At 40.3% G+C, this 57,671-nt stretch carries 39 protein-coding genes (2 of these 39 running past the window's edge); 21 read left to right on the top strand and 18 right to left on the bottom strand.

The window, feature by feature from the left end:
• The 9 genes from H8744_RS11095 to H8744_RS11055 all read right to left on the bottom strand — a co-directional run.
• Positions 1-1,267, bottom strand: partial view of a hypothetical protein gene (locus tag H8744_RS11095; protein ID WP_262434884.1) — the start only. Its footprint begins 1,901 nt before the window's first position; 1,267 of the gene's 3,168 nt are visible here — the first part of the coding sequence; it begins with the start codon at positions 1,265-1,267; its stop codon lies off the left edge, out of view.
• 109 nt (positions 1,268-1,376) lie between these two features.
• Positions 1,377-2,858 (bottom strand): hypothetical protein, encoded by a 1,482-nt coding sequence (locus tag H8744_RS11090; RefSeq protein ID WP_262434883.1) that lies wholly within the window; start codon positions 2,856-2,858, stop codon positions 1,377-1,379.
• A gap of 23 nt (positions 2,859-2,881) precedes the next feature.
• On the bottom strand, positions 2,882-3,829 hold the full coding sequence (locus H8744_RS11085) for a hypothetical protein (protein ID WP_262434882.1): 948 nt from the start codon (positions 3,827-3,829) through the stop codon (positions 2,882-2,884).
• A 389-nt stretch (positions 3,830-4,218) separates the two neighbouring features.
• The gene (locus H8744_RS11080; protein ID WP_262434881.1) at positions 4,219-6,345 is read right to left on the bottom strand and encodes a S8 family peptidase; all 2,127 of its coding nucleotides are present in this window, start codon (positions 6,343-6,345) and stop codon (positions 4,219-4,221) included.
• 6 nt (positions 6,346-6,351) lie between these two features.
• The gene (locus H8744_RS11075; protein ID WP_262434880.1) at positions 6,352-9,363 is read right to left on the bottom strand and encodes a virulence factor SrfC family protein; all 3,012 of its coding nucleotides are present in this window, start codon (positions 9,361-9,363) and stop codon (positions 6,352-6,354) included.
• A 14-nt stretch (positions 9,364-9,377) separates the two neighbouring features.
• The gene (locus H8744_RS11070; RefSeq protein WP_262434879.1) at positions 9,378-12,515 is read right to left on the bottom strand and encodes a virulence factor SrfB; all 3,138 of its coding nucleotides are present in this window, start codon (positions 12,513-12,515) and stop codon (positions 9,378-9,380) included.
• A gap of 223 nt (positions 12,516-12,738) precedes the next feature.
• On the bottom strand, positions 12,739-13,473 hold the full coding sequence (locus H8744_RS11065) for a UpxY family transcription antiterminator (protein WP_262434878.1): 735 nt from the start codon (positions 13,471-13,473) through the stop codon (positions 12,739-12,741).
• Between the two features lie 620 nt (positions 13,474-14,093).
• A complete protein-coding gene (locus H8744_RS11060) occupies positions 14,094-15,182 on the bottom strand; it encodes an acyltransferase (RefSeq protein WP_262434877.1) in 1,089 nt (362 codons plus the stop codon).
• Positions 15,183-15,421: 239 nt separating this feature from the next.
• A complete protein-coding gene (locus H8744_RS11055) occupies positions 15,422-15,964 on the bottom strand; it encodes a beta-class carbonic anhydrase (protein WP_262434876.1) in 543 nt (180 codons plus the stop codon).
• A gap of 84 nt (positions 15,965-16,048) precedes the next feature.
• Here H8744_RS11055 and H8744_RS11050 point away from each other — a divergent pair, with 84 nt between their 5' ends.
• The 9 genes from H8744_RS11050 (at position 16,049) to H8744_RS11010 (ending at position 27,536) form a co-directional block, all read left to right on the top strand.
• Positions 16,049-17,218: a clostripain-related cysteine peptidase gene (locus H8744_RS11050; RefSeq protein WP_262434875.1), complete on the top strand. Its 1,170-nt coding sequence runs from the start codon at positions 16,049-16,051 to the stop codon at positions 17,216-17,218.
• A gap of 19 nt (positions 17,219-17,237) precedes the next feature.
• The gene (locus H8744_RS11045; protein ID WP_262434874.1) at positions 17,238-18,221 is read left to right on the top strand and encodes a GNAT family N-acetyltransferase; all 984 of its coding nucleotides are present in this window, start codon (positions 17,238-17,240) and stop codon (positions 18,219-18,221) included.
• 73 nt (positions 18,222-18,294) lie between these two features.
• Positions 18,295-20,703, top strand: a complete 2,409-nt coding sequence (locus tag H8744_RS11040; protein WP_262434873.1) for a TonB-dependent receptor — start codon at positions 18,295-18,297, stop codon at positions 20,701-20,703.
• A gap of 101 nt (positions 20,704-20,804) precedes the next feature.
• Positions 20,805-21,209: a methylmalonyl-CoA epimerase gene (mce, locus tag H8744_RS11035; protein ID WP_262434872.1), complete on the top strand. Its 405-nt coding sequence runs from the start codon at positions 20,805-20,807 to the stop codon at positions 21,207-21,209.
• Positions 21,210-21,351: 142 nt separating this feature from the next.
• Entirely contained in the window at positions 21,352-22,905 is a 1,554-nt protein-coding gene (locus H8744_RS11030) for an acyl-CoA carboxylase subunit beta (RefSeq protein WP_262434871.1), read from the top strand.
• A 31-nt stretch (positions 22,906-22,936) separates the two neighbouring features.
• Positions 22,937-23,869, top strand: coding sequence for an OadG family transporter subunit (locus tag H8744_RS11025; protein WP_262434870.1), 933 nt, complete (start codon positions 22,937-22,939; stop codon positions 23,867-23,869).
• Positions 23,870-23,894: 25 nt separating this feature from the next.
• Positions 23,895-24,338: a biotin/lipoyl-containing protein gene (locus H8744_RS11020; RefSeq protein WP_262434869.1), complete on the top strand. Its 444-nt coding sequence runs from the start codon at positions 23,895-23,897 to the stop codon at positions 24,336-24,338.
• A gap of 1 nt (position 24,339) precedes the next feature.
• A complete protein-coding gene (locus H8744_RS11015) occupies positions 24,340-25,500 on the top strand; it encodes a sodium ion-translocating decarboxylase subunit beta (RefSeq protein ID WP_262434868.1) in 1,161 nt (386 codons plus the stop codon).
• A gap of 185 nt (positions 25,501-25,685) precedes the next feature.
• Entirely contained in the window at positions 25,686-27,536 is a 1,851-nt protein-coding gene (locus H8744_RS11010; protein WP_262434867.1) for a glycoside hydrolase family 13 protein, read from the top strand.
• Positions 27,537-27,977: 441 nt separating this feature from the next.
• On the opposite strand, the gene H8744_RS11005 is transcribed toward H8744_RS11010, so the two are convergent.
• Positions 27,978-32,054 carry a two-component regulator propeller domain-containing protein gene (locus H8744_RS11005; RefSeq protein WP_262434866.1) on the bottom strand — a complete coding sequence of 1,359 codons (4,077 nt, stop codon included), beginning with the start codon at positions 32,052-32,054 and terminating at the stop codon, positions 27,978-27,980.
• A 231-nt stretch (positions 32,055-32,285) separates the two neighbouring features.
• Here H8744_RS11005 and H8744_RS11000 point away from each other — a divergent pair, with 231 nt between their 5' ends.
• The 10 genes from H8744_RS11000 (at position 32,286) to H8744_RS10955 (ending at position 44,832) form a co-directional block, all read left to right on the top strand.
• Complete coding sequence (locus tag H8744_RS11000; protein WP_262434865.1) at positions 32,286-33,479, top strand: glycoside hydrolase family 76 protein; 1,194 nt, start codon at positions 32,286-32,288, stop codon at positions 33,477-33,479.
• A 48-nt stretch (positions 33,480-33,527) separates the two neighbouring features.
• Entirely contained in the window at positions 33,528-34,997 is a 1,470-nt protein-coding gene (locus H8744_RS10995; protein WP_262434864.1) for a glycoside hydrolase family 125 protein, read from the top strand.
• A gap of 277 nt (positions 34,998-35,274) precedes the next feature.
• Complete coding sequence (locus H8744_RS10990) at positions 35,275-37,902, top strand: family 78 glycoside hydrolase catalytic domain (RefSeq protein WP_262434863.1); 2,628 nt, start codon at positions 35,275-35,277, stop codon at positions 37,900-37,902.
• A 445-nt stretch (positions 37,903-38,347) separates the two neighbouring features.
• Positions 38,348-38,470, top strand: a complete 123-nt coding sequence (locus tag H8744_RS10985) for a hypothetical protein (protein ID WP_262434862.1) — start codon at positions 38,348-38,350, stop codon at positions 38,468-38,470.
• Between the two features lie 577 nt (positions 38,471-39,047).
• Entirely contained in the window at positions 39,048-40,565 is a 1,518-nt protein-coding gene (locus H8744_RS10980) for an HNH endonuclease (RefSeq protein WP_262434861.1), read from the top strand.
• A 129-nt stretch (positions 40,566-40,694) separates the two neighbouring features.
• Entirely contained in the window at positions 40,695-41,450 is a 756-nt protein-coding gene (locus H8744_RS10975) for a class I SAM-dependent methyltransferase (protein WP_305067486.1), read from the top strand.
• Between the two features lie 47 nt (positions 41,451-41,497).
• The gene (locus H8744_RS10970) at positions 41,498-42,340 is read left to right on the top strand and encodes a KilA-N domain-containing protein (protein WP_262434859.1); all 843 of its coding nucleotides are present in this window, start codon (positions 41,498-41,500) and stop codon (positions 42,338-42,340) included.
• A gap of 662 nt (positions 42,341-43,002) precedes the next feature.
• Positions 43,003-44,067, top strand: a complete 1,065-nt coding sequence (locus tag H8744_RS10965; protein WP_262434858.1) for a leucine-rich repeat domain-containing protein — start codon at positions 43,003-43,005, stop codon at positions 44,065-44,067.
• Positions 44,068-44,098: 31 nt separating this feature from the next.
• Complete coding sequence (locus H8744_RS10960) at positions 44,099-44,467, top strand: hypothetical protein (protein WP_262434857.1); 369 nt, start codon at positions 44,099-44,101, stop codon at positions 44,465-44,467.
• Between the two features lie 98 nt (positions 44,468-44,565).
• Positions 44,566-44,832 carry a hypothetical protein gene (locus H8744_RS10955; protein WP_262434856.1) on the top strand — a complete coding sequence of 89 codons (267 nt, stop codon included), beginning with the start codon at positions 44,566-44,568 and terminating at the stop codon, positions 44,830-44,832.
• A 77-nt stretch (positions 44,833-44,909) separates the two neighbouring features.
• Here H8744_RS10955 and H8744_RS10950 read toward each other — a convergent pair whose 3' ends face one another.
• Positions 44,910-45,914: a class II fructose-bisphosphate aldolase gene (locus H8744_RS10950; protein WP_262434855.1), complete on the bottom strand. Its 1,005-nt coding sequence runs from the start codon at positions 45,912-45,914 to the stop codon at positions 44,910-44,912.
• 177 nt (positions 45,915-46,091) lie between these two features.
• Positions 46,092-47,108: an endonuclease/exonuclease/phosphatase family protein gene (locus tag H8744_RS10945; RefSeq protein WP_262434854.1), complete on the bottom strand. Its 1,017-nt coding sequence runs from the start codon at positions 47,106-47,108 to the stop codon at positions 46,092-46,094.
• 176 nt (positions 47,109-47,284) lie between these two features.
• Between H8744_RS10945 and H8744_RS10940 the strand changes: the two genes are divergently transcribed.
• Both H8744_RS10940 and H8744_RS10935 read left to right on the top strand, forming a co-directional pair.
• Positions 47,285-47,539 carry a type B 50S ribosomal protein L31 gene (locus H8744_RS10940; RefSeq protein ID WP_005929768.1) on the top strand — a complete coding sequence of 85 codons (255 nt, stop codon included), beginning with the start codon at positions 47,285-47,287 and terminating at the stop codon, positions 47,537-47,539.
• A gap of 158 nt (positions 47,540-47,697) precedes the next feature.
• The gene (locus tag H8744_RS10935; RefSeq protein ID WP_262434853.1) at positions 47,698-49,677 is read left to right on the top strand and encodes a sensor histidine kinase; all 1,980 of its coding nucleotides are present in this window, start codon (positions 47,698-47,700) and stop codon (positions 49,675-49,677) included.
• A gap of 137 nt (positions 49,678-49,814) precedes the next feature.
• On the opposite strand, the gene H8744_RS10930 is transcribed toward H8744_RS10935, so the two are convergent.
• The 6 genes from H8744_RS10930 to H8744_RS10905 all read right to left on the bottom strand — a co-directional run.
• Complete coding sequence (locus tag H8744_RS10930; protein WP_262434852.1) at positions 49,815-52,502, bottom strand: alpha-amylase family glycosyl hydrolase; 2,688 nt, start codon at positions 52,500-52,502, stop codon at positions 49,815-49,817.
• Positions 52,503-52,505: 3 nt separating this feature from the next.
• The gene (locus H8744_RS10925) at positions 52,506-52,913 is read right to left on the bottom strand and encodes a hypothetical protein (RefSeq protein WP_262434851.1); all 408 of its coding nucleotides are present in this window, start codon (positions 52,911-52,913) and stop codon (positions 52,506-52,508) included.
• A gap of 80 nt (positions 52,914-52,993) precedes the next feature.
• Positions 52,994-54,367, bottom strand: a complete 1,374-nt coding sequence (locus tag H8744_RS10920; protein WP_262434850.1) for an Outer membrane protein SusF domain-containing protein — start codon at positions 54,365-54,367, stop codon at positions 52,994-52,996.
• Between the two features lie 28 nt (positions 54,368-54,395).
• A complete protein-coding gene (locus H8744_RS10915) occupies positions 54,396-55,505 on the bottom strand; it encodes a SusF/SusE family carbohydrate-binding protein (RefSeq protein WP_262434849.1) in 1,110 nt (369 codons plus the stop codon).
• Between the two features lie 20 nt (positions 55,506-55,525).
• The gene (locus tag H8744_RS10910; protein WP_262434848.1) at positions 55,526-57,079 is read right to left on the bottom strand and encodes a RagB/SusD family nutrient uptake outer membrane protein; all 1,554 of its coding nucleotides are present in this window, start codon (positions 57,077-57,079) and stop codon (positions 55,526-55,528) included.
• 19 nt (positions 57,080-57,098) lie between these two features.
• On the bottom strand, positions 57,099-57,671 hold the end of the coding sequence (locus H8744_RS10905) for a SusC/RagA family TonB-linked outer membrane protein (RefSeq protein ID WP_262434847.1). It continues 2,397 nt past the right edge of the window; 573 of the gene's 2,970 nt are visible here — the last part of the coding sequence; the start codon falls outside the window, past its right edge; it ends in the stop codon at positions 57,099-57,101.

Here is a 57,671-nt window from a genome sequence, read left to right as displayed (position 1 = left end):
ACAAATTGACACATTGACTAGAAACGTTGGCAATAGGTATTTTCAACTTAATATTTCCTTCCAAGCAGATATAAAAAAATTTATCGGAAACGCCATAAGCTACCTCCACCTTAAATGAAATCATGTTTACAACTACATTCACAGGTGTATTACTTTCAATAATTTTTTCCGGTAAAAAAGAACTAACAATCAACACACGATCTGTGCCATTTTTGCATGGTTTTACAAAGATATCATATTCTCGATTTAAAAGATTGCCTGGAACAATTACCCTGTCCTCCCTTATTGGGTACAAAGGCTGTGTTCCTTTTTCTTGTATATAGATTATATCATCTGGTACATTCTGACTATTAAGAGTGAATCTTACTTCGTAATTTCTATACTCAAAACTAACGTTACCTATCGAAATGGTTTTGTTCTTTTCTATGAGTTTACCTTGATCAATAAGTTGGAGTATCTTACCTGTCAATGATAAATCCTCGCAGTACTGCCTATGCATAATAATACAAACATTATCTGCGACAATATTGACAGGATGATGACCTGTTGCTGGACACTCCTTACCATTAATTATCAATTTGGCTACTTCTTTGTTGTCTCCGACATAAAGTTGAGGAAGTTTTTCTGGTTCAGAAACCTTCTCTATAACAGTTTCTTTAAAATTGAGCCTAAGTGATTCTGGACTTTGATTATATAAATCACGGCTCATGAACATCACTTCTTGACACTTGAAAAACTCCTTTCTATATGGACTTTCAAAAAATTCGTCAACTTCAGATATGTCCTCATATATTTTTAGATGAGGGCCGTCATCTTGCTCAGAAGGCTTATGTTCAAACAACTCACCTTCAGGAACGACCTGTAACTTATCCATAAATGAGTTATATTGGTCAATACTATCATATTTCCCATCATAGTAAGTACCAAATACAGGGTGAACGAATTCCTTGAAATAGAAATCCATTATAGAATCAAGAGATTTGCGCAAATCAAGAACTCTCAATGTGTGGGGAATATATAGAGTAATTGCCACATATGCACCTGTACCACTGTCATTGCAGGAGCGATATATCGTGAAGACTTTGTAATCATCTGTGAACTCAACAGCATATGTTGTAAGATTTATCAGATTGAACCTTACAAATGAGCGGATGTCTTTTATCGTGTCGTTAATAGACTTGATTCTATAATCAACACCTCGACTACAAAAAACACGATGGCCACCTTTACAGCCCCAAACGATTAATCCTATATCATATCTTTGCATATATTAAAAATTATGTGAGAATTACCTTCTATCGATAACAACCGAAACTTATTTTGCATAATTACCTAATTAGACGCATATAGACGTCAATTAACAATCCAAATATTGATTAATTTGATCCAAAAACACGTCCCAAAAAACTTGTATTTTCGCCTGCGGTCACATCTGAAATAAAGTTAACAATACTTTCTGAATCTGTTGGGTCGTAAGCATAAGTATTACCCACCAATAGCTTCCCTAGACTAAATGCCATAACATAGGGTTTATAACCGATTGCTTTATTTATTCCAAACTTACTACAAGCATTTTCCAATGCAGTCATAAATGCAGCAAAGTTGTTTGAGATATACTTTAAAGCAATATCTGTTCTTTGGTCACGGTCTGTACATTCCATCAAATCACTCTTTGTGACAATAACTGCTACCGTATCAACTTTGCTTAAAGTGCAGCCATCTGAATAGTTCCGCCCTGTACCATCAGTTGACAAAATCTGTAATGCCGTATTAAGAACCCTTCTTTGTTTATCTTCATTTGATTGATTGTTTATACCTTTTACTAAGCTATAATCAAGAATGAAAATTAACAATTTGCGATTTTGGCTTCTAAGGCAAGAGCCTGCCCCCAACTCGCCCCAAGCACTGTATCCTCTCTTGTGACTTTCATAAACTTGCTCGAAGGCTTCACCGCCAATCTCCACAAAAGTGAGCAAATTCTGACGTTTTTTCAATTTGAGGTCTAATTTCATGAAACTTATAGAATCCGCCTGAGTGGAAACAGGGAATTTCCCTCGCCTTGTTGATTCGATGAGACCATAGTAATACTCGCTTACCAAATCCTGGTCATTCTGATTCCAATGTGGCTGATAGATAGCAACACCCCGTTTGTCCATATTAGACAAGATGCCTGCTAAAACAGAGGATTTCCCTCCACGCGGAACTCCAAAGAAATACACATCCGTTCTTTTTTCTATTGGGAATGTTCCTAAATCAGAAATGTTTGTCTGCACAAGGAATTGATCTTCTGCGATAAGATTTTCAATTTTTATGTTCGAAGGAATGATTCCTTTGTTTCTGAGATCTTCATATGAAATCTTTTGACCACTTGCCAAAAATTTAGATGTGATATCTGGTAAATTTCTTAATGCCTCTAATTCCTCTGGACGGCTAACTCCTTCCAATAGCTTCTTTACACCTTCTGCCTTAAAAAGCCATGGTTCTTCACGCATAGACTCAAACAGTTCTGTTTTCAGCTTTTCTAATTTTATCGCTATGTCATCAATTGCAGCTTTAGCATATGCAACGTACTTTCCTCGATACTCTGGCGGCCATTTATCATATTTGCGCAGATAATATTCATAACCTTCATAACCTTCGGTTGTGGTTGTATGCTTGCGTGTTGCCAATGCCCAATCTTCTTCGTCCTCAATGATTACGTGTCTTCTATTATTAAGCTCTGTTTCTAATTGAGGACGTCTAGGGGCGGCAAGCCCACAAGCATATATTTCATCCTTGGTAACGACATGCCCCTCTATCATGTCTGCAAGTTCTATTATAGAGTAGGAGTTAACTCGAAGGGGATCAAATTCATTCATAATTTACTTGATTATTTTATATGTTATACCTCCTCAGGTGTATTATTTTGATTAGCTGTAGCTGATGATTTTCGGCTTCTACCATATACAACAGGGCCACCATCTTTGCCACTATATTTTTGAGGTCCCGATTGTGACCAATCTTTTCCTCTTAAATAAGGGAATAGTACTATAATTTGAAGTATAATTATAATGATGATAGCCAAAAAGCTATAATCAGACACGCTAGGATTTGTTACTTGATTTGCAAGGTTCACGGTGGAGTCAATATGAGGGTCGTATGATTCGCCTGTTGCTTTTACCCATTCATTCTTCTCCGACAAACGTATCAATTCTACTTTCCAGTCTTCGGTATTCTTATCTAATTGAGTTAAGTATTCAGTTACTGTCCATGGAATCCAGAATTGAATAGATTGCTCACAATCTGACAAGAATTTCTGGGATTGATTCTTGAGTCTTTCGTAAGCTCCTTCTCCCATCATTTCATCTTCAAACTCTGAAACCGCTAAATTTACAGTACCTTCATCGGCATAATCCTTCTTCATGGCATTTCTGTACGTAGCAGCCAGTTCTACTACATATGATTGGTAGCTCCCCCCTTTGTTGTCGTCACCAAACACTCGTCTTAACTCTTGAATCCGATTTAGAGCTTTAGGGCGAACTTCAGACTTTACTTCAGTCTGCACTGCCACAAAGTGTGCGAAGCCATTAATGGTAAGCAACACCATTATCGCGTATGTCACAAGACATGCAATCTCTTTTGTTTTTGCATTTTTCCTGTTATAACCAGATCCTGGGTTTGTCCACTTGTTCAGAAAGAACACGTCTATCCCCATAATAGCCAATATAGCAAAAAGTAAAATAACACTCACTAAAAGAGAATCACCATGACCATAGTTAAATCCCATGGCAAAACAGCAAGACCAAACCAACAATCCTACTACCCACAAAATATTCAAGAAAATCTTCATTGTAATTATATTTTTTAAAGTTTAATCAAATTGAAATTGAAAATGTTTGCTGTCTCCATCTTATTTTTCGCATTACCATCAGCCTTTCTGTTACGGTCCGGTTTCAAAACAAACTTGTATGGATTATAACTTTTGCCTGTGTTTGAATTTCTTGCAGGTTCTAATTGGTCAATAAAGACTTGGTCGTCGGATATTGAAACAGTTAAATTTGCGGAATAGTCGTACCCGGCAGGCTCGATGATGTCTAATCGTGCATTTGAAGTACCATTGAACGTAAAGTATATGACAACTTCGTCTTCTTGCTCATTATACAACGATGTAGTACTCTTCCAACGCCCTAACAACTGGTCAACACTGACATCTTTAGGAATTGAGAGAGTATCAGGTTGCTAAATACATCCAGGATGATTCTTCCTTAATTTCTCCAATTCTGCAAGCAATTCATTATACCTTTCATTAATCTTTGAGCATTCATCGGCATCACAGTATTCGACATTTAATGCTTTTGCGAAGTCTACTATCGGACCAACATCAGACGTGCTGGGATTGCCCGTCTGACGAAGAATTTGTGCAAGTTCCGCAACAGAAAGACCGGGATCATTACTTTTCAAAAGTGCGCACCCACCGGCTACAATCGGTGCAGCCATGCTGGTTCCATCCATAAAAGTGTATCTATTTCCCGGAATCGCATTAAATATTCGTACCCCCGGAGCAGAAACAGTGGACATATCACCATAATTGCTAAAAGATGCTTTCTGCTTATCGGGTTGTACAGCAGAAACCTTTATCACATTCTCGCTTCTCTGCATAGGGTCTAATCCGATTAAGCAGTTTTCATTACCTCCTGCCAATACAAAAGTTACGTTGTTTTGCCGTGCTATGTTAAACAAATGATTCCATACGTGTTCTTCCTGTAAGAACATATTGGCACGAAAATTTTTTTGAATATACACGGGAGCGAATTGTACAAAAGGGCCAAAAGACATTCCCAAGGACATATTTACAACATCTGCACCATTATTTATTGCATATATTACAGCATCTAATATTGCAGAAGTTGTCATGTTGCCTTGTGCATCTCCAACTTGTATCGGCATCAACTTGCATTTGGGCGCAATGCCCGAAATACCAGTACTATTATCTGCATTTCCAATGGCTGTAGCAGCAACATGCGTTCCATGTCCGCTTGGCGATGGCATAACATTCATTGAATGATATACCGCGTTATATAACTTTACGATTTTGCCCTTTAACTCCGAATGATTTAAGTCAAATCCATCATCAATGACTGCAACTACAACATCTTCAGAACCCATAGTCACATTCCACGCATCAAATACAGAGCATTCATCAAAATACCAACGCTTGTTAGCATCCCTTAATTCGGGATCATTGGGCTGATATGAACTCTTGTACATTGTCTCAGGGATAACAACAAGTCCAAATTCCGCAAACTCATTTGGAAGTTTCTCTTCAAATTCATCTCTTTCTTCCGATGGCAAAGTTAATGTCACTCTTCGAATTAACGTGTCGGGATTTGACAAGATATACTTCTTGCCATCATTGTATCGCTGACGAAAACTCTTGGCAAAATCATCAATTGTAACACCATCTTTAGTAATCAAAAGTAATAATCGATTGTTTACCACGTATCTAAGCGAATCTTTGCTAAGAACCACCTGTGTTGAATCAATATCCGGTGAAACAAGCATTACGGAACTTGATGAACATCCTTTACCTAAAAGGCAGGCTGAAATTATAGCTGCGGCTAATAGCGATGCCAAAAGCCAATGCCACCATTTATTCTTTTTCATCTTACCGCTATCTTCCGTTCTGTTTGTCGTATTGCCAGCTGAGCCCGAGTTTGAGGATGCGGTTTCTGTAATTTGGCCTTCCGATAGTGTTGTATCCGTAACAGTAGCAACAGCATTGATTACAGCAGAATTACCGAAATTATCGTGAGCAACAATGCCGCTATTATCCCGAGTATCCTCATCTGAAATTTGGGTTTCATTCGATGTCGAATTATGATCCAGTATCATATCATCAATGGAAATAGGCATACCTATCGGTGCAAAATCGCCTCTTTTAGACATCCCCCACTCCGTGATAACAACCTTGTTGTTTGCGCAATAAACAGAATCTTTAGAAGAATATGTAATTGCTGCATATAGAAGTTGCTTTACACGGTCTTCTGCATTTTGAAAGGCATTGGCATATGATTGAAGAGCTTCTTGGAGAATCCCAAAGTATCTGGTAAAATCTTCACCACTTAAATCGCTTAAACGCGAAGGAATATCTTCGAAAACATCCGTAGTCCACACAATAGATTCGTTGACCATATTCCCTATAAATGTGGCCTTTGCCAAAAGATTGTGATATTCCTCCGGTATTAAAGAATTCCTTACTCCTATCAGGCCGTTGATTCGATTTTGATTCCTTATAACAGCCTTTCCCTCGCATAGAGTGAGGTTGTAGGATTTAAGAACGGTAGTAGACAGTTCAATTGCCCCCATCAGCATTTATTTATTGATTGATTGAAGGGATTGCAATATTTCACTAGACTCCACAAGATCCCTCATGTCCGCTTGTTCAACTATACCAGTTACAATCAAAGTACGAAGAGCATTATTCATGTTTACGTCATATTTAGGTATTCCCTGTGTTGCCAAGAATGAAACCTTCATAAGTTCTGTCCATTTATAGTACTCCTGATAATTAGAAAAATGTTTGAGCTTATTTCTATCAACAGGAATCTCATTCAGTATCTTATCCACGTTGTCAAATATGTTAAAGACCTCAGGCAGATTCTCTCTAACTCCTTTTTCGTCAAATTCTACTGTTCCAAACACCTCTGACTGCAATTCCAAGTCAAAGCGATTATGTGATATGGTTGATTTGACATTCTCCCACATTTCTTTCTCATAGTAAGCAGCCCCCACTGTGTTAACGAAGCGGTTTATCATTTCTGCGCATATATCAGCTAACATATCAGCCATGTCATCAACAGAGCTTGAAGACGACACAAATGGATGTATTTTTTTGGCTATTCTATCTGATAATTTGAGTTTATCTCGATATAAGACAGAAGTATTGTCAAGAAGTTTCTTCAATTCCCTTTCGCTTAACCCACGCTCTATAAAATCTTGATAATGTTCAAGTGAAAGATGTGTACTGACCCACATTTGTTCAACCGAATCGGCTATAATACGGCTGAAATTCATAACCTTAGGTGGATTTATTATATCCTCCAACGTCAGCTTCCTTTCATCAAGCCATTCTTGAAGTTTTTCGTCTGTCTCGATGCTATATGCTGTCTCGATGCGATTTTTATTTTCGTCAAATGACAGTGAATTATCCACATTGGCTCTAGCGCGAATAGCAAACAATGCACTTAAATCTGTTTCATTGACAACTACAGTGTTGTTCACAATATCCATTACCACATCGTGCAAATTCTCTTCATCTATAACCATATTACTTATAAAATCAGAGAAGAAATATTTGTCACGTCCAAACAGGACATCAAAAGTCAAAGATATTTCACCTGCCGCCTGAATTTGCCTTTTCAATTCCAAATCGCTATTGTCATCATGGTATAGCACATATAGTGAATTTACTAACAGGCCAAATGTTTCTTGACTTACTCTCAAGAACTGCGCATCGCGGGACGTCGACATACTAGCAGCAGAACGACCTAAGTTCTCTATTATCCATGCAGATCCGTCTTTGCCAACAGTCGCGGCTTCATTCCAAGATTTATTTGCATCTTCAAAATGTTTTTCAACAAATTCGTTCTCCAAGAAAGATTGTTTAAGTTGAGGTATAAAAGTGCTATACTCATCACTTACCTTTGTTTCGCCTTGGAGTCTACCGTCTGGTTTATAAATTAACTTCCACAAATTCTCGTTGTCTCTTTCTTGATAACCCTCAAATAATCCTCCTTGGCATGAATATTCAAAAGACCTTAAGAGATATATATTTTTGAATGGATTTCCCGGTGTCCATTGATTTAACCAATTATTTTCTCTTGTAGGCGCAATAAGATTCTCCAACATCTCGAATCGTTTAGTCCATCTGTAGTGCATGGCATTTTGTCTGTCTTCTGCATCGCCCTTACTATCGTCCGGGTTCTTGGTTAAATCAATATTAAATTTGGTACCAATCAAAAACAAAGGCGATATTTCTGCATTCTGCATGAAACTCTCTCGTTCTTCAGGAGTTTTACCTATAGTACTTTCAACCCATCCCTTCAGCAAAGAAGACAAGGTAACAACCTCACTTTTGACATCGTGATGACAGAAAAGCAAGTTAGTAATAAGATATTGCTGCGAATATTTATTAAACAAATATGCAACTTTACCGCGAAGAATCATCTCACAAGCATCGGTTTCAGAAATGATGTTCGCTTCAATCATTTTACGGCTTCTCGCTCCAGGAAAATCAAGGATATCACTATTTTTAAGGAAGGGCTTTTCTTCCAAGAGCTTACCATTATCTTTTTGAGGATTAGCTATCGTGAAAGCCAGTTCCATGGCTAATGCACAGAATTCACTTTTATTTATGCCTTCCAATCTAGTTCCTTTCTCGGTCAAAACAGCCATTGACGGCTCATCTGCTTTTTTAATTGCGCGTCTATCTCCGTTGTTATCAATCACTTCGGAGATTCCAAACAACTCATATAGCCGATCTACGTGCAAAATTGTGCCATATTTTCTTAAAACAGCCTCCATTTTAATGTACACTGTGCGCGAAAAGTCCAACCTCTTGAGGGTTGATATTAATGTATTGAAGACATTAGTAAGTATCTCATTTTTATTCCAAAGGAATTCGAATACATCTCCCCATTGTTCTTCTGGGATATGGCTAATAAGCAAAGCCAAATTCTCTAAATATTTAGTATCAACAAGTGCCTCCCTAAATGCTTCGCCTCGCGAAACCAACCCAGAATTCAAATATTCCTTTAGTTCAAAGATCTCATCTTCAGTTATAATATCTTGGACGGGATTTCTATCGTGGTAAGCATTCTCGAGTCTTGCAATTTCTTCTTTTACAAAATCCGATTTGGGAAAATCATGGTTTATGACATCGTTATAATAAGCATCCAACAAGACAACTACAACATCTATAGGTGTCAACATAGTTGCCTTTATTGAATATTCAGGATCATGATCATCCCAAACTTTACGTGTTGTAAAACGTGATATAAGGCTTGTAGCTTCCTTACCTCCACCTAATGGATTGATAGACTCTAAAAAGCCTGTAGGTTCACCTTTATCATTGTATATATTAAGAACCTCGGTCTCGCTCGTCAATAAGCAATCTACCATATATGATTTTCCAACTTGACTCTCACCGAATATAGCTGCAGCGGGATTTACCTCGTTTGCATATAACAGTCTTTTAAGTTTTATGCGGTTGGATATTAAATTGCTCCTAAAATCCGCAAGTTCCTGACCACGCAGATATACATGTCCCCATTCTAACGCTTTTGCATTAGCAGACAATTGAGATTTTATACTATTACTGTTCATAAAAATCTATATTTTTAAATGCCTATATGAAGTTTGAAAATACCGGTGTCTAACCAATTTGTCGTATCTTCGAACCAAGTTTGTAGTGCTAATTCAAAATACTTTGTAGATAAATCATTCCTTTCACTATCCTCAATAGAGCCAATTTTGACATACTCTTTATCTTCATTGTACTCTCTCTCAAACCAGAAATTCAAAGGGGAGTGACGACACATCCTGATTTTCATGGTTTCCATTTCCCTTGCTATTCTTTCAGGTGCAATGTCCTTTTCTGGAGTATCTGCAGGAAGCCCGGACTGCCTCTTGACAGATTCTATGGCCTTACTACGTATGTTTTTGTCATTGAACTTAAGGACATATAATAGGTTTGCAGGATACCCTTCAACGTCAATTTGTTTGGTTCCTAAGCAAATAGGAAATGCCGCTAACGTTTTGTAAGCCCCATTGATTTCTGGAGTTAATATATTGTCGAGTGTCCCTATTTGAGTGTTAATTATACCTACGTATTCTGCTGTCGGCAGTACTTTCGTTTTTAAGCATTCGGTATTAAGACGGAATTGACTCAAACGTCCATTTTCGGCCAAATATGCGATCAAAGCTCCAACGGCAACCATAGATTTGTTATCTCTGAAGTGACCTATGTCGGTAGAACCCGGATACCAACTTCCTACTCGATAATTATTCATAGAAACCAGCCTGTTAGGAGCAGTCGGATATAGACGCCTTATCATGTTCTGTATTTGTTTTAATGAACACGGGCGTCCGCTAATGAGGACTATATCGCATTTGTAAGTATGGAACAAGGCTGCCCACTTGCGCATATTTTTCTCGAATACCCTGCGAATAATCTCGTTGATAAATTTAGGAGAATAACGTATTACTAAATCTTCAAACCTAAAGCCTATTTGCTGTGTAAAGAAATCCATCAGGGCTTGGGACGGCTTGTTGCTCACAAAAATATCAGAGAATGTATATGGTTTCTCTTCCATGTCTCGTTGCAATTTATCAAGCAAGAAATTCGCGATAGGCTGGAGTACTTGTATCATAAACTCCTTTCTCATCTTTTTCTCCCTGTTGCCCATATTTTGTGTATCAGAAAAGAAATGATGCATCTTATCCGATACATTGTTACATCCCATTGATATTAGTTTGGCTGTAATAATGCCGGACGCTTCAGGATATTCTTGTTGTGGAGAATCGAGTAGAACATCAACTATCACCCTTTTTATTAAATCATCACCTGCAATTTTGAAACTTTCCCAAAAGAGAGGCACAGGCCTAATACTCTCTGCTGTATGAGTGTAGTTGCATATCATAACATCTGTTGTGCCCGCTCCAATATCTAAAGTTCCAATGGTCAATGACGGCGTTTCCTCCCTATTGCGACGTTGTCCATAAATACTAAAAAGCTCTGACGCATTACCCAAATACCTACGCAGTTCACTGTAAAGATAAACCATTTGGCAACAGGTGGCTTCGTCATAATTCCAGCTACGACGCACGTCTAAATTATCTGCTTTCAAAGATAAGTCTCTTACCGAGGGGATGATTTCTATTTTATCCGTATCTCCCTCTGGATTGTATGGCTGATTGTATGTATTTGTGTAATATCTTTTAAGAACAATGCTAGCCTCTTCCATTGCCCTACGTAATGTTTTCTGTTCTTCTTTTGCCATTGCGGTAGGGCAAGTTAATATTACGCGCTTGATGACACGTTTTTTGTCCTCTTCTCCATTGTTCAGTCTGAACTCATAGCTATTAATCTGCTGTCGAACTTGCAATAATATTTCGATGAAGCAAAATGTCATCAGACTACTTCTTGAGTATGAACTTTTGTCGCCCATTTCTTGTGGATTTGGAGCAAAGCGACCGTCATTATAGAACTGTTGCATTATTCCATCATAATCAACAGTTCGTGCAGGACCAATAAAACGATCTTTCTCCGATATGTATTTCCATTGAGAAGAATAGGGCTCAGTATCCCAAAGGAATCGTTTGGGACTACTGTAACTGGTGTCAAATTGTGATGGTGTATCTAAATCTTGGTCACCGCTATAAATGCTTCTAATAGCTTCTTTTCCGAGTCGCACAACACTTGGCCACTTAAACATTCCGTCAGGAGAAGGAATATCAAAGGCCTCTTCCTTGAAACATAGACGCATGTCAAATGGTTCCGCATATAATTCTCCGGTTTCTAAATCCCTTAACTTTATAATTGACGATTTTGAGAAAGATGTATCTATTGGATCTTCTGCAATCAAACCAAACGTGCGAGAATTTCCAATATCAAGAACCAAGTTCGTAGCAATAGGAACGGTTTCAGCATCATTGTATAATCTTATGTCTGGAAGTATTTGCAGACGATGTAAATAAGTTATAAGATAAGCATAATACACTAAATACTTCATCTTCTGTCCAACCTCAAAAGCATCGAGATCAGAACTATTTAGAATTTCTTGCAAATACCGATTAAGCCATGGTCGTTCCTGAATATTACAGTACTCATACGCTTTCAATGGCACAATAATAGATTGAATTAGCTCTTTTTGCCTTCCAACCATCTGTTCTATATCTTCGGCAGACAAGCCACAAAGAGAGTAATCTAGAAATGGCTCTCCTTGAAAATTGGTTGATTCCTTTTCTAACTCTGGATGTGACGTCGTATCAAATGCTAAGAACAATTTGTATTCCTTTAGAGAGCGAGTAGCTGTTTTAGGAATCAGCTTGATACGGCACCAATTAGTTGGAGTTGTGCTATTTCCAGAGGAGTCCCTTACGAAATATGGCATAGGAAGCCATTTATTTTCAATTTGTTCCAAAGCACTTAACCTTCTATCACCAATGGTAACGTCAAGTCTATTGACAGTTAGCAGATTTTCAACGTCTAACCAATTCATAGCTTCATTTATTTCGCTTTCATCCATTAATTCGTTCGTAACAGGGTTAAGATAACCGCCTCCTATTAAATCCATTCTACGAAGATATTTATCGTGCATAGGAAAATAATAGGTAGGATCCAGATAAACTCTATCCCCATATCTAAATTCATAAAAGCGAAGAGCTCTTATCACACTTGCGTTAAGATCTATAACCAAATTTTCTGGAAGTTCATAATATTGAATGCCAGTGTTATGTATCAATGGTATAGGCATATTTTTTATTATTAATATTATTATTACGATATTTCTATGTTATTTGTAATCGGTAACTTTGCTTCGTCACACTCTCAAAAACAGCCATTGGAATTGCAATGCAGTAAACCGCTTTGTCACAATCACTCCAAAGATAACCATCCTTTCTATTTTCTGTGGTACGCATGGTTTCTGTTTGCCTTTAATGGTTTACTTTTATGGTTTATATATCACCTTTTGACTTTTATTTTAGAGAAGTATCCTTTGCAGAATTTAAAGGCTTCAAGAATGCCGTTGGAATATAGGCCGTAGCCACCATGCATAAGCCTTCAATCTCTACTATCACCCGTTGTTGTCCGGCCACTCTCGCCACTCTTCCTTCCACTCCCTTGAAATCGCCATCGATGATTTTCACCATATCACCGTTCTTATAGTGGCAATGCTCCGGTTCGACCACTCTGATATGCTCATTATCGATGTTCGTTGCATGAATAAAATTCATCATCTCTTTATATCGAACTGTAAGTGGTGGATTCTTACCATATTCATTGATGGCAAAATGATTGTAATAGTAATTCAGGATTTTGCTGTTGGAGTTGTTTTCAACAGCCGATTTTATATACTCTTCCGTAGTATATACAAAAAGGATATTGGGTAGAAGAGGCTCTGTCACTCGCTTCTTCTTTCCTTTAATCAGTTTCATTTCAAACCGCATTGGTAAATATACTTCAGCTTTATCATTTTCTATGATATCCTGAATTTTACTTATCCGATTGTAGGTAACTCGCAAGACGAACCATTTCCTGTCTGGAACTTGAGCATATCTTACCGACACCCCTGTTTGTGAGCTTTGTGCTTCGGAGGAAACATTGGAAGTAAATCCAACGTGAGGAGGTTCTATCCCGCCTTGTCGGGTGTCCACATTAGACAATGTGTTCATATCGGTCATCAAAGTGTTGCCCTCTGTAATAGAAAGCATCTATCGTTTACGAGTCACAAAGTAAATAAATATTAAGTAATCATGCTTTAAAAACATCTATTATTTGTAGATAATTCAAAATATTTAGACTGAATACAAATAACATATTTTCCACATAGTAGCGGTTTAATGCTATTTAATCAGACGTACCAACAGTTTAAACACGAAAATGACAAATTATTAAAAACGTATTATTGACGATAAATATTATTTCAAGCGGATTGTGTATTCATAAATGATTTTTTCACCAAAATCCTTATCAACCTTCTATATACATTTGTGTTTGTGTATCTATAGGAGGTACCCCCTCCTCCTATAGATACACAAACACAAATGTATATAGAAGGTTGATATCAAGATATGAAAGAAAACGGTTGCTAATTTGACAGTAATTCAACTAAGTCAAATAAAGGATTGATTATTAATAGCTATGAATAAAAATAAGATTTGAATTAATAATTATAGATGGAACACCCGTTATCAGTATATGTTATGCCCCGTAAGATATATACATACGAGGCATAACATATATTGGCACTTTCCTTACAAATAATTCATTTTGAATCAAACTATTTGTTACCAAAAACACCGATTTCAGCAACCGGCTTCCTGTCCAGTATTTAACCTATAATCCATTTACTGCCCGGTATGAATGAAATAATTTTTGCAGTTACGAAACAACTGATAAATGTGCTTACTGCAATACAGGGAATAGCGGAAACGGTAGGCAATGCCAAAGTCTGCTTGAATACTGTTACCCACAGACCGAGCCAGAATATGTGCATAAGATACATGCCATAGCTGAGTTTTGATAATTCTGTTATGATTCGTGGTCCCTTCGGTGTAGTTATACATGTGAACATCAGGAACGTACCCGCTGTGAGAAGCACACAGTTGATTGTGCAGAATGACCATCCTATTTCCAGCACGGGAGTGGTATGGAGTTCTCCGGGTATAGCTTGCACATAGAATGAGTAAATGGTCAATACAGCACCGACAACCATTGAAATGAGTCCAATAATAAAACGTTTGGAACGATTCCATGTGAGGTGGACATGTATATAATGTGCTAATACGAGGTATCCCAAATAGCCGGAGAAGTACCATAATATATGGTATTCGTTCCAAAAGCATTGTCCCCACACTTCCCCACACCAACGGTTAAGATACGGCATACAAGTTGACAAAGCGAACAGCCCTATGAAGAAAAGCTCTTCTTTCGCTGAAACTTTTCTCAGCCATGGTGATATGACGGGGATAAACAAGTAAAGGCTGAGCAGAGGATACATGAACCACAGATGTCCGGCCAGTGTCGGGAAGTTCAAGAGAATTCGTGATAAATCTTTCAAGGATGTTTCCCCATCTATCTGTCCCCACAACATCGGCAGAGTACTGTATAATATCATAAATACGACAAAAGGAGGCACAACGCGGATAAAACGTTGGCGATAGAATTGCCATGTGGTCTGTCCTTCCTTCATCGGTGCAAGAAGAAATGCGGATACAATCATAAACAATGGTACTGCCATGCGTGAGAAGCCATCGTATACAGACACCCACAGACGGTCTGCCTCATTGGCCAGAAAAGACTGCGGCCCTGCCATATCCGTAGATCCCGGGGCACCGTAAAAATTTTCACTGGAATGAACAATCATGACGAGAAAGCACGCGAACACGCGCACATAATCCAAAAAAACAATACGTTTCATTTTTTGTTTGGGTTTTCTTTGTTAGTAATTTTGTCTATTTTAATGCGAAACATGCATTCATGACGGGAATCCTTCATTAAACTTTCCCGATGCTGTTTTATTTGGAGGCAAAGATAAAGAGAATATTTGAAAGATAGATAATAACTGGATATAATAATGCTCCCACTAAAAAATGGGAGCATCGCCATGTATAAGAAGATGTTTCTCTCACACAATTTCTATATTCATAAATGTATAAATCAAACCACCCTGGTCAATTTACCGGTTAAAGAATCGATAATCAGACCATGTACTTTTATATCTCCGGGGATCAATGGGTGATGAATAATAGAGTCTACGGTACCTTTTACCGATTCGGCAGTGTCATCAAATCCACCCAGCCACGACCGGAAATCAATTCCGCAATAGCGGATCATATCGATGGTTTCTTCACGAATGCCTCTCGCCAGCATCCGGCCGATAATCTCTTCACTATCCATGTGATGCGCTCCACAATCGGAATGGGCAATCACAAGCACCTCTTCCACCCCTAGTTCATAAATTGCCACAAGCAAACTGCGGATAACACTACCGAAAGGATGGGAAATAACAGCACCAGCGTTTTTGATAATCTTAGCATCACCATTCTTCAACCCCAAAGCAGCTGGAAGTAATTCTGTCAGGCGAGTGTCCATACATGAGAGGATAGCAAGTTTTTTATCAGGATATTTATTCGTGATAAACTTCTCATACCCTTTCTTCTCTACAAACTGCTCATTGAAAGCAAGAATCTCTTCTACCATAATTCTTTTGTTTATTTTATTAAGATACAACAAAGCTATCTCTTTTTTGTTGAAAAAAGAAATAAAAGTGTAACTTTGTATTCAATGAGACAAACGTTTAAGTGCATATTCCTGTTTTTATCCTTTTTCATCGTAGCCTGTGAGAATGAGGATATTCCTGTAACACCCTCCAAGTCGGAGCAAACGGTGTTGATGTATCTGCCATGGGCAAATAATCTTTTACCTTTTTTCGAAACCAACATTTCGGATATGGAAAGTGTAGTAGCCCGGAATATCCTCCAAAATGAAAGAATTATCGTATTCCTCTCTACAACGGCAACGAAAGCCAGTCTTTTTGAGTTGAAATATGAGAAAGGAAAATGCGTACGTATCCCTCTCAAAGAATATGACAACCCGGCTTTTACTACGGTGAACGGTATTGCGGGCATCCTGAACGATGCTAAATCTTTCGCACCTGCCCGACGATATGCCATGACCATCGGTTGCCACGGCATGGGCTGGATTCCGGTTTCATCGCCTGCATCCCGCAGTATCGGTGAAAAAGAGTACTGGGAATATGAAGGTGTACCTTTGACCCGCTACTTCGGAGGAACCGAAAAAGAGTACCAAACGGATATTTCCACACTTGCCGAAGGAATCGCACAGGCAGGCATAAAAATGGAATACATTCTTTTCGATGATTGCTATATGTCTTCCATCGAAGTAGCTTATGACCTGAAAGAAGTAGCCGATTATCTCATTGCGTGCCCCACCGAAATCATGGCTTACGGGATGCCTTATGCCGAAATCGGCCCTTACCTGTTCGGTGATGTAGATTATGAAAACATCAGTAATGCATTTCTCCGTTTTTACAAAAGCTACAGCGATATGCCGTGCGGGACAATCGGGATTACTTTCTGTCCGGAACTCGACAATCTTGCCTCTGTCATGAAAAAGGTAAATGATAGGTTTGCACTCGACACCCATATTAATTATCAAATACAACGCATGGACGGATATAGTCCTGTACGTTTTTTCGATTTTGGCGATTATGTCAGCAAGCTTTGCAAAGACCCGGAATTAATGGCCGAATTTGAAGCCCAATTCGAACGCACCGTCCCCGGAAAATACAAGAAACACACCGAATATTATTATTCGATGAGTATGGGAAAAGTCAAAGTAAACACTTATTCTGGCATTACCACCTCCGAATCGAGTGTCAGTTCGTCCACCCAATCAATTACAGAGACATCATGGTATAAAGCAACACATTAAGTAAATCCGGATCAGAAAAATGCCACTAAGACTCACTACATATTATCGCGGAAACGAAATACCCGATTTGCCGGGAAAGAATACCTTCCATTCCAAAGAGTTGTTTTTGATCTATGAAGCAACTCCGGGATATTCTCCGGTTTATATTGTCGCCACCATTGACGGCAAACCTGTGGCAAAGTTATTGGCAGGCATTCGTACCAACAAATCATTGTTCCCTCCATCCATTGTTAGACGGTGTGAAATATATGGTACCGGAGATTATATGGATGATGCAATAGATCGGGAAGCCGTTTTCGGTGAAATGTTGGAACACCTCACAACAGAAGTATTACGAGTCTCCTTCATGATAGAATTTCGCAATCTGGACAATGCATTGTTCGGCTATAAGTACTTTCGGGAAAACAACTACTTCCCCGTCAATTGGTTACGTGTACGCAACTCCCTCCACAGTCAGAAAAAGGTGGAAGAACGTTTCAGTCCCTCGCGTCTCAGGCAAATCAAGAAAGGCATACAAAACGGGGCGAAAGTAGAGGAAGCGCATTCTATTGAAGAAATCCGGGAATTCTCACGAATGCTTTACAAGGTCTATTCCTCACACATACGCAAACATTTTCCAAACATTGAATTCTTCCGGCATATGGAAGAAAAGTTAATACGCAGCGACCAAGGAAAGATTTTCATCGTACGCTATAAAGAGAAAATCATCGGTGGTTCGGCATGTATTTATTCAGAAGACAGTGCCTACCTTTGGTTTTCAGGAGGAATGAGGAAGACATACGCTCTTCAATATCCCGGAATATTAGCCGTATGGATGGCTCTTAAAGATGCCTATGAACGGAAATTCAGGCACTTGGAATTCATGGACGTTGGATTACCTTTCAAAAAACACGGATACCGTGACTTCGTACTTCGCTTTGGTGGAAAGCAAAGCAGCACACGCCGCTGGTTTCGTTTCCGGTGGAACTGGTTGAACAATTTATTGGTCAAAATATACGTTTAAAGCGTTTTTCACGTTATAGTTCTTAGTAGTTAAGTAGTAAATAGTGACTATTTGGCTACTTAAAGAATTAAGTATGAAGTATCGCCTTTCAATCATTTATCTGCTTTTACTATTTACCTTGCCTGTCTTGGCACAACAAGTCAAGATAGGAGGTGTAATCTCGGACGAGAACGGAGACCCTATCGAACTGGCTACAGTACGGATCGAAGGAACCGCTACCGGTACAGTCAGTAACTTAAAAGGCAAATACTCACTCAAATTCTCGTCCAGGGACACCGTCACACTCATCTATTCCATGATAGGGTACAACACCCGCAAGCGTGTATTGGTACGTCCCCAAGGAAACATCAACATCAACATGACACTGCCCGTACTGGACTATGAATTGGGAGAAGTAACCATTACTGAAAACCGTCGGCAGACCGGAACGGTGCAACAAATAGATATCAAAGCCAATAAACTGATGCCCGACGCTTCCGGTGGCAATATCGAATCAATTATCGCTACCCAGGCAGGAGTCAGCTCGAACAATGAACTAAGCTCGCAATACAATGTCCGTGGAGGAAGTTTCGATGAAAACATGGTTTACGTCAACGGCACGGAGGTTTACCGTCCTCTTCTCATCCGTTCGGGGCAACAGGAAGGATTGAGTTTCATTAATCCGGATATGGTAGAAAGTGTCGGTTTTTCGTCAGGAGGATACGAAGCACGTTATGGAGACAAAATGTCATCTGTGCTGGACATCACCTATAAAAAGCCTGAACGCTTTGAAGCGACCGGTGCCTTTAGTCTTTTAGGCGTATCGGCATACTTGGGATTCGGTAACAAAAAATTTTCATGGATCAATAGCGTCCGATATAAGAGTAACCGATATTTATTAGGAACTCTTGACACGAAAGGTGAATACGATCCCCAATTCACCGATTATCAGACTTTCTTGAACTGGAGACCGAATAAACGTTGGGAATTCGGATTTATCGGGAATATCTCGGAAAACAAATACATATTCCAACCCGAAGACCGCACCACCCGATTCGGTACGTTATCCGAAGTAAGGGAATTCAAAGTCTATTTCGACGGCCAGGAACGGGACTTGTTCCGCACTTTTTTCGGGGCAGGTAGCGCAACCTATCATTTTAACGACCACAATAGCCTGACTTTTCAAGCCGCTGCTTTTCATACGAAAGAACAGGAAACCTACGACATCACAGGTCAATACTGGTTAAACGAACTCGATCCGTCGGGTGAAGATGAAGAAGCGGAAGACACGGGAGAAACCATCGGTGTAGGCACTTACATGGAGCATGCCCGCAATTACCTGAATGCCGATGTACAAAGTTATTCATTAACCGGTAAACATCAGGTGAAGCGCCATGCCATACAATGGGGCCTAGAACTAAAAAAGGAACGTATCAAAGACAAACTCCGCGAATGGGAATTGCGTGACTCTGCAGGGTATTCGTTACCGCAAGTCCCGGACGGTCCGGAATTAATATACAGCATGTCATCAAAAAACGACATCAGCAGCAGCCGTATGTCGCTATACGCTCAAGACAGCTATAAATTCAAGACAAATGCAGGATTATTCACACTTACTGCCGGCTTAAGGGGAAGCTATTGGAGTTGGAACAAAGAATTTATAGTCAGTCCGCGTGCTTCACTGGCTCTCATTCCTGCATTCAACGAACAATTCACTTTTCGTGCAGCGGCAGGTGTCTATTACCAGGCACCATTCTACAAAGAATTCCGCGACACGACCATGGTAGACGGCATGGCTACCGTCTCTCTTAACAAGGACATTAAATCTCAACGTTCTATACATTTCGTAGTAGGCAGCGACTTCAATTTTCGAGCCGTAGGACGTCCCTTCAAATTCACGGCTGAAGTATATTACAAAGCCCTGAGCAACCTTATACCTTATAATATAGACAATGTCCGTATCAGCTATTACGGACGCAACATGGCAAACGGGTACGCCATGGGGTTGGACATGAAATTATTCGGTGAATTTGTGCCGGGAACGGACTCTTGGCTAACCTTCTCAGTGATGAAGACCGAAGAAAAAATAAACGGCAAATGGCTTCCCCGACCAACGGATCAGCGTTATAATCTTTCTCTATATTTTACAGACTATTTCCCTGGAAGCAAGAAATGGAAGATGAACCTCAAGGGTACCCTTGCCGGTGGTTTCCCCTTCGGCCCCCCTCATAGCGGACGTGAAGAAGCCGTGTTCCGCACTCCGGCTTATAAACGTGTGGACATCGGTATGTCCCGTGTAATTATTGATAATACAGACAAGCACCGAACCGGCTTCGGACGTAATATTCGTAGCATATGGTTGGGACTTGATGTTTTCAATTTGCTAAATATTAGCAACGTCAACTCCTATTATTGGGTGACGGATGTATACAATAACCAGTTCGCAGTACCTAATTACCTTACATCTCGTCAAATTAACGTCCGGTTGTTAATTGACTTTTGAAATTAAATGCTGAAATATTTCTTTATTAATAAAGAATTGACTTTCTTTGTGCTGGTTTATTTGAACCGAAGTTTAATTAATCCAATATAAAAAATACAGTTATGAAGATTTCACACATCGAACACCTGGGCATCGCTGTAAAGAGCATCGAGGAAGCCCTTCCTTATTATGAGAATGTATTAGGTCTGAAATGTTACAACATCGAAACAGTAGAAGACCAGAAAGTAAGAACAGCTTTTCTAAAAGTAGGTGACACCAAAATCGAATTATTGGAACCAACCTCTCCCGAAAGTACTATTGCCAAATTTATTGAAAACAAAGGTGCCGGCGTTCATCACGTTGCATTCGCCATGGAAGACGGTGTAGCCAATGCATTGGCAGAAGCTGAAGAAAAGGGAATCCGCTTGATCGACAAAGCCCCACGCAAAGGTGCGGAAGGACTTAACATAGCTTTCCTTCACCCGAAATCTACATTGGGAGTTTTGACCGAACTTTGCGAACATTAAATTCATTGTCTGTCTGACGATTTACAATTTGCAACTCCATCCGTTCCAACGGTATCCGGATCAAACGTAGCTTGTAAACCGTCAGATTCTCAAACCCCGGAAAAAGAAAATTGTAAATAACTAAATAGTAAATTGAAAACTTATGAGTAACCAGCTTGAAAAAATTAAAGAGCTTATCGAGCGCCGTGCAGTAGCACGCATCGGTGGTGGTGATAAAGCAATTGCCAAGCAGCACGAAAAAGGTAAATACACAGCACGCGAACGTATAGCCATGCTGCTCGATGAAGGTAGCTTTGAAGAAATGGACATGTTCGTAGAACACAGATGTACAAACTTCGGTATGGAAAAGAAGCACTATCCGGGCGATGGTGTAGTTACCGGATGCGGTACAATCGGTGGACGGCTTGTTTATATATTCGCTCAGGATTTCACCGTTTCCGCAGGTTCATTATCAGAAACCATGTCACTGAAGATATGTAAGATTATGGATCAAGCGATGAAGATGGGAGCCCCCTGTATCGGTATCAATGACTCGGGTGGTGCCCGTATTCAAGAAGGTATCAACGCTTTGGCTGGTTACGCAGAAATTTTCCAACGCAATATTCTTGCCTCCGGAGTTATTCCGCAGATTTCCGGTATCTTTGGTCCGTGTGCCGGTGGTGCCGTTTATTCTCCTGCCCTTACAGACTTCACATTAATGATGGAAGGTACATCTTATATGTTCCTTACCGGACCGAAAGTAGTTAAGACTGTTACCGGTGAAGACGTATCCCAGGAAAACCTGGGTGGAGCAAGCGTTCACTCAACGAAATCCGGTGTTACTCATTTCACAGCACAGACAGAGGAAGAAGGGTTGGCACTCATTCGCAAGTTGTTGAGCTTTATCCCTCAGAATAATTTGGAAGAAGCTCCTTACGTAGATTGCGATGATCCTATCGACCGTTTGGAAGATTCTCTGAATGATATTATCCCTGACAATCCTAACAAACCGTATGACATGTACGAAGTTATCGGTGCCATCGTGGATAATGGCGAATTCCTTGAAATCCAGAAAGACTATGCTAAAAACATTATCATCGGCTTTGCACGTTTCAACGGTCAATCCGTAGGTATTGTTGCCAACCAGCCGAAATACCTGGCAGGTGTTCTTGACAGCAATGCTTCACGCAAAGCAGCACGTTTCGTTCGTTTCTGCGATGCCTTCAATATTCCTATCGTCTCATTGGTAGACGTTCCGGGCTTCCTTCCGGGTACAGGCCAAGAATACAACGGTGTGATCCTGCATGGCGCTAAGTTATTGTATGCTTACGGTGAAGCTACCGTACCAAAAGTAACCATCACGCTGCGTAAGTCTTATGGTGGTTCACACATCGTAATGAGCTGTAAGCAACTTCGTGGTGACATGAACTATGCATGGCCTACAGCAGAAATTGCAGTTATGGGTGGTGCAGGTGCCGTAGAAGTGCTGTATGCACGCGAAGCAAAAGAGCAGGCAAATCCGGCTCAATATCTTGCAGAAAAAGAAGCAGAATACACCAAACTGTTTGCCAATCCTTATAATGCAGCCAAATATGGTTATATTGATGACGTGATCGAACCGCGTAATACCCGTTTCCGCATCATTCGTGCATTGCAACAATTGCAAACCAAGAAATTAACTAACCCGGCTAAGAAGCATGGTAATATTCCATTGTAATCAGGCTTTTTACACTAAAACAAGAACGATTATGAGTAAAACAAAAATCGGAATATTCTGTTCCTTGCTGCTGGTGTTAGGTTTATGCTCTTCCTGTGGAGAGAAAAAATCCAACAATAAGCTGGTACTGAATGAAGTGTTGATCGATAACGAAAGCAACTTTCAGGATGACTACGGTGTACACAGCGCATGGATTGAAATATTCAACAGATCGTTTGGTAGTGCCGATCTCGCAGGGTGTTTGCTGAAAGCAAGCAGCCAACCGGGTGATACCATTACCTATTTTATACCGAAAGGTGACATTCTTACTTTGGTAAAACCGCGCCAGCACGCTTTGTTCTGGGCTGACGGAGAACCGAATCGGGGAACCTTCCATACGAGCTTCAAGCTCAACACGGAAACCTCCAACTGGATCGGATTATATGATTCGGGAAAAAAACTGCTTGATCAGATCGTGATCCCTGCAGGCATCCTGCAAGCAGACCAATCTTACGCTCGCGTAAGCGATGCTGCCGACCAGTGGGAAGTAAAAGGTCAAAGTGCAGACAAATACGTTACTCCAAGTACCAACAACAAAACACTTGACAAAAACGCCAAGATGGAGAAGTTCGAGGAACACGATGGCGTAGGTATCGGAATGGCTATTTCTGCTATGAGTGTGGTATTTTTAGGACTAATCCTTCTGTTCATATCATTCAAAGTTATCGGAAGAGCTTCAATTAACCTCAGTAAACGTAATGCAATGAAAGCTAAAGGCATCACTGATAAGAAAGAGGCAAAAGAGAAACAACTGGGCGAAGTTCCCGGTGAAGTTTTCGCTGCCATTTCAATGGCTATGCACGAAATGCAAAGCGACGTTCACGATGTGGAAGATACAGTCCTCACCATCACTCGCGTAAAACGCAGTTATTCACCTTGGAGTTCAAAGATATATACGCTGCGTGAGACTCCTCACAGAAAGTAAATTACCTAATAAAAAAGTAAAAACGATGAAAGAATATAAATATAAAATCAACGGTAACTCATACAAAGTAACCATTGGAGATATTGAAGACAATATCGCTCATGTCGAAGTGAACGGTACTCCTTATAACGTTGAGATGGAAAAAGCACCGAAAACAACTTCCAAACCGGTTGTACGTCCTGCTGCTCCCGTAGCTTCTACAACTCCGGCTCCTGCTCCGGCACAGGTTGTCAAACCGGCTGCTCCTTCTACGGGTAAATCAGGCGTAAAATCTCCACTTCCCGGTGTAATCCTCGACATCAAAGTAAATGTCGGTGATACTGTAAAGAAGGGTCAGACCATCATCATCCTTGAAGCCATGAAGATGGAAAACAATATCAATGCCGATAAAGACGGTAAAATTACTGCTATCAACGTAAGTAAAGGAGACTCAGTTCTCGAAGGTAATGACCTTGTAATTATTGAATAATATGGGAGATTTTATAAACTTTTTAGGAAACAACCTTGCAGACTTCTGGACCTATACAGGTTTTGCCAATGCTACCGGTGGCCATCTTGTAATGATCATCGTGGGGTTGTTGTTTATCTACCTAGCCGTAGCCAAGGAATTTGAGCCGATGCTGCTCATACCGATCGGCTTCGGTATATTAATTGGTAATATTCCTTTCAATATGGAAGCCGGACTGAAAGTCGGTATTTATGAGGAAGGTTCTGTGCTTAATATACTATATCAAGGCGTAACGTCCGGATGGTATCCACCACTCATTTTCCTGGGTATCGGTGCCATGACAGACTTCTCAGCGCTGATATCCAACCCGAAGCTTATGCTGATTGGTGCTGCCGCCCAGTTTGGTATCTTTGGGGCATATATGACAGCATTAGCTGTCGGATTCGACCCGATGCAGGCTGGTGCTATCGGTATCATCGGTGGTGCAGACGGTCCGACCGCAATCTTCCTTTCTTCCAAGTTGGCACCTAACCTGATGGGAGCAATTGCTGTTTCAGCATACTCTTATATGGCATTAGTGCCAGTGATACAACCGCCTATCATGCGCCTGTTGACAACGAAACACGAACGTTTGATCCGCATGAAACCTCCACGTGTAGTATCACATACGGAAAAAGTAATATTCCCGATCGTAGGTTTATTGCTTACCTGCTTCTTGGTTCCTTCCGGTCTGCCATTGTTAGGAATGTTGTTCTTCGGTAACTTACTGAAAGAAAGTGGTGTTACACGCCGTTTGGCCGAAACAGCCCGTGGCCCGTTGATCGATACGATCACTATCTTGTTGGGACTGACAGTAGGTGCTTCTACACAAGCTTCAGAGTTCTTGACTACGGATTCATTGTGGATCTTCGGTCTGGGTGCTTTCTCATTCATCATTGCTACAGCTTCCGGAGTAATCTTCGTGAAATTGTTCAATTTGGTATTGGGTAAAGACAATAAGATCAATCCGTTGATCGGTAATGCAGGTGTTTCTGCAGTTCCCGACTCAGCACGTATTTCTCAGATTGTAGGTTTGGAATATGATCCGACCAACTATCTGCTAATGCATGCTATGGGTCCGAATGTAGCCGGAGTAATCGGTTCAGCAGTTGCTGCCGGTATCTTGCTGGGCTTCCTGATGTAACAGTCTAAATTAATCATAGTATTTTAAAGTAACTAAGGCGTCTCTTCTTCGCAGAAGAGACGCCTCGCTTTTATAGAGCAATGAAAACGTTTGCATAGCCTTTAAGGATAGATATTAGCGAAGAATTACATGCTTCTCCGCTAATTGTCCTATATTAGCGGAGAAATTAACAAATAGCTAATATCATGAAGAAATTCTTATTTATTTTAGGTTCTTTCTTACTATCCATTAGTACGTATGCAGCCATGAATGTGAATAAAATCGATCCGCCTTTCTGGTATGCCGGCATGAATAACCCGGAACTCCAGTTAATGGTGTACGGTGAAGGCATCGGTGATGCTTCCGTATCCGTCAATTATCCCGGAGTATCACTTAGCAGCACTGTCAAGCTGGAAAGCAACAATTATCTGCTCGTCTACCTACATCTGGATAAAGATGTAAAACCCGGCAAATTACCACTTACTTTCACAGTGGGAAAAAAGAAATTGGTGAAGGAATATGAACTGAAAGCACGTAGCAAGAAGGGCTGTGAACATAAAGGCTTCGATGCTTCAGATGCCCTCTATCTGTTAATGCCGGACCGTTTTGCCAATGGCAATCCGGACAATGACAATCTTCCAGGCATGTCTGCCTATACAGTAGACCGCAATGACCCGAATGCCCGTCATGGTGGTGACTTGGCTGGAATCGAACAGCACTTGGATTACTTTTCAGACTTGGGTGTGACTGCCCTATGGTTTACACCGGTTTTAGAAAATAACATGGAAGGTGGCTCCTATCACGGATACGCAACTACCGATTATTATAAAGTAGATCCGCGTTTCGGAACCAACGAGGAATATTGCCGATTGATTAATAAATCTCATGACCGCGGGATTAAGATCGTTATGGACATGATTTTCAACCATTGCGGTGTGGAACACCAGTGGATCAAGGACATGCCTTCAAAAGACTGGTTCAATAATCCCGATCATGAGAAGAACTTCGTTCAGACTTCTTTCAAACTAACCCCACATGTCGATCCTTACGCTTCAAAATATGATTTCGACCAAATGAACGATGGTTGGTTTGTTACCGTCATGCCGGACTTGAACCAGAAGAATCCGCACGTTTACAAGTATCTGCTGCAGAATAGCATCTGGTGGATTGAATATGCCGACATCGACGGCATCCGGATGGACACTTATCCGTACGCAGATTATGATGCTATGAGTAACTGGATGAAAGAGCTGAATGAAGAGTATCCCAATTATAACACGGTGGGAGAAACATGGGTAACCGAACCGGCTTACACCGCTTGGTGGCAAAAGGATTCCAAACTATCCGCACCTCTCAACAGCAACTTGAAGACAGTTATGGATTTCAGCTTCTACGACAAAATCAATACAGCCAAAAATGAGCAGACAGAAACCTGGTTCAAAGGTCTAGATCGCGTATATAACAACTTTGTTTATGACTTTCTTTACCCGAATCCGGCTTCCGTATTGGCTTTCATCGAAAATCACGATACCGACCGTTTTTTAGGCGAAGGTGACAACCTTCCGATGCTGAAACAAGCATCCACCTTATTGTTGACCACTCGCCGCATTCCACAACTCTATTACGGCACGGAAATCATGATGAACGGTGTGAAAAGCAAGAGCGATGGGTATGTCCGCAAAGATTTCCCCGGTGGCTGGGCGGAAGACAAAGAAAGTGCCTTGACTGCCAGCGACCGTACCCAACTTCAAAATGACTGCTACAATTTCTATAAGACCTTGCTGAACTGGCGCAAAGGAAATGAAGTGATTGCCAAAGGCAGCATGACTCAATTTATGGTTCAAAACGGTGTATATGCCTATGCCCGCCAATACGAAGGCAAGACTGTCTTTGTAATGCTAAACGGAACGGATGCAGAAACGACTTTACCTTTGAAGTTCTACAAAGAAGTACTGAAAGATAAGACGCAAGGAAAAGATATCCTGACCGGAAGAATCATTCAATTGGATGGGGAACTGACTTTGTCGCCCAGAGAATCTTTGGTGATAGAATTGTAAATAACAGATTCTTTTCACGTAAACCCATATCCAGGATAAACTTTCCACCAATACTTTCCCGGTTACATTTTATACAATTCCTATCAGAGAATCTTGCATAAAATGTAATCGGGATATATTATTTAAAGATGGAATTAAGAGAAAACTTCTTACATAAAGCCCACCCGCAACTGAAGGCATCCTACCTCACCGATGAACACCCCGTTAGTCACCGATGAAGGATGTCTTCATCACCGAGGAAGAGGCCGTTGATCACCGAGGTAAAAAGCCCTCCTCACATCTATTGATTATCAACTATTTGCCTCCAAACATTTGATATTACAGAGGAACAACCGGAACTAAAATTTATTGACATATCCTCAACTAAAATTTAGTGTACGATCCGACGCATTTACCATATTATACACCATTACCATTGTATGCTCAGGATACATACATCTTTTATCGATGAGAAAGCTCGTTTGATTGAACGGCTGTTTTGCACTCCTTCTTTTTCTCCTCCCGGTATTGGCGCGGAGTCATTCCGTAACGGGCAGAGAAAAGTTTATAGAAAGTTCCCCGGTTGGTAAAACCGACTTTGTACATCACTTCTTCTACCAAAAGGTGAGTAGTCACCAATAACTGTTCAGCCTTAACAATACGCAAATCCCTGATAATATCCGCTGGAGTCTGATCTGTCACACTCTTCAATTTCCGATAGAATTGTCTGGTGCTGAACCCCAAAATAGAACTTAAAAGATCGACTGAAAGATCAGGATTTTCAATGTTCCGACCGATAACCTCCACCACCTGATCGAAAAAGAGTTTATCCTCCTTGTGCAAGAGCCGTCCGCTATCCATTGAAAACACACTGAACACCGAACTATAATACTCTTTCAATTCAGCTTCACGTCGTATTAAGCGTTCCACCATTTGCTCCAAATAATCCACTTTAAACGGTTTAGTGACATACGCTTCAGCCCCCGCTTCGATACCTTTCACCTGTTCATCTCCGTCATGCAGTGCCGAGAGCAAGATCAATGGGATATGAGACAATAGTTTATCCGACTTAATCTCCCGCACCAACGAAATGCCATCCATACCGGGCATCATCACATCCGAAATAATCAGTCCAGGTTGTTTTTGTTTCAACATCTCCAATGCCTCTTCGGACGATCTCATGGAAAGCACATTGTACTTATTGGATAAAATCTCGGTCACCAAGCAACGGACGGACGGATCATCATCAATTACCATAACTGTCAATTTCGAGCTATCAAAAGCTACATCCGCATTTTGTGACTCGACCGGGGTTTCGGTAACCGGCACCAGTGAAGGCACAAATTCCTTTTCTTGCTCCACAGATTCCGCGTTCGATTGCAATTCCGGGAGTATCACTTCAAAGGAGGTCAATCGTCCCGGTTCGCTGCTTACACGGATTTCGCCATTCAGCATGGTCACCATGCTATGACAGATAGCCAATCCCAATCCGTTGCGAGATGTTCCATTCCTGCTTTGCTGTTCGAAATTATCCAGAATCTTATACCGGTCGAAAATACGTTCCATATCTTCTTGAGGGATGCCTTTTCCTGTATTCGAAACAGTAATATGCAACCGATCCCTATCGACAGACATTTCTACGGATATCCTTCCTTCATCGGATGTATATTTAAAAGCATTAGATATCAAGTTAGTCACAATCTTATTCAGGCATCCCGCATCGGTGTTCCAACGGACATCCGGCTCTATCTGTTGCTGATAATCGACATGCCTGCGTTCGGCCATATCAGTGAACGATTCATAAATGCTTTTTAAATATTCAGAAACCCGAACAGGACGTATCTCTAGCACCTTATTACCTGTCTCAAGACGGCGGAATTCAATCAATTCCTGAATCAGCTGGTTCAACTTCCGGGCATTTTGCAAAATCATGGATGCATATTTCTGTATATATGCATCATCCTTGGCATGAGCTATAATCCTTTCACACGGACCGTAAATCAGTGTTAGCGGGGTACTGAACTCATGAGTGATATTTATAAAGAAGCGCAATTTGGATTCATAAAGTTCATCCCGTTGCCGACGGTTCAGACTATCGATCATGGCATCGCGTTTGCGATGATAACCCATGATAAGCCGCACACCCAATAATGCAATGAGAACGAATGCCAATAGAATATAAACAACATAAGCCAGTGTCGTCATGTACCAGGGAGGATTAATCCGAATCTTTAAAGACTGCGGTTCACTTTCATTGCCTGTTACGGGATTGATGTATTTAACATGCAGGACATATTCTCCCGGTGGAAAGCTGGAAAAAGCTGCAACAGGCGAGAAACCATTTTCCACCCAGTTGTCACTCAACCCTTCCACTTTATAAAGGTAAATATAATTATTCCCGTAAATATAATCGAGTGCAGTAAACGAGAGCCCGAAAAAGTTCTGGTTATAATCCAACTCCAAGACCTTTCGTCCCTCCTCCTCCACCAGATAATCATAAATGTTACATGTCTTGCCAAAGATCGAAAGATTGTTGAAAAGCAATGGAGGCATGTATTCCACGGGGGTATCCCTACTTTCCGTAATAGTCAAAAAGCCATTGACTCCGCCCCAGAAAAGCGTACCTGTAAGTTTGTCTTCAAAATAAGCACCGTCACTAAATTCGATTATTTCCAGACCATCCCGTTCATCATAAGTTTTCAAGGTGTTATCCTTGATATTCAACTTTACAATGCCACGATTCGTACTCAACCAAAGATTCCGGTGCATATCTTCAAGGATACCGTGAATCGTATTATTCGGCAACTTATTCACATTATTGAATACCTGGTATTTGCCATCTGTCCACCGCATCAATCCAAAGCTCGTACCAAACCAGTAACTCCCATTACTTCCCATGATGGCAAATATGTCATTCTGCATCCGACTATTTCCCTCTCCGTCAAAACGGTAGGAAGTGATCTTACCGGTTTCCACATTCACGCGGCAGGCACCCTTTCCACGATTACCGAACCAAATAATAGAGTCATTCTCCTTATAAGATGTAAAAAAGTAGTTGGATGCCCGTTTCCCGTCATCAAGCAATATCCGTTGTGCCGAAAGCACTCGGGGGATATCTGCTTTATAATCTAAGACAACTTTTACGATCCCTTCCCCTACAGTTGCTATCCAAAGCACACTATCGTTAAACTCACAGACAGAATGTACGAATTTCAACGGTTTACCATCGGCAATCACCCGAAACGGATGAATCTTTCTGTCCCGGTAAGAATAATAATTCATTCCACTCTCCCCTCCGATCCACAAATAGCCTTTTCGTCCGGAAGCGAAACAATAGACCGAATTATCCGCCAAAGATGAGTTTCCGCTCAGGTATTGTTCCACAGAAGAAGCCCTATTCTGTTCAATATCATACCCGGGCATCCGAAGAATGCCGTTTCCCTTCGTCCCGACCCACAACGTCCTTTCATCATCCAAAAGAAGTGTACGCACCGGATTGCCCACATTATGGTAAAGCGGAGCATCGAGCAATGTATTTTCAATCCGCACTCCATCCGCAAAATACATATACAGTCCACGACCATCCGTTCCTATCCACAGGATATCCTGTGCTTTATCCTTCATAAGACAAAATATCCCGGAATTTATATCGATAGGAACCACCTCGTATTTCACTTTTCGATCCGGCTGATATTTGAGACAAATCAGTCCACTATTCTTAAAACCGATAAAGAAGTCATTATGATATCGGACAATAGAGGATATTTCCCCCCGTTTATTTATCTCTCCCGTAAGGTCTGCAATGTAATAAGTCTGTCCGCCATGCAGCTTATATTCGTAAAGCTCGTTAAAGGCATCCACGAAAAAGACATTATCTTGTTCAGAAAAAGCACACAACAGATTTATGGAATGAGTGGTCGGACGATGATCTTCAACCTGTATTTTCCCGTTTTGCCTCTGAAGTTTATATCCGTGTGAAGGGGTATCGGATGTGAATACCCAAAGCACATCCTCCTTGTCTACCGTCATTGTCAGCACTTCTTCGAATGCAAATCTTTCTGTTTCCAACCGGTGAAAACGATCCTCCCCGGGACAACAATAATAGATGTATCCGTCATCTTTCATAATGAAAACAGCATTGTCCCGGCTTTTTGTCAGAATACTGACATCCTTGAACTCTCTAAAAGTCTTCACCGTTTGGTGATGTGTATCCAACCGATCCAATCCATAGTTGGTTTGTATCCATAAAGTATGATCATCCCCTTCCATTATACCGTCTATCAGATTGCCGGAAAGGCTGTTGCGCACATCGGCCGGTTGATATAGCCAAAGCCTGTTTCCGTCATAAAGGTTCATTCCGTCACACGTCCCGATCCAAAGCAAACCGTCACTATCCTGACAAACGGAAAGGATCGCGCTGTTGGAAAGTCCTTCCTTACTGGTGAACTGCCGCAGACTATAAGCACAGGCAGACCCGCAAAGACAAACCAACAGAAATAAGACACAATATAAACGGTTCCTCCGGATTTCGGTATTCATACTTTTTATAGTAGTTATATGCACTGGCGAAAATACGTAAAAACAGTCATTATCTCAAAAATGTCTCCTAAAAAGAGAGGTGAAAGGCAGAATTTTGTATATTTTCGTGCCATTTCACTATACTTTTTCTGCCATCAGCCGGCAAAAACACAATTATGTCCTAAATTGGTCATTTTAATTAAGGCGCAACAACTATATTTGTCCCTGCAAACTTATAAACCAAAAGAAAACATGAAAGTACACCAAATCCTCGCAGGAATTTTATGCACTGCCATCTTCACCGGTTGTGCTTCCAAAGACAAGGAACAAGCACGAGCAAACTTCAATTTGGAGAGAGCTGAAGCAACATTAAACGCACTTTATCAGAATTATTCAGCTCCCGACACTTACCTTTTACGTGAAAACTATCCGTTTGACGCTTCGTATACCGCCACTTACCTGGCATCCGAAGAGCAGGCCAATGTCCCAAACCAATATTCCTATCTCTGGCCTTACTCCGGGACATTTTCCGCTGTAAACGCATTGTTGGAAACAAGTAATGATCCCAAATACAAAGAAATCCTCGATGGTAAAGTGCTACCCGGACTGGAAGAATATTACGACTCAGCCCGTGAACCTCATGCTTATTCATCTTACATACACTCTGCCCCAATATCCGACCGTTTTTATGACGATAACATCTGGTTAGGTATCGATTATACCGATATATATACGTATACCAACGAACCCAGATACCTGGACAAGGCAAAAATGATCTGGAAATTTATTGCCAGTGGCACGGACGATCAATTAGGCGGAGGCATCTACTGGTGCGAACAAAAGAAGGAAAGTAAGAATACTTGTTCGAACGCTCCCGGTTCAGTGTTCGCCCTAAAATTGTTTAAGGCCACCGGAGACATTAACTACCTGGCACAAGGCAAACATTTGTATGAATGGACCCAATCACACTTACAGGATCCTACAGATTATCTTTACTTTGACAACATAAGCCTGGATGGAAAAATAGGTAAGGCAAAGTTCGCTTACAACAGCGGACAGATGATGCAATCGGCAGCTTTACTTTACCAACTCACCAATGATCAGAAATACTTGACCGATGCACAAAAGCTGGCTCAAGCGTGCTACAATTATTTCTTTACCGACTTTACACTGCCTAATGGAGAACCATTCAAAATATTAAAAAAGGGAGATGTATGGTTCACTGCCGTCATGCTGAGAGGATTCATCGAGCTTTATAAGACTAATGGAGATAAAACCTATTTGGATGCTTTCAATAAAAGTCTGAATTATGCATGGAACAATGCCCGCGATGAAAAGGGGCTGTTCAACACCGACTTCTCCGGCAATGAAAAAGATGCAAAGAAATGGTTACTCACACAGGCAGCCATGGTGGAGATGTATGCCCGGCTGGCAGCAATTAAATAAATGCAGTAATTAAAATGAATAAAATAATAATCACCCTAAAACAAGATCATGAAAAGAAAAAACATTAGTCTATGCGCTATTGCAGCAACCATGTTGGTAGGTAACGGAGCTTATGCGATGAACCTCACCGCACCCAGCGACAACACAACTGTTATCAATGAAGCCTGCAAAGCAGCGGCTTACAAGTCAAATCGTCCGGCAGTTAAAGACCGTTTGTTCAAGTCCAAAGCCGTGGAAGCTGAAATCATCCGTGTCAAAAAACTACTGACGAACCAAAAGCTTGCTTGGATGTTCGAAAACTGTTTTCCGAACACACTGGAAACCACCGTACACTACCGTATAACAGACGGCAAACCCGATACATTCGTCTATACAGGTGATATCCACGCCATGTGGTTGCGTGACTCCGGGGCACAAGTATGGCCTTACATCCAGCTTGCGGACAAAGATCCTGAATTGAAAAAGATGCTGGAAGGCACCATCCGTCGCCAGTTCAAATGCATCAACATCGATCCGTATGCCAATGCATTCAATGACGGAGCCAAAGGCGGAGAATGGATGACCGACCTGACCGATATGAAACCGGAACTTCATGAACGCAAATGGGAAATCGACTCTTTGTGCTATCCGTTGCGTCTGGCGTACCAATACTGGAAACAAACCGGAGATGCAAGCGTTTTCGATAGTGAATGGATACAGGCTATCACTGCCATCCTGAAAACGTTCAAGGAGCAACAACGCAAGGATGGAGTAGGTCCTTACAAATTCCAGCGTAAGACTGAGCGTGCGCTCGATACATTAAACAACGGCGGCCTTGGTGCCCCTGTCAATCCCGTAGGACTGATCGTATCTTGTTTCCGCCCATCGGACGATGCCACTACCCTGCAATTCTTGGTTCCATCCAATTTCTTTGCCGTTTCTTCATTAAGAAAAGCTGCCGAGATATTGACTGAAGTCAATAAGAACGAAAGTTTGGCGAAGGAATGTAGCGACCTGGCTCAGGAAGTAGAAACCGCCTTACAGAAATATGCCACTTACAACCATCCTAAATACGGCACAATCTACGCTTTCGAGGTAGATGGTTTCGGCAATCATTTCCTGATGGACGATGCCAACGTTCCGAGCTTGCTTGCCATGCCTTATCTGGGCGATGTATCAATAAACGACCCGATCTACCAGAACACCCGTCGTTTCGTATGGAGTGAAGATAATCCTTATTTCTTCAAAGGCACAGCCGGTGAAGGTATCGGAGGTCCGCACATCGGGTATGACATGATATGGCCTATGAGTATCATGATGAAAGCTTTTACAAGTCAGGATGACAAAGAGATCAAAGACTGCATCACCATGCTGATCAACACGGATGCCGGTACAGGATTCATGCACGAGTCTTTCCACAAGAACGATCCTGCCAACTTCACCCGTGCCTGGTTTGCATGGCAAAATACACTTTTCGGAGAACTGATCCTCAAATTGGTAAATGAAGGAAAAGTGGATTTGCTGAATAGCATTAGATAATGAAAAATTAAAAATTAATAATGAAAAACGGTAATTAAGAGAGTTGACGTAATTTAGGTTTGTAATCTCACATCTATAATCACTTTTGTAAAGAAAGGTGTATCATGCAGTTATAAGTTATGACGTTTGTTGTTGCACCGTGTTAGCACTTTACTTCGATAATGGTTATTACAAACCTAATTTACATAAACTCCAATGAATAGTTAAGTATGAATCGTTTCTTTTCACTCTTCGTTTTTAATTTTTAATTATTCATTATTAATTATCAATTAGCCTTATGACCAAACTTTTGTTAGCTGTTTTATTATTTTTCATAGCTCCATTGACTGCCAATGGAAAAGAGCAGGTAAAAATAATTAAGACTCAATGCGAGTATACAGACTCGCCTGTCGGCATAGATACCAGCCATCCGCGTTTTACATGGATGCTCGGCAGCAATGTTACAAATACGATACAAAAAGCATGGCAAATACGGATTGCCAGCCGACCTGAATTATTATCCGAAGGCAAAGCGGATGTATGGGATTCGGGAAAGGTCATCGACAAGACCACACGCATAGAATACAAAGGAACAAACCCTTTACAGCCCCATACCTGCTATTACTGGCAGGTGACCATCTGGGATGAAAACAACCATACCGACACATCTGCCATAAACCGGTTTGAGACGGCAAAACTACAACCAACAGACTGGAAAGCTATCTGGATCACGGACCGGCATGATAAGGAATATGAACCCGCCCCCTTATTCCGAAAAGAATTCGATCTGACGGGTAAAATCTCCTCGGCACGTGCCTACGTGAGCGGAACCGGGTATTACGAACTCTTCATCAACGGCAAAAGAGTCGGTGAAAACTACCTCGATCCGGGATACACCCATTTCGACAAACGTATCTTATATGTTACTCATGACGTAACAGCACTCGTGAATAGAGGGGCAAATGCCATTGCCGCTGTTCTTGGCAACGGTTTCTACAATTGCCAGAGCCGGGCGGTTTGGGATTTTGAGAAAGCCCGTTGGAGAGAACGTCCCCGCCTGTTATGCGAACTGCGGGTGACTTATGCAGACGGTCGCACAGATGTCATAGCAACCGATGAACACTGGAAAACAAATACCGGTGCTTATACTTACAACAATATTTATAGCGGTGACAAGTATGACGCACGACTTGAAGAACCCGGCTGGACGACAGCCCGTTTCAATGACGCACAATGGATGCCTGCCCGTAAAACGGGACAACCCGCCCCCTTACTGGTTGCCCAGCAAATGCCTGCCATCCGTATTACGGAAGAGATTAAGCCCGTATCGATGAAATCCTTTGGCGACAGCATTTACGTATTCGATATGGGACACAATATTTCCGGAGTATGCCGGCTCGAAGTAAAAGGGGAATCGGGCACTACCTTCACCCTCCGTCACGGAGAATTGCTGAAAGAGAATGGAAGGCTCGAACCGGGAAACATAGATGTTTATTACAAACCCGTAAAACCGGGGGAAACCTTCCAAACCGATGTCTTTATCCTGAGAGGTACGGGAAAGAAGGAATCCTTCACTCCCCAGTTCAGCTATCACGGATTCCGCTATGTAGAAGTCAGTTGCAACCGCCCGGTGAAACTGGGAACAGGTGACCTCACCGGATTATTCCTCCATACGGATGTCCCGCAAGCGGGAGAATTCTGTTGCTCGAACCCATTACTGAATAAAATCTGGGCTGCCACCAATCTAAGCTACCTGTGCAACCTGCATAGCATTCCCACCGACTGCCCGCAACGCGAAAAGAACGGTTGGACTGCCGATGCCCATGTGGCCATCGACCTGGCTCTGCTCAATTTCGATGGCCTTACCCTTTATGAGAAATGGATGAACGACTTCATCGACAACCAGCTTTCTGACGGCAAGATCTCAGGCATCGTGCCCAGTGCATCGTGGGGATATGGAGAATGGCCCGGTCCGGTATGGGACGCAGCCTTGTTCATTATTCCCAATGCATTGTACAATTACTATGGGGAGACGCGGACCATCGAACGCCTCTACCCCACCCTGTTACGTTATCTTGACTATCTGAAACCCTTGGAGAAAGAAGGTTTCCTCACTTTCGGGCTGGGAGATTGGGTCACTTACGAAGCACAAACTCCGAACGAGTACACTTCCACCTTATATTATTATCAGGACTATAAAACGATGGCTCGTTTCGCCAAGCTCCTAGGCAAAGATTCTACTCCCTATCAGCAAAAAGCGGAACAGCTCAAACAACTGATCAACGAAAAATATTTCAATACCGAAACAGGTGTTTATGCCAACGGAACTCAAACCGCACAAGCCATTGCCTTATATATGGACATCGTGCCTGCCGGCAAGGAACAACTCGTTGCCGAACAGTTGCATAAAGCAGTCACCGGGAATAATTATTTCCTCAACTTCGGACTGCTCGGTAGCAAAACAGTCCCTGCCATGCTTACAAAATTCGGCTATGTAGAAGATGCTTACAAAATGATCACCAAAACCGAAGCTCCTTCCTGGGGATATTGGGTAGAAACCAAAGGATATACCACGCTGGCAGAGACCTGGTTACTCAGCCCGGAATTCCACGATGCGTCACTCAACCATGTCTTCATGGGAGATGTAAGCGCATGGATGTACAATACGCTCGCAGGTATCAACTTGGATGCCGAACATCCGGGATTCGGTCATATCATCATTCGCCCGCATTTTATCGATCAACTGGATTGGGTATCGGGCAGCTACCAGTCTGTACGCGGTCTGATCCGTTCGGAATGGAAAAGAGAAAACGGCAGGATCAAACTCACCGTCACCATCCCCGCAAATACCACAGCAACCATCCATGCAGACAAAGTCTATACGGTAGGGTCGGGCACGTATCATTATATGATTAAATGTGACTGATAAGTTATCCTGTAGAATCCGACTTATTTGTAAGACCGAATGATTTGAAAGCGTGCAACCCTCTAATGGAGGTTTTGCACGTTTTTTTTGTACGTATACAGAAATATTCAATCTTCAAATAAAGAACTGCAATCATGTACCGCACGACTGGAAAAGATAAACGATATAATCAATAAGATTCTACGTATTCACCTACGGTAAAACACATTCTTCCTGATACCTTTCCGTTCCATACCTGCTCCCGTACTCTCCGCCAAATTATCTTTTTGACACTTTGCTTTTCCTATCCCTTATAAGTAGCCTTATTCCGGGTGATGATGAAGATGATTAGAAAAAACGGATTGTAGAGCAATCTCAGCTCTCCACATTGACAATAAAACAAAGATATAAGTTGCATAAAACAAGACTTATTCCTTCACCCTTTCCAAATGATAAAGATTATAGAATGATCATTTCATTCCGTCAAATAAAGAACCTTCACGGAGAAAAGAAAAGTAGAGAAAAAAAGAAGAAAGAACGGCTCATTTCGGGTAAATTCAAACTGAATTTAATGGAAATGGCTACTTGATCTATTGGCAATGGCTATTTCATCTGATGACAACAGCTACTTGATCTGATGAAAAGGGCTATTCCATCTGTTAGTAATGGCTATTTCATCCTCCATTAAGAGGCTGTTCAACAGCGAAATCGTACCCTTTACAGGCAAACTACATTCCCTTGAGCACGACCAAGATTTTAATGTGCAGGATGGTAAACTGCAACTATTCAAAGAATAGGACAATCCGGACGGGTTTCGTCTTTTCCTCAACGGTCAGAACATCCTCGACTGGTTCAAGCAAAAATACCAAGAAATAAAGCAAACCATAAGACCACAGATCAAGCCTCCGGCTAAGCTGGAAGTGGGTAAAAACAAAGGTTTTAAGAGGTAATCTGGGCTGTGTCCCAATTATTTGCTAAATTTGCGAACGGCAAGTAACTCACTCGGTTTTATAAAATGTTCTTTTGCGCATGTGCATTTTGGATATACCAACTGCTTTGCCCGAGGAATAATAGTATAATGTGATAGCGGTTGACTGTAAAATATGGGTGTATTTTTTAGCTGCAAACTGAATAAATGTAGTGAGTAAAATAATACAAAATATACCATGGGATTTTCACCGGAAATAAAAGAACAAGTAATGATTGCGACTGCAAGACACTGTTGTGTTTGTCATAGTTATAAAGGGATAAATTTAGAAGTTCACCATTTGATACAAGAAGCAAATGGTGGACCCAATACATTTGAAAATGCCATTCCTCTTTGCTTTGATTGTCACGCAAATGCGGGGCATTATAATAATAAGCACCCTAAGGACATTAAATTTTCAATTCCGGAATTAACTAAAGCACGAAATGATTGGTATGATTTTGTGAAAAAAAATCCTACAGTTGAGAAAAAACTCATTTCAAATCAAATACATACATGTTATTATGTTCTTCACGCTTTTGATGTTTTAGAGTCCGTAATCAAAGGAGATTTTTCTTCTGTTGACAAATATCGAAACAAAGTATTTTTGTCTGATAACTTAATATTAAAAGAATGGAAAGAAATTCTTAACTCACATTTGAAAGACTTTGGCTCTAATGTTGAACAAAAAATGATAATGGAAGTTCGACAGTTTAATTCTATTGAGGAGTATTTTCAGGAATATGAAGGAGTTGAAATGACAGACAAAGCAAGCGTGGAATATCCTTATTTTGAAGCAAAAAGGAAATGTGATTGGTGTTCATTATTGAGAATTTTGAAACCAAATTCATTTTTAGAGCATTTGAGCAAATCAGGAATTAATGCAGAAACGTTTTGCACCTCTTTACTTCGAAGAAATGAAGATTCTTGTGGAGGAGAAATTTTCGAATTTGCTTATACTGAGTATTTAGAAATTTCTCCTATCAGTTTCATTTTTCTTGGAATAACAAATACCTCAAAGGAGCAAATAAAACTAAACAGTCTATTGACAAAGGAAAGTACAAAAATTCTCCTCCCCAATTTCAATTTACTCTCTCGTGAAATGGTTTTAGTTCCAATTGCAACGGCTATCAATCTACAGGAAATTGACAGAAGCAAAATCGTTATAGAACATATTGACGGAGACAGAGGACGAGATTTCTCACGGATACTTAGCAACGGTGATTTTAATGAAGATGACATTTGTTTCTTTAATGAAGAAATTAATCCAAACTCTGTTATATACAATAGCAACGAAGGAGAATATGAAGTTGAAATACACAGTTTTGATTTCAATAATTTATATTCCATAAATAGTTATTGGCAATGCGGTTCTTGTCCACATTTATTCGTTATTAATAAACACGGAAAACAAAAATATGTTCGCGAACTGTTAAAATCAGCCTCTTTTATACAAGGATTTGACACAATTACAGTTCCTGATGAGATTTTTGAAATAGTAATTCGTGAACTTGAGGACGAAACAACTTACATTGAGAGAATCCATATTAATGGTAGGTTGTATTGTGAAAATGTAGTTCTAAGAAAAGGAGAATCGCTGTCTATTATCGTAAGTCCTAATGATAAATTAATCATTAGGGGGCATTATGAGCCTCATTTGTTCGCAGATTCAACGTTGAATGATATTTGGCAAAGAAATGAAATAATAAAACAATGAAATGTACACTTTAATTTTCGTTGACAAAGTGGATATAAACAATAAAAAAGAAAATAAAAAATAGTCAATACTTGACAATCTCCACAACGTTGTGGGTAATTGGGGGCAAGAGATATTGGAGGAGATAAAATGAATAGTGATTACAAAGTTGGCGACTTAATATACAATGCTGGTATTTATGATGGATTAAATACTTTCCTGTCTGATTTGCCATTTTACAAAAAATGGCTGCCGAAAAATAAGGATGCTAAAATTCTTGAACTTTGCTGTGGTACGGGCAGACTTACGCTTCCCATTGCAAAGGAGGGATACAATATTTATGGAGTGGATTACACTTCATCAATGCTTGAACAGGCAAAGATAAAAGCTTCCGAAGCAGGGTTAGTGATTAATTTCATTGAAGCAGATATTAGAACATTAAACTTGCAGGAAAAATTTGACTTTATTTTTATTCCGTTTAATTCAATCCATCATTTATATAAGAATGAAGATTTATTTAAGGCGTTTCATGTTGTTAGAAATCACCTTAAAGACAGAGGCTTATTTCTGTTGGATTGCTTTAACCCTAATATTCAGTATATAGTTGAAGCCGCAAAAGAACAACAAGTAATTGCCGAATATACGACCAGCGATGGAAAAAATGTATTGATAAAGCAGACAATGCTATATGAAAATAAAACTCAGATTAATCGTATAGAATGGCATTATTTTATTAATGGCGAGTTCAATTCTACCCAAAATTTGGATATGAGGATGTTTTTTCCTCAAGAATTAGACACATATCTGGAATGGGCTGGATTTAATGTTATTCATAAGTTTGGAGGTTTTGAAGAAGAGGTATTTAACGATAATTCGGAAAAACAGGTATTTGTTTGTCAATGTTAGTTCGGACGATAGATTTGAGGTTGTGTAATAAAGAAAAAAGAAGTAATATGAGCAAAAAAGAGAAAATAACCGTACAGGGTACGGAAATAACCATTATTTCGGGAAAAAATGACGATTACATTTGCCTTACCGATATGGTAAAGGGGCAAGAGGGCGAAGACCATATCCGCAACTGGATGCGTAATCGTAATACCCTTGAGTTTCTCGGTGCTTGGGAGATGTTGCACAACCCTGCCTTTAAAGGTGTCGAATTCGACACCTTTTTACACGAAGCAGGAGCAAACCGTTTTAATATGACACCCCGCAAATGGATTGAGGCTACCGATGCTGTCGGTATGATTTCCCAAGCAGGGCGAAATGGAGGAACTTACGCCCACAAAGATATTGCGTTTGAGTTCGGCTCGTGGCTCAGTCCGGTGTTTAAGCTCTATTTGATTACCGAATATCAGCGACTTAAAGAGGCTGAAAACAATCCGATGCTCGGTGAATGGAATGTAAAACGGGTACTTAGTAAAGTGAATTATACGCTTCATACCGATGCCGTCCGTGATTTTATCATCCCAAAAATGGATGTTGAACGAGAGAAAGCATACGCCTATGCAGATGAAGCCGATATGCTAAATCTCGCTTTATGGGCTTGTACAGCAAAGCAATGGCGAGAAGCAAATCCTGAATACGCAAAGAAAGGTTTGAATATACGCGATACGGCAAGTATTAACGAATTGGTTGTCTTAGCAAATCTTGAATCATTTAATGCAGAACTGTTGAAACGTGATATGGACAAATCTACCCGATACGCCTGTTTGCACGAAATGGCAGAACGTCAACTGACACGTCTCAATGCCATAGACGCAGAAAAAGGATTTCGGAAATTAGGAGCAAAAAAATAAAGATACTAACCTTTCTTTATCCGAACACAAAGGTATGGTTCCAAGAATAGAACGTCAAGACTGAAATGAATTTTATCAGAAATCTTCCTTTCTCGTTCCTCGGAAGAGTATTTCCAATAAAAAACTTGCCTTATTCATTCTTTCCACAGAAGAGGTGTTTATCGGTTAAAGAAAGAAGAAAAATATGCGTGTGATTTCAAAAATATTGCTTACTTTTAGCGTGAGTTATTTGACAGTATAGCACCGCAAAACGCTGAAAATAGCACGGTTAACTAACTCGTTACCTCTGAATCTCAAAAACTCCGCTAAAAGTTTATTCTTCAATCGGTTAATTCAAATCAATGAAAATCTAAAATAAATATATATCTTTGAAGAATCCTATAGCCAAACTGCAAGAAGACAGCCAAAGACAAGGGTAGTTGAACTAGATAAAAATATACCTCTGTATTACATATTAGCCCATATCTAATTCAAAAAAATTATATTATGAAAAAGTACATTTTATTAGTAGCTACTTTGGCTAGCAGTCTCGGCTGTTTTGCACAACCAGACATTGGTTCTTTATGCAATGCCTATACGAATGTAAGTTCTACAGATTCCAACCCCAGGTTCTGAATCATCGAATAAGTCTGAAATCGAGTGTAAACTAAAAATATACAGTTATGAGAAAAATATTACTTGTTATACTATTGCCGTTACTCAGCATTTTGCTGCAGGCACAGGAAACCGCAGTTATAGATGGAGTTACTTTCTCAGCGGATAAAAAAACACTGATAAAGTATCCCGAAGAAAAAGAAGATCAAGAATACATAGTGCCTGAAGGGACAGAAATTATTTCATATAAAGCCTTTTCAAATAATAACTATCTAAAAAAAATTACAATACCTTCTTCTATACAGGAAATATGTTCGCGCGCATTCACATATTGTAATTCTTTATCGGATATTGTTTGGGGTGCTTATCCAACCCTAGTTGGACAGGACATTTTTTGGGAATCTCCCACAAAAAATTTCAGCATTACGACTGACAATCAAGATTGCACTATAGTAAATGGAGTACTCTATTCCAAAGACAAAAAGCGTTTATTAAGAGTACCTGTAATGAGCCAATATTACGATGTAACCATCCTTGAAGGAACAGAAATCATAGGCAAAGGAGCATGTGAATTGACAGACATTTCGATTATTTTACCGTCTACATTAAAAAAAATAGAAGATTTTGCTTTTTGGATTTGTATACGTATACCTACGCGATCAAAAGAATTAGATTATTCAGATTATGATTTTGGGGAATACAGAATCCCATCCGAAATACAGTGCAATGCATTAATTCCCCCAGAAATCATAGGTACCCCATTTTCTCCTACTACCTATTACATCCCCTGCAGGTTAACTGTTCCTGAAGAAAGTCTTTTAGCCTATTGTTGCGCTCCTGGGTGGAAAGAATTTGAGTATATTAATGGAGTACGTCCTGATCATCTAAATTCCATTGATAAGATTTCCTCTTATAACACAAAGATAAGAGTCAATGATCAATCCCTTAAGATAACATCCGAAAAAGATATCCAAAGAATCAAATTGGTCAGTCAAGAAGGTAAAATAATATTTGATGAATTTGCCAGAAGTAAGTCATACCAAATTCAGTTAGATCATACCTCAAACGGAGTATTACTATTGAAAGTTATTTATAATAACTCAGAAGAAGAGGTATTTAAACTCATTAAATAAAAAACAGATAGACAGATTATTACTATTAAGTATGTCATTAATATCCTGTATTTTATTACAAGCACAGGAAACGGTTGTTATTGATGGGATTACTTTCTCAGCAGATAAGAAAACACTGATAAAGTATCCGAAAGAAAATGAAGATCAACAATATATCGTTCCTGAAGGAACCGAGATGATAGGCAAAGAAGCTATTTGGGACAATTGTTATTTACGAATTCTGACATTGCTTCATCCTGTCCAGTTTCCTATTCCTATAGGAGGATATACACCCTCTTGGGTTGATCCTAATAAAAAATATATAATTCAACACCCCCTTTCCCTGGTAAATACGCGGAAATACTATCTGATAAGGAGGATTTTGGATACCATATCTTCACCGTTAAATTTTATCCAATAGAATATATCCCTAAAAACAGAGAAGTATATTTATGTGATTTATCTTTCTCTTTGGAGTATTCAATGAAACGATCGGCATCTTTTATATCTATACCTGAAATGAACAAATTTCTTTTGACGGCAGCGTATTTTGTCGATGAAAACCTGGCAGGATGCACTATTTACTATTACAAAGTAACTTCTGTTTCTACAAACGGGAACGAGGGCGGTTTAAGTGCGGCATACAAGGCATGGACCTCCTATCCTGCCGTCACTCCGTTCCCGCGCCATTTACCGGAAGGCAATCATGCTTCAGAATCCTGTCCTACCATTACGGACGTGGACAACGATGGGGAAATGGAATTGATTATTGGCATGGCCAATTAACCGGTCATATTTCAAGAGAAAAGGCTGCGCTTCAAATGAAACACAGCCTTTCTCCATTTCTTTAATTAGGGTAGAACTTATTCAGCCAATTTGTTGTCTGAACCAAGCACATTGATGATTTTGTGCTTGTACAGTTTTTCCATATTGTCACGAGCCGGACCCAGATATTTACGAGGATCGAATTCAGCCGGTTTCTCAGCAAATACCTTACGGATTGCAGCAGTCATAGCCAAACGAGAGTCTGAGTCGATGTTGATCTTGCAAACTGCAGACTTAGCAGCCTTACGCAACTCTTCTTCAGGAATACCGATAGCAGCTTTCAAAGCACCACCGAACTGATTGATTGTAGCAACTTCTTCTTCTGGAACTGAAGATGAACCGTGAAGAACGATTGGGAAGCCCGGAAGTTCTTTCATTACAGCATCCAATACGTTGAAAGCCAAAGGAGGAGGAACCATACGTCCTGTAGCCGGGTCGATATGACACTGTTCCGGAGTGAATTTATAAGCACCGTGAGAAGTACCGATAGAAATAGCCAATGAATCGCAACCAGTCTTTGTAACGAAATCAACTACTTCGTCCGGTTCAGTATATGTATGGTGGTCTGAAGAAACTTCATCCTCTACACCAGCCAATACACCGAGTTCGCCTTCTACTGTTACGTCAAACTGATGAGCGTACTCAACTACTTTCTTAGTCAAAGCAACGTTCTCATCGTAAGGAAGGTGTGAACCGTCGATCATTACTGAAGAGAAACCTGAGTCGATGCAGCTCTTGCAAGTCTCAAAAGTATCTCCGTGGTCGAGGTGAAGAACGATTTCAGGATGAGCGCAACCCAATTCCTTAGCATATTCCACAGCACCCTGAGCCATATAACGTAACAAAGTAGCGTTGGCATATTGACGGGCACCTTTAGATACCTGAAGAATAACCGGAGATTTTGTTTCTACAGCAGCCTTGATAATAGCCTGCATTTGTTCCATATTGTTGAAGTTGAAAGCAGGGATTGCATATCCGCCTTTGATAGCCTTAGCAAACATCTCTCTTGTGTTTACCAATCCTAAATCTTTGTAATTTACCATTTTGTTTAAATATTTATTGTTAGTGAATAAAATTCTACGCAAAAGTACACATTATAGTTTTAATACAAAACCGAAGCGTAAGAAATATCAGATTTTAGATCGACAATTCAATCCTATTTTAAGGTATTAAATATCATTTAATAATTAATTGTAATCCCCATGTAGCAAAGTGAGAGCTTATTTCGTCAAATAAATGATAGTTGGCAAATGATCGCTGTAACCATTTAACCAAGTTTTTCCACCGTGTGTGCGCAACGGTGAACCCTTATATTTGCCGTCTTGCTGGAAGAGATATTCGCGTGCAAAAACTTCGTTATGGTCATATTTCAAGCCCTTTTTGGCTTTAAGCAAAGTACGCGAAACGACAATCTGATCGAACAGATTCCATTTACCACGATACAGCAATGTTCCCACTCCTTTGTCTTCCAGTGTCTCCCACCAAGGATTGTACATGTCGCCTTTCTTCACCTCTTTTATAAACTTCTTTGCCCTCAATTCGCTCATGCTCTCATCCATAGGATCGTCATTCATATCCCCCATCACGATCAACTTCAGTTTCTTATTTTCCCGTTGCAAAGAGTCCACCAAGCCCCTTACCTGACGGGCAGCATGAATACGTACAGGTTCGGCCGCACCCCGGGAAGGCCAGTGGTTGACTATGAAGCAGACATTATCTCCCGCCAATTTGCCGTTCACAATCAAAAAGCCGCGGGTCTTATGGATTGTATCCCCCTCAAAAGGTTCGGAAAGTACTAACTTGGTTGAGTTCACAGTAAACTGATGCGGATCGTAGAGCAACGCACAGTCGATCCCACGCTTATCCGGTCCTTCATAATGTACTATCTCATATCCGGACGAAGCTATAGCCGGTTGCTTCACCAGATCATCCAATACCCTACGGTTCTCCGCTTCCGCCACACCGATAGCAGCCGGTCCGCATGGAACCTTATCCCGCGACAGTTCACTCAAAACCTTAGAAAGATTAGCGAGTTTTGACATATACTTTTCCGTATTCCATTTCTTAGCAGCATCCGGTAAATATTCATAGTCATTCTTGCCCGTATCATGAATCGTATCAAAAAGATTTTCAAGATTATAAAACGCAATGCTATACAGACGTTTACCCGATTCCTGTGCTTGTGTGCCAACTGCAACTAGCAGCAAGAAATTTAATGCAATAATCAGTTTTCTCATAATAAATAATGTGTTATATCTCGTGCAAAATTCTGAAAAAAAAGCGAGAAACTTCGTTTTTTACCGAAACTTTTTTCTTATTCCCAGAAAAGCATTATCTTTGCGCACTGAAAATGACCATTACACTATTCTTACCAAATAGTAACAGATATAATAATTAAAAAACAAATACTGAAATGAAAAAAGGTATTCATCCAGAATCATACCGTCCGGTAGTGTTCAAAGACATGTCAAATGGCGATATGTTTTTGTCTAAATCAACAGTAAATACAAAAGAAACCATCGAATTCGAAGGTGAAACTTATCCTTTGCTGAAGATTGAAATCTCTAACACTTCTCACCCTTTCTATACTGGTAAATCTACATTGGTAGACACAGCTGGTCGCGTTGATAAGTTCATGAGCCGTTACGGTGATCGCAAGAAAAAATAACCTACTCCACTAAAGGAGACCGGATAAAAAAGAGGAAACTTTTAGTTTAAGCTAAGATTTTCCTCTTTTTTGTCATGACTAATCAATTTTTTTGATATACTCTAAATCATTACGTATCCCTTAGGATACCCAAAACAAACAATATTATTTTTCTTTTTATGAAGGACGCTTTCAAGCATCTATTCCTGATAGCCCAGTTCTTATTTCCGTTCTGCCTTCAAATGAATGCAGATAATTTTTCCGTTTTCCATCCGGACTCGATCCCCTCCTCCATTCAAAAACTGGATAAATATTATGAAATACCCAATGAATATCTGAAGCAATGGAATAAATTGAAAGCGGAAGCAGATGCTACCGGCAATCTGAGGGATAACTACTTTCTGCTGAAGGACATCAACTATTTTTATTATATGGCCGGTGAAGCTGATAGTGTACGAAAATATACTACTATTCTTCAAGATCTCAGCCGAAAATACAATGACGAACATGGCTATTACTATAACTGGATCCTTCTCAGCGAAACCTACAGTAATTTAGGTGACGGAAAAGCCGCCAGACGTGAAAATGAAGCCATATACAATGATGCACTGCACAATAAAAGCGATATAGGTATGGCATATAACCTGTATGCTATTGCCTCCGGCTACCTCACTGCAAGAGAATATAAAAAAGCAGAGCCCTATCTTGTTCAAGCGATGGAGAAGTTTTATCAAATGAAACGATGGGACATTTATGTCGTTTTGGCAGCCAATAATGTTATTCTGTTATCCGAACAGCATCGTGAAGAAGAGTCGGTGGCGGCATTCCACAAACTGGATTCACTGGCAGACTGTGCCTTAGCGAGCAAACTTCCGGGATTATCTCCCAGAAATATAGCTATGATCAAGTACCAAGCCTTGGTTAAAAGCATGTGTTCCGAGGACATGGAAACATGCCGGAAATATTTGAAAGACATCGAAACAATCTATCAAAAATATCCTTCTATTCCCAAAATCTACTTATACGGCAGTAAACAAGTTTATGCTTACTTGAACAAAGATTACGTAACCCAAGCTGCATATATTGACTCATCTGTGAACTATTACAGAGCCCGAAACAGTAAAGAAAATATGCGCCGGATGTATCAGAATGAAGGTCAGGCACTCGCACTGGCAAATAGATATGAAGAAGCATACGACAAACTATTAAAAGTCATAAAGCTGAGTGATACTCTTTCTTGGGATAAGACAAACAAGCAAGTAAATTACCTTTCGGCCAAATATAATACGAAAAAGCTTGAATTAGAGAAACGCGAACTGATTTTGAAAACACGTAACATGCAACTGATTCTATCCCTCAGCATCGGTATCACCTTATTATTAGGATTGTCTTCCTTAATGATTTTTTATAGACACAAGTCAAAGCTTAATTACAAATTACACTTGCAGGATAAGAATTTGATTGCCGCCAATGAAAAAATACAGAAAGCCAATGAAATGAAAGCCGTGTTCATACAAAATATGAATCATGAGATTCGTACACCATTAAATGCAATCGTAGGGTTCTCGAATATTATCTCTGACTCTTCACTAACTCAGGAAGAACTGAAAGAAATAAGTAAAACTATCAAAACAAACAGTGACAACCTTCTGAAAATAATCAGTGACATGCTCTCCATCGCCAACCTCGAGAGTGACGGGGAAGAGCCTCATTCAGTTCCTTTCTCTGTCAACGAATGTTGTGAAGAGCTTATTAATAATGCAAGGATTTTTGTCAACGAAAACACCAATCTCTATTCCCGATTGCCAGATGAAGATTTCACGCTTGTTTCCGATAGGAAAATGATCTACAAAATCATCTTCAACCTGTTGCATAATGCCACAAAATTCACTTTAAAAGGAAATATCGAATTAAGCTACCGGATAGATGCCAGCTCAAAAAGAATTCTTTTTCTGGTACGCGACACCGGCATAGGAATTCCAAAGGAAAAGAAAGAAATAATATTCGAACGGTTTTATAAGGTAGATTCATTCACACAAGGCTCCGGTTTAGGACTCTCTCTTTGCAAAATATACGCCCATCGCCTCAAAGGTGAAGTTTATCTGGATGATAGCTATCAAGGAGGTTCGTTATTCGTATTGATGCTTCCTATTTCCTGAAGGTAAACCATCCTGTTGACAAGAGTATATCAAGCATCGTGTAAAACATGTATTATATTTCGATAAAGTATCAATATTAACACATATAAAAATAGTATTTTAACGCAGTGTTAAAATACTATTTTTATAATCTCTGATTATTTAATGATTTTACAAGAGCTAACAGCCCCGTCATTCATTACAATCCGGGCTATATAATTTCCGGAAGGCAGAACGGAAAGTCCGAGTATAGAAACATTATCCTGTCGTTGTACCATCATTCCGGAGATAGTAAAAATCTCGACTCGAGCTGCTTCACCATCAATGACAAGTTCATCCCGTTGCTGATCATAATAAGCAGAAAACTGTTCTAATGCCGCAATATTCTCCTCAACACCTGTCAAAACCGGTTTGAAATTTGTGTACAGACGGAATTCATGAGCCGATAGCGGAACTTGTGCAGTAGCGGAAGATACTTCGATAGTACTTTCATCCATAAGATTATACCAGGTTCCTGCAACCGGGAACTGGTAAGAATCGTCCGATGCACTTTTACCCAAATTACCAACCAATACAATATGCTTGTCATCTTTCGAAAGCATCAAATAGCGATTAGACCAGTTATCAGTACCCACTTTCATCGTTAAGGCAACTGAAGAAGTGAACAGGTCGGGATAAGACTGACGCAGTGCAAGTAATTTGCAGTAAGTATCATACAACACTTTGCGCTTGCTGTCTTCCAAATATTCCCAATGGGTAGGTTTCTTGCCTGTACGACCATTATATTCTATGGAAACATCGTATCCCATTTCACCAAATTGCCAAATCATTTTAGGCCCTGGCACAACCAAAGCAAAAGCAGCGTTACATACCAATTGTTTCAAACGGGGTGTCAGAGATAGTCCTGTCATATAACCCATTCGCTCTTCATCATGACTTTCCATGAATCCGACCAGACTCTCTTTCGGCATCGATTGCCCATCGGCATACAAACCTGAGAAATCGGCTGCATTTCCTTTGGCCGATTCACGAAATGCAGAATTCATATTGCGCCACAACATCATACCATCCTCTGCCAATACATTCTCTTCGGAGACAGCACAGAAATGTTCCAAAATCACATAAGCATTCGGATTCACCGCCTTTACGGCAGCATTGTATCCTTTCAAAATGTCGATACGGCTCTGATCAAAGTTACCTGCGGTACTTTCGGACGATTGTTTATTCGTAAAGCCTTTGGTCAAATCGAAACGGAACCCATCTAGATTGAACTCTTCAAGCAAGAACTTAAGGTTTCTTTTCACAAAAGCTTTCGTATACTCCGATTCATGGTTGAAATCATAAAAGACAGAATAAGGATGCGGTGCAGTGACATTGAAGAAAGGATTGTCTTTGGTCGGATTTGTACCGTCAAAATACATCTTTACGTAAGGCATCTCCTGATCAGCCTGATTATAAACGACATCTAGAATGACAGCTAATCCACGCTTATGGCATTCATCAATAAACTGCTTATACATATCGGTAGTTCCATAGGCTTTATCCATTGCGAAATAGAAGTTCGGGTTGTATCCCCAGCTATCATTCCCCGAGAACTCCTGACAAGGCATCAACTCAACTGCTGTCACACCCAAACCTTTCAGATAGTCGAGTTTTTCTAATGCTCCATTGATATTACTACTGTCAGTAAAATCACGGAACAACATCTCATAAATCACCAAGTTGGAACGGTCTACACTCTTAAAGTTCTTAATCTCCCATTCATATTTTTTCTGTCCTGTTTGAATAACAGTCACCGGACCTTCTGTTTTACCAGTAGGATAATCAGCCAAACCGGGATAGGTATCTTCGGTTATGTACTGATCATACACATCCGATATTTTTTCACTATACGGATCGGCTACAATAATAGCACCGTCTACCACATATTGAAAAAAATACTCCTTTTGAGGTTCAAGATTCTTTAGAGTGATCCAGAAATTATCTCCATCTTTCTTCATTTGATAGTCCTTCGATATTTTCCAATCGGTAAAATCTCCTTTTACGTGAACTGTACTTTTCTTCGGAGCAAACAAGACCAAAGTGACCTCAGTGTCATTTATATAATTCGCACCTGCCTGTACCCCCTCCGGAAGTTTTTCTTCCACCGATCCACCTAAGACGGACAATGTACGTGTATCTGTTGCAGTCTTACCATCTGCCGTAGCTTCTGCTTTTAGCACATAGTTGCCGGGATCAGAGAATGTGTAGCTGCAGGAAATCTCTTTCGCATTATCTTTTGATGCCACCACCTTATCATTCAGATAAAGCTTCATCGAGGATACTACGGAAGCTGTTGCCTTCATCGAGACATTTTCCCCGACCGAAACCACATCGTCCACCGGTTCATCCATACGAACACTTATTCCGTCAGCGTAAACTGCGACAAATATGTCAGTTCCACCCTCTCCTTTTCCTTCTTTTGACTTATCTCCGCTACGGAACACAAAAGCCATCTTCTTAATGATTTCTCCATCGGAAATATTATAATAAGTACGTATATCGGGCGTAATATCCAATTGCCACTTATTATTACCAAGGGACTTCATCTTATACTTCTCACTGTTATCACCCCAATCCGGTGCATATCTCCAGTCTTTGTCACCCGTACTCAAATTAGTAATCACACCGGTATGTGCATATACATCTCCCGTGTATCCCATTAACCCTTTATTTCCTTGAGTCGCATCAAAAACGACGCTTACCACCCCTCCCGGAACAGGAAATTCCGGTGTTGTAGTCACAATCTGTGCCTTCAGAAAGAGGGCAAGACACAAAAGTGTAAACAGAGTATAAAATCTTCTCATAAATTAATCCTTATTTATCAATATTTCTTTATTGCCTTTCAATAGATAGACATGACATTCGCTGGCTGAAAAGAGGTAGCGCTCTTTGACTACTATTTCATTACCTATTCTACCGATAAATTCCAATTCGACCTCTTTTTCAAAAAAATCATCTTTGAATCCATCATCGGTAATCCAATAATTACCATTTTCAATTCCCGTATATTTCCGAAGTTCTATATTTTCTCCGGTTTGGGTGTTAATAATCTTGTATTCAGTCAAGATGACCGGAGTTCCATCACTATAATGTAAAAACACAGCTTGAATATCAAACCTATCATCACATACAGTAGAATCCACTTCTGTCACATCCTTATCCGTATGACATCCACACAACAGAAACATCAGCGCAAGAATCAGAACATTTTTCATAATTAATAATAGTTTAGAAAACAAAAAGAGCATAAGTAACTTCTCAAAAAGTCACTCATGCTCCTTCCTTCAATTTATTATTATTGCTTTACCACTGTTGCATTCCAATTATCTGCATTAGCAAGTGAAAGAGTAATCTTATAAGTACCTTCTTCTCCATCAAAAGGTATATTATCATTACTGTTAAATTCCAAATTGCTTAATGTACCTCCCAAATTTACTGCCCAGTCATTATTAGCGCGGAACTTAAATCCACCCGGTTTCAATGTGGTTACAACCGTAAATTCAACTTTGTCCTTATCGTATTCCATCGGAGTTGAAGCGTCCCAGCCATTGGCGGTGGCATCTCCTATCACTCCCATGGTTTCGATCTTATCGGCAGTCCAAGTCAAAGTATTGATATTAGCGTTCAAATAATATAAACCAGCAGTTACTGAAAGATTACCGGCAGTCGGATCTGTCGAAAGCTTACCTTCTTCGGCACCCGCACCGTAATTAGTGCCATCCCAACTACGTTCGGAACATAATTTAAACTCACCGTCCAGATTTATAAATCCACGATAATTTATAAAGTCTGTTGAATAAACGATAGGCGCAGTGGCAGGTGCCCATCCCTGATGATTACCTGCTACATACATGTACGGACTTGCATCGAGCGGCTTAATGCTATAAGTATATTCCAGCATGTTCAGAGTAATTATCACCCAACCGGCATCTTCTATCATCATTGCACCCGGATTTTCAGTTATCAATTTTCCTTCCTCGGAAGTATCTCCATTGATAGCACAACCTAGCACACCGTCATCGTAGATTTTACCAGCATCGATATTTTTTTGAGGTATTACTTTCCAATAGCATGACTCGGGAACCTCAACAGCCACAGAGAATATGGGGTCATCGTATACATCCTTGTCACTATGCCCTAACTTTATCAACGTAGCCGGATCCTCATTCCAATCATTCATGTTACCAATCAAATAATAAGCAGAATCAATAAACGGAGCTTTCGGTGTAACAGCCATTTCGATTGTTTCTGAAGGCAAACGAAAGACTTGACCATCTTTTTCCACATAAGCAGTTACAACTCCCTCCATGACACGTTTTTCAGGGCGCTTGCCATAAATTTCTTCTACGGCTGCCTGTAACTCACTGACATTAACTTTTCCTTCGGATGATACGGCTAATGTTTTTTTACCATCCAACAGTACATCATACTTACTTAACGTGACTCCATCATTCATTTTTGGTGCTGTAAAAGTACTAAACAATATAGAATCAGAATCTATAGAATTCAAGTCAATAGCATCAACTGCGGTAGCAGAAAACGACATGCCCGGTGCAGCTTCTTCCTGATCCCAAGATTGCGGAGCTGCAACATCTTTATTGAAGTCTTCTGTGCAGCCTATAAAAGAGGCTGCCAGAATCAACATCGCATATATATTTATTTTTTTCATTCTTCTTAGTATTTTAGAGTATTTACTATTATTCCACATGTCCGGTTCCATCGGAGAATTTCAGATAAGCTTTTTGTCCGGCTTTCACATTGACACGTGTCTGGTCATCTCCAGTGCCACGATATTCGATTTTGCCGTCCAAAATGATGAACTCAGTCTTCCACCAATCGATGTCGGCAAGCTTAATGCACATACGCATTTCACCATCGGCAACGAAAGCAGGAGAAACAAATTCTCCATCGGCATCTGCTGGAACTGTAAACAAGCGAGTTTCATCGAATGTATCAAATCCTCCGGCAGGATCACCCGTAGAATAAATATTAGGTGCATCAAAGTTTACAGTGTAAGTAAGCTCACGTCCGGTAATTGTCGTATATACAGTCAATTGATACCATCCGCCATTGCTTACTTTGATATTGTCTTCACCGCTTAAACCTGCTCCTGCATTATCATTCAGAGTTGCATTGACGCCAATCGGTTGCCCATCCCAGCTCTTAGAACTATTTAATTTAAATTCTGCACCTTCGGGAATATAAACAATACCCCAGAATGTACCAGGATTACTATGTGTGGGCACCATTTCAACAGCTTTCGCCCAATCCCAATCAACAAATGAACCATTAATATACATGTTGGTCGGTGGTACTACAGGATCAAGCGCATAGTGCAAACGAACTTTAGTAAGCTCAATTGAATTTGAATAAGTCACGCCTGCTCCATTTCCCAAAGCTGCCTTTAACCGGATATAAATTTTCGTTATGATAGGAAAATTTTCTTCCGGTTGTCCGGAAAGTTCTGTAGCAACCACTGCTAATTCACTAGCATTTACATCCATCTTAGCTGTGAAATACGTACTGGGAAGAACATCATATGCCCCTTCCGTTTCAAAGTCATTAACCAAAGAAACTTGCACTGCATAGGTAACGGCAGCCGTATAACCATAATCCGGTTGTGAACATGTCAATTCGATAGATTGCGAATTTTCCAAATCATAAACGTTTGAAGTAGCATAAGCCGGAGTATTCAAAACGAAAGTTGTGGGTTGCTGTAAAGTCGGATTCGAATCTCTGTCAGAATCACAGGAAACGATGAAGAACATTCCCAAAAGCAGCAACATTATTATATTTAGCTTTTTCATCTTAATCTGTTTTTAAAGATTTAATTATTATATCCCGGGTTCTGAATCAGGTTTGAATTAGCAGCCAACTGAGCCACGGGAATTGGTAATAATGTCAGATAGTTGGAAACTGAAACACCTTCGGGAGAACCACCTTTCCAATCCCAAGTGTAATTGGATGTGTATTTATTGAACCGGATCAGGTCAACACGGCGCTGTGCTTCAAAATAGAACTCACGCGCTTTCTCATCCAAAAGAAAATCCAATGTCAATTGAGATTCGGTAATTTCTGTAGCTTTGGCTCGTTTACGCAAATCATTCACAGCTTTTAGTGCATCGGTTTTACTGCCACCGGCTCTTAAGGTAGCCTCAGCGAAAGTCAAGTTAGCCTCTGCCAAACGGAACAACGGGAAATCCATATCCGGGAATTGCTTATTCGGATCACTACCGATTTTTCCATCTTTCGTCACGTTCTTAAACTTGGTAATTGAGTATCCTTCTGTAAATTCACTAGGCTTTTCAATTTCCAGCGTACGGTTCTCTGTCCAAAACATAGCACGTTCATCTTTGACATTGGCCAAATTGCCGTCTTGAGCGAACTTCTTTACTAATGCAACCCGGGCGCGGTTTCCACCCCAAGCCTCAACCGTACCGAAATTGGCTTCCGAATCCATGTCACCAGTAATGAAGCTGCAAACGAAGAACATTCCACTCCATGAACGAGCATAGACACCATCGAAACAGATCGGCATCACCATTTCAGTCGACTTATCATTATCTGCCTTGAACATATCTTCGTATTTCGGTTCCAAAACATATCCTGCATCCATTACCTTTTTAGCATATGTAGCGGCATCCGTCCAATTGGGAGTACCGGTATAAACTTCGGCATTCAGATACAGACGTGAAAGTAGCATCCAAACAGCAGCTTGATCGGCACGACCATACTCGTTGGTACGCGGAGCTTTCATTACCGGTTCTATCTCTTTCAACTCTTTCACTATATAATTGAACAGATCAGTACGTGTAATTCTCTCGGGAATATACGCACCGATACCTGTCACTTCGTCCACAAAAGGAACATTACCGTAAAGATCGACCAAGTAATAATAGTCCAATGCACGTATAAAACGGACTTCAGCACGCTGCAAAGCAGTTTTATCATCGGAAATGCCTTCAGTTTGGATCAAGAAGTTATTACATTGAGCGATTTGTATATACAAACGGTTGAACATATTCAGCACAACACCATTAGAAGCGGTAAATCTGGTATAATTCAACGGAAATACATCTGTATCTCCTGTCCATGCACAAATTGCTTCATCTGTAGAAAGTTCATTGATATTGAACATCATTCGCATCAGACCAGAAGCACCTTCATCTGTATCGGCAATATCCGGTTGACCGGCAGGCCCTTGGTTTCCGGTGATAGCCAATCCGGCATAAATTTTAGCAAAGTTGGCATCCTGATTAAAATAGACATCTATATTAGGATCGATAGGGGAAACATCGAGGTCTCCGACACAGGACGTTAGATTGACCGTCAAAGCCAGTGACAGTGCCGGCAAAATATATTTAAAGAATCTTGTTTTCATAATAAACTATTGATTAAAATTAAAAGTTAAGGCTTAAACCGATTATACCGACCAATGGACGTGGATATACGTTTTTATCGATACCGAAAGTCTTATCAGTTGCATTAGCTACCTCCGGATCCAAACCTTTATATTTAGTAATTACAAAAGGATTCTGAACCGTTCCATAAACACGGCCGTCGATAGCCTTGAACAATTTCTTGAACGTATACCCCAATGTGATGTTGTCACAACGAAGGAAGGAAGCATTCTGTACATAATAATCAGAAAGCACGTTCATATCCTGGAAGTTCGTATCAAAAGCAGAGAACGGCCTGTTAGACAAATATCCCTTATTGTTAACCCATCCTTCACCGATTGGGGCATTGAAGGAAGCTACATTATTATATACATAGTTATTAATGTTTGCACGCAGTGAGAAACTCAAGTCCCAATTCTTATAAATAAGTTTGGAAGTGAAGCCCATGGTAACATCGGCAGCAGGCTTTTTATAGAAATATTTATCGTTCTCATTTACTTGACCATCACCATTGCGGTCGACATACTGGCCTTCGATCGGCTTGCCGTCTTTATCGTACACTTGTTGGTATAC

Origin of the sequence: Jilunia laotingensis, from assembly GCF_014385165.1 — a bacterium.
Lineage (GTDB): Bacteria > Bacteroidota > Bacteroidia > Bacteroidales > Bacteroidaceae > Bacteroides > Bacteroides laotingensis.
The sequence above is the reverse complement of the archived record's forward strand: the minus strand, read 5'-3'. Positions and strand labels throughout refer to the sequence as shown.

Excerpts from the sequence above, each read along its gene's own strand:
- H8744_RS11090 (WP_262434883.1), bottom strand. The coding sequence starts at position 2,858 with ATGAATGAATTTGATCCCCTTCGAGTTAACTCCTACTCTATAATAGAA.
- H8744_RS11085 (WP_262434882.1), bottom strand. The coding sequence starts at position 3,829 with ATGAAGATTTTCTTGAATATTTTGTGGGTAGTAGGATTGTTGGTTTGG.
- H8744_RS11080 (WP_262434881.1), bottom strand. The coding sequence starts at position 6,345 with ATGGGGGCAATTGAACTGTCTACTACCGTTCTTAAATCCTACAACCTC.
- H8744_RS11075 (WP_262434880.1), bottom strand. The coding sequence starts at position 9,363 with ATGAACAGTAATAGTATAAAATCTCAATTGTCTGCTAATGCAAAAGCG.
- H8744_RS11070 (WP_262434879.1), bottom strand. The coding sequence starts at position 12,515 with ATGCCTATACCATTGATACATAACACTGGCATTCAATATTATGAACTT.
- H8744_RS11065 (WP_262434878.1), bottom strand. The coding sequence starts at position 13,473 with ATGCTTTCTATTACAGAGGGCAACACTTTGATGACCGATATGAACACA.
- H8744_RS11060 (WP_262434877.1), bottom strand. The coding sequence starts at position 15,182 with ATGAAACGTATTGTTTTTTTGGATTATGTGCGCGTGTTCGCGTGCTTT.
- H8744_RS11055 (WP_262434876.1), bottom strand. The coding sequence starts at position 15,964 with ATGGTAGAAGAGATTCTTGCTTTCAATGAGCAGTTTGTAGAGAAGAAA.
- H8744_RS11050 (WP_262434875.1), top strand. The coding sequence starts at position 16,049 with ATGAGACAAACGTTTAAGTGCATATTCCTGTTTTTATCCTTTTTCATC.
- H8744_RS11045 (WP_262434874.1), top strand. The coding sequence starts at position 17,238 with ATGCCACTAAGACTCACTACATATTATCGCGGAAACGAAATACCCGAT.
- H8744_RS11040 (WP_262434873.1), top strand. The coding sequence starts at position 18,295 with ATGAAGTATCGCCTTTCAATCATTTATCTGCTTTTACTATTTACCTTG.
- mce (WP_262434872.1), top strand. The coding sequence starts at position 20,805 with ATGAAGATTTCACACATCGAACACCTGGGCATCGCTGTAAAGAGCATC.
- H8744_RS11030 (WP_262434871.1), top strand. The coding sequence starts at position 21,352 with ATGAGTAACCAGCTTGAAAAAATTAAAGAGCTTATCGAGCGCCGTGCA.
- H8744_RS11025 (WP_262434870.1), top strand. The coding sequence starts at position 22,937 with ATGAGTAAAACAAAAATCGGAATATTCTGTTCCTTGCTGCTGGTGTTA.
- H8744_RS11020 (WP_262434869.1), top strand. The coding sequence starts at position 23,895 with ATGAAAGAATATAAATATAAAATCAACGGTAACTCATACAAAGTAACC.
- H8744_RS11015 (WP_262434868.1), top strand. The coding sequence starts at position 24,340 with ATGGGAGATTTTATAAACTTTTTAGGAAACAACCTTGCAGACTTCTGG.
- H8744_RS11010 (WP_262434867.1), top strand. The coding sequence starts at position 25,686 with ATGAAGAAATTCTTATTTATTTTAGGTTCTTTCTTACTATCCATTAGT.
- H8744_RS11005 (WP_262434866.1), bottom strand. The coding sequence starts at position 32,054 with ATGAATACCGAAATCCGGAGGAACCGTTTATATTGTGTCTTATTTCTG.
- H8744_RS11000 (WP_262434865.1), top strand. The coding sequence starts at position 32,286 with ATGAAAGTACACCAAATCCTCGCAGGAATTTTATGCACTGCCATCTTC.
- H8744_RS10995 (WP_262434864.1), top strand. The coding sequence starts at position 33,528 with ATGAAAAGAAAAAACATTAGTCTATGCGCTATTGCAGCAACCATGTTG.
- H8744_RS10990 (WP_262434863.1), top strand. The coding sequence starts at position 35,275 with ATGACCAAACTTTTGTTAGCTGTTTTATTATTTTTCATAGCTCCATTG.
- H8744_RS10985 (WP_262434862.1), top strand. The coding sequence starts at position 38,348 with ATGATCATTTCATTCCGTCAAATAAAGAACCTTCACGGAGAAAAGAAA.
- H8744_RS10980 (WP_262434861.1), top strand. The coding sequence starts at position 39,048 with ATGGGATTTTCACCGGAAATAAAAGAACAAGTAATGATTGCGACTGCA.
- H8744_RS10975 (WP_305067486.1), top strand. The coding sequence starts at position 40,695 with ATGAATAGTGATTACAAAGTTGGCGACTTAATATACAATGCTGGTATT.
- H8744_RS10970 (WP_262434859.1), top strand. The coding sequence starts at position 41,498 with ATGAGCAAAAAAGAGAAAATAACCGTACAGGGTACGGAAATAACCATT.
- H8744_RS10965 (WP_262434858.1), top strand. The coding sequence starts at position 43,003 with ATGAGAAAAATATTACTTGTTATACTATTGCCGTTACTCAGCATTTTG.
- H8744_RS10960 (WP_262434857.1), top strand. The coding sequence starts at position 44,099 with ATGTCATTAATATCCTGTATTTTATTACAAGCACAGGAAACGGTTGTT.
- H8744_RS10955 (WP_262434856.1), top strand. The coding sequence starts at position 44,566 with ATGAACAAATTTCTTTTGACGGCAGCGTATTTTGTCGATGAAAACCTG.
- H8744_RS10950 (WP_262434855.1), bottom strand. The coding sequence starts at position 45,914 with ATGGTAAATTACAAAGATTTAGGATTGGTAAACACAAGAGAGATGTTT.
- H8744_RS10945 (WP_262434854.1), bottom strand. The coding sequence starts at position 47,108 with ATGAGAAAACTGATTATTGCATTAAATTTCTTGCTGCTAGTTGCAGTT.
- H8744_RS10940 (WP_005929768.1), top strand. The coding sequence starts at position 47,285 with ATGAAAAAAGGTATTCATCCAGAATCATACCGTCCGGTAGTGTTCAAA.
- H8744_RS10935 (WP_262434853.1), top strand. The coding sequence starts at position 47,698 with ATGAAGGACGCTTTCAAGCATCTATTCCTGATAGCCCAGTTCTTATTT.
- H8744_RS10930 (WP_262434852.1), bottom strand. The coding sequence starts at position 52,502 with ATGAGAAGATTTTATACTCTGTTTACACTTTTGTGTCTTGCCCTCTTT.
- H8744_RS10925 (WP_262434851.1), bottom strand. The coding sequence starts at position 52,913 with ATGAAAAATGTTCTGATTCTTGCGCTGATGTTTCTGTTGTGTGGATGT.
- H8744_RS10920 (WP_262434850.1), bottom strand. The coding sequence starts at position 54,367 with ATGAAAAAAATAAATATATATGCGATGTTGATTCTGGCAGCCTCTTTT.
- H8744_RS10915 (WP_262434849.1), bottom strand. The coding sequence starts at position 55,505 with ATGAAAAAGCTAAATATAATAATGTTGCTGCTTTTGGGAATGTTCTTC.
- H8744_RS10910 (WP_262434848.1), bottom strand. The coding sequence starts at position 57,079 with ATGAAAACAAGATTCTTTAAATATATTTTGCCGGCACTGTCACTGGCT.